Origin of the sequence: Psychrobacter okhotskensis, assembly GCF_013248965.1 — a bacterium.
GTDB lineage: Bacteria > Pseudomonadota > Gammaproteobacteria > Pseudomonadales > Moraxellaceae > Psychrobacter > Psychrobacter okhotskensis.
This window is the reverse complement of sequence record NZ_JABRVQ010000004.1, coordinates 115,343-168,878: the sequence shown is the minus strand read 5'-3', so window position 1 is coordinate 168,878 and position 53,536 is coordinate 115,343. Positions and strand designations below refer to the sequence as shown.

General features: G+C 44.0%; 38 protein-coding genes and 4 tRNA genes (1 of these 42 only partly in view). 19 read left to right on the top strand and 23 right to left on the bottom strand.

All coding sequences use genetic code 11. The features are described from left to right. From HQR03_RS03820 to HQR03_RS03775, 10 genes are all read right to left on the bottom strand, one after another. On the bottom strand, positions 1-90 hold a 90-nt coding region (locus HQR03_RS03820), incomplete at its 3' end, for a GTP-binding protein (RefSeq protein ID WP_173239198.1). A gap of 444 nt (positions 91-534) precedes the next feature. Continuing rightward, positions 535-609: transfer RNA gene (locus tag HQR03_RS03815), tRNA-Thr, on the bottom strand. Between the two features lie 119 nt (positions 610-728). Next, positions 729-802: transfer RNA gene (locus HQR03_RS03810), tRNA-Gly, on the bottom strand. 81 nt (positions 803-883) lie between these two features. Beyond that, positions 884-967 (bottom strand) — tRNA-Tyr (locus HQR03_RS03805). Positions 968-1,033: 66 nt separating this feature from the next. Next, positions 1,034-1,109: transfer RNA gene (locus tag HQR03_RS03800), tRNA-Thr, on the bottom strand. A gap of 248 nt (positions 1,110-1,357) precedes the next feature. After that, positions 1,358-2,854 (bottom strand): anthranilate synthase component I family protein, encoded by a 1,497-nt coding sequence (locus tag HQR03_RS03795; protein WP_173239197.1) that lies wholly within the window; start codon positions 2,852-2,854, stop codon positions 1,358-1,360. A 193-nt stretch (positions 2,855-3,047) separates the two neighbouring features. Beyond that, on the bottom strand, positions 3,048-4,211 hold the full coding sequence (locus HQR03_RS03790; protein WP_173239196.1) for an FHA domain-containing protein: 1,164 nt from the start codon (positions 4,209-4,211) through the stop codon (positions 3,048-3,050). 79 nt (positions 4,212-4,290) lie between these two features. Next, positions 4,291-5,136: an RsiV family protein gene (locus HQR03_RS03785; RefSeq protein WP_244951972.1), complete on the bottom strand. Its 846-nt coding sequence runs from the start codon at positions 5,134-5,136 to the stop codon at positions 4,291-4,293. 275 nt (positions 5,137-5,411) lie between these two features. Beyond that, positions 5,412-7,007: a peptide chain release factor 3 gene (locus HQR03_RS03780; protein ID WP_101210604.1), complete on the bottom strand. Its 1,596-nt coding sequence runs from the start codon at positions 7,005-7,007 to the stop codon at positions 5,412-5,414. Positions 7,008-7,225: 218 nt separating this feature from the next. Then, positions 7,226-8,131, bottom strand: a complete 906-nt coding sequence (locus HQR03_RS03775) for a hypothetical protein (RefSeq protein ID WP_173239194.1) — start codon at positions 8,129-8,131, stop codon at positions 7,226-7,228. A gap of 294 nt (positions 8,132-8,425) precedes the next feature. On the opposite strand from HQR03_RS03775, the gene HQR03_RS03770 reads away from it, so the two are divergent. The 3 genes from HQR03_RS03770 to HQR03_RS03760 all read left to right on the top strand — a co-directional run bounded on the left by HQR03_RS03770 (position 8,426) and on the right by HQR03_RS03760 (position 13,902). Then, a complete protein-coding gene (locus HQR03_RS03770) occupies positions 8,426-8,839 on the top strand; it encodes an organic hydroperoxide resistance protein (RefSeq protein ID WP_101210606.1) in 414 nt (137 codons plus the stop codon). 351 nt (positions 8,840-9,190) lie between these two features. After that, positions 9,191-12,145: a DNA polymerase I gene (gene polA, locus HQR03_RS03765; RefSeq protein ID WP_173239209.1), complete on the top strand. Its 2,955-nt coding sequence runs from the start codon at positions 9,191-9,193 to the stop codon at positions 12,143-12,145. Positions 12,146-13,113: 968 nt separating this feature from the next. Next, positions 13,114-13,902, top strand: a complete 789-nt coding sequence (locus tag HQR03_RS03760) for an SDR family NAD(P)-dependent oxidoreductase (protein WP_101210607.1) — start codon at positions 13,114-13,116, stop codon at positions 13,900-13,902. Between the two features lie 67 nt (positions 13,903-13,969). Here the strand turns inward: HQR03_RS03760 and HQR03_RS03755 are convergent, their stop codons facing one another. Next, positions 13,970-15,274, bottom strand: coding sequence for a right-handed parallel beta-helix repeat-containing protein (locus HQR03_RS03755; RefSeq protein ID WP_173239192.1), 1,305 nt, complete (start codon positions 15,272-15,274; stop codon positions 13,970-13,972). A 160-nt stretch (positions 15,275-15,434) separates the two neighbouring features. Between HQR03_RS03755 and HQR03_RS03750 the strand changes: the two genes are divergently transcribed. Continuing rightward, entirely contained in the window at positions 15,435-15,767 is a 333-nt protein-coding gene (locus HQR03_RS03750) for a hypothetical protein (protein WP_173239191.1), read from the top strand. A gap of 72 nt (positions 15,768-15,839) precedes the next feature. Here the strand turns inward: HQR03_RS03750 and hemH are convergent, their stop codons facing one another. Continuing rightward, entirely contained in the window at positions 15,840-16,859 is a 1,020-nt protein-coding gene (gene hemH, locus HQR03_RS03745) for a ferrochelatase (RefSeq protein WP_101210610.1), read from the bottom strand. 330 nt (positions 16,860-17,189) lie between these two features. Between hemH and metX the strand changes: the two genes are divergently transcribed. The 3 genes from metX (at position 17,190) to HQR03_RS03730 (ending at position 20,272) form a co-directional block, all read left to right on the top strand. Further along, the gene (gene metX, locus HQR03_RS03740; protein ID WP_173239208.1) at positions 17,190-18,662 is read left to right on the top strand and encodes a homoserine O-acetyltransferase MetX; all 1,473 of its coding nucleotides are present in this window, start codon (positions 17,190-17,192) and stop codon (positions 18,660-18,662) included. Continuing rightward, complete coding sequence (metW, locus tag HQR03_RS03735; protein WP_025650943.1) at positions 18,659-19,279, top strand: methionine biosynthesis protein MetW; 621 nt, start codon at positions 18,659-18,661, stop codon at positions 19,277-19,279. The genes metX and metW overlap by 4 nt, the downstream gene beginning before the upstream one ends. A 411-nt stretch (positions 19,280-19,690) precedes the next feature. Beyond that, positions 19,691-20,272 (top strand): tetratricopeptide repeat protein, encoded by a 582-nt coding sequence (locus tag HQR03_RS03730; protein WP_101210612.1) that lies wholly within the window; start codon positions 19,691-19,693, stop codon positions 20,270-20,272. Between the two features lie 83 nt (positions 20,273-20,355). Here the strand turns inward: HQR03_RS03730 and HQR03_RS03725 are convergent, their stop codons facing one another. Next, complete coding sequence (locus HQR03_RS03725) at positions 20,356-23,574, bottom strand: Eco57I restriction-modification methylase domain-containing protein (protein ID WP_173239190.1); 3,219 nt, start codon at positions 23,572-23,574, stop codon at positions 20,356-20,358. A 300-nt stretch (positions 23,575-23,874) separates the two neighbouring features. Between HQR03_RS03725 and trhO the strand changes: the two genes are divergently transcribed. Then, the gene (gene trhO / locus HQR03_RS03720) at positions 23,875-24,954 is read left to right on the top strand and encodes an oxygen-dependent tRNA uridine(34) hydroxylase TrhO (protein WP_244951971.1); all 1,080 of its coding nucleotides are present in this window, start codon (positions 23,875-23,877) and stop codon (positions 24,952-24,954) included. Positions 24,955-25,060: 106 nt separating this feature from the next. Here the strand turns inward: trhO and HQR03_RS03715 are convergent, their stop codons facing one another. Further along, the gene (locus HQR03_RS03715) at positions 25,061-25,594 is read right to left on the bottom strand and encodes a DUF488 domain-containing protein (RefSeq protein ID WP_101211827.1); all 534 of its coding nucleotides are present in this window, start codon (positions 25,592-25,594) and stop codon (positions 25,061-25,063) included. 386 nt (positions 25,595-25,980) lie between these two features. Further along, positions 25,981-27,207: a phosphoglycerate dehydrogenase gene (gene serA / locus HQR03_RS03710; RefSeq protein WP_025650938.1), complete on the bottom strand. Its 1,227-nt coding sequence runs from the start codon at positions 27,205-27,207 to the stop codon at positions 25,981-25,983. Between the two features lie 531 nt (positions 27,208-27,738). On the opposite strand from serA, the gene HQR03_RS03705 reads away from it, so the two are divergent. Next, positions 27,739-29,187 (top strand): FAD-binding oxidoreductase, encoded by a 1,449-nt coding sequence (locus tag HQR03_RS03705; RefSeq protein WP_173239188.1) that lies wholly within the window; start codon positions 27,739-27,741, stop codon positions 29,185-29,187. Positions 29,188-29,347: 160 nt separating this feature from the next. Here the strand turns inward: HQR03_RS03705 and HQR03_RS03700 are convergent, their stop codons facing one another. Next, positions 29,348-29,977, bottom strand: a complete 630-nt coding sequence (locus HQR03_RS03700; RefSeq protein WP_173239187.1) for a BLUF domain-containing protein — start codon at positions 29,975-29,977, stop codon at positions 29,348-29,350. A 537-nt stretch (positions 29,978-30,514) separates the two neighbouring features. Here HQR03_RS03700 and HQR03_RS03695 point away from each other — a divergent pair. The 4 genes from HQR03_RS03695 to lspA all read left to right on the top strand — a co-directional run bounded on the left by HQR03_RS03695 (position 30,515) and on the right by lspA (position 36,907). Continuing rightward, entirely contained in the window at positions 30,515-32,152 is a 1,638-nt protein-coding gene (locus HQR03_RS03695) for a carbon-nitrogen hydrolase family protein (protein ID WP_025650935.1), read from the top strand. Positions 32,153-32,462: 310 nt separating this feature from the next. Beyond that, the gene (locus tag HQR03_RS03690) at positions 32,463-33,014 is read left to right on the top strand and encodes a protein disulfide oxidoreductase (RefSeq protein ID WP_025650934.1); all 552 of its coding nucleotides are present in this window, start codon (positions 32,463-32,465) and stop codon (positions 33,012-33,014) included. A gap of 421 nt (positions 33,015-33,435) precedes the next feature. Then, positions 33,436-36,297: an isoleucine--tRNA ligase gene (ileS, locus tag HQR03_RS03685; protein ID WP_173239186.1), complete on the top strand. Its 2,862-nt coding sequence runs from the start codon at positions 33,436-33,438 to the stop codon at positions 36,295-36,297. After that, the gene (gene lspA, locus HQR03_RS03680; RefSeq protein WP_173239184.1) at positions 36,290-36,907 is read left to right on the top strand and encodes a signal peptidase II; all 618 of its coding nucleotides are present in this window, start codon (positions 36,290-36,292) and stop codon (positions 36,905-36,907) included. The genes ileS and lspA overlap by 8 nt, the downstream gene beginning before the upstream one ends. A gap of 447 nt (positions 36,908-37,354) precedes the next feature. On the opposite strand, the gene HQR03_RS03675 is transcribed toward lspA, so the two are convergent. Continuing rightward, positions 37,355-38,026: a DUF1294 domain-containing protein gene (locus HQR03_RS03675; RefSeq protein ID WP_173239182.1), complete on the bottom strand. Its 672-nt coding sequence runs from the start codon at positions 38,024-38,026 to the stop codon at positions 37,355-37,357. Positions 38,027-38,192: 166 nt separating this feature from the next. Here HQR03_RS03675 and HQR03_RS03670 point away from each other — a divergent pair, with 166 nt between their 5' ends. Both HQR03_RS03670 and HQR03_RS03665 read left to right on the top strand, forming a co-directional pair. Next, positions 38,193-38,690, top strand: a complete 498-nt coding sequence (locus tag HQR03_RS03670; RefSeq protein ID WP_101211820.1) for an FKBP-type peptidyl-prolyl cis-trans isomerase — start codon at positions 38,193-38,195, stop codon at positions 38,688-38,690. A 56-nt stretch (positions 38,691-38,746) separates the two neighbouring features. After that, positions 38,747-39,787 (top strand): aldo/keto reductase, encoded by a 1,041-nt coding sequence (locus tag HQR03_RS03665; RefSeq protein WP_101211819.1) that lies wholly within the window; start codon positions 38,747-38,749, stop codon positions 39,785-39,787. A 202-nt stretch (positions 39,788-39,989) separates the two neighbouring features. Here the strand turns inward: HQR03_RS03665 and HQR03_RS03660 are convergent, their stop codons facing one another. Then, the gene (locus HQR03_RS03660; protein WP_173239181.1) at positions 39,990-40,790 is read right to left on the bottom strand and encodes a lysophospholipid acyltransferase family protein; all 801 of its coding nucleotides are present in this window, start codon (positions 40,788-40,790) and stop codon (positions 39,990-39,992) included. Positions 40,791-41,107: 317 nt separating this feature from the next. On the opposite strand from HQR03_RS03660, the gene hflX reads away from it, so the two are divergent. From hflX to HQR03_RS03640, 4 genes are all read left to right on the top strand, one after another. After that, positions 41,108-42,574: a ribosome rescue GTPase HflX gene (gene hflX / locus HQR03_RS03655; RefSeq protein ID WP_025650927.1), complete on the top strand. Its 1,467-nt coding sequence runs from the start codon at positions 41,108-41,110 to the stop codon at positions 42,572-42,574. Between the two features lie 426 nt (positions 42,575-43,000). After that, entirely contained in the window at positions 43,001-43,429 is a 429-nt protein-coding gene (locus tag HQR03_RS03650) for a CidA/LrgA family protein (RefSeq protein ID WP_101211818.1), read from the top strand. A gap of 22 nt (positions 43,430-43,451) precedes the next feature. Then, positions 43,452-44,141, top strand: a complete 690-nt coding sequence (locus HQR03_RS03645) for an LrgB family protein (RefSeq protein ID WP_173239180.1) — start codon at positions 43,452-43,454, stop codon at positions 44,139-44,141. A gap of 407 nt (positions 44,142-44,548) precedes the next feature. Then, positions 44,549-45,370, top strand: coding sequence for a lytic transglycosylase domain-containing protein (locus HQR03_RS03640; protein ID WP_173239178.1), 822 nt, complete (start codon positions 44,549-44,551; stop codon positions 45,368-45,370). Between the two features lie 292 nt (positions 45,371-45,662). Here the strand turns inward: HQR03_RS03640 and tsf are convergent, their stop codons facing one another. From tsf to HQR03_RS03615, 5 genes are all read right to left on the bottom strand, one after another. After that, positions 45,663-46,547: a translation elongation factor Ts gene (gene tsf / locus HQR03_RS03635; RefSeq protein ID WP_025650923.1), complete on the bottom strand. Its 885-nt coding sequence runs from the start codon at positions 46,545-46,547 to the stop codon at positions 45,663-45,665. 392 nt (positions 46,548-46,939) lie between these two features. Beyond that, positions 46,940-47,749, bottom strand: a complete 810-nt coding sequence (gene rpsB, locus HQR03_RS03630) for a 30S ribosomal protein S2 (RefSeq protein ID WP_025650922.1) — start codon at positions 47,747-47,749, stop codon at positions 46,940-46,942. Between the two features lie 317 nt (positions 47,750-48,066). Beyond that, complete coding sequence (locus HQR03_RS03625) at positions 48,067-49,326, bottom strand: multidrug effflux MFS transporter (RefSeq protein ID WP_173239176.1); 1,260 nt, start codon at positions 49,324-49,326, stop codon at positions 48,067-48,069. 267 nt (positions 49,327-49,593) lie between these two features. Further along, positions 49,594-50,406: a crotonase/enoyl-CoA hydratase family protein gene (locus tag HQR03_RS03620; protein WP_173239175.1), complete on the bottom strand. Its 813-nt coding sequence runs from the start codon at positions 50,404-50,406 to the stop codon at positions 49,594-49,596. Positions 50,407-50,575: 169 nt separating this feature from the next. Next, positions 50,576-53,536, bottom strand: partial view of an ATP-binding protein gene (locus tag HQR03_RS03615; protein ID WP_173239174.1) — the 3' portion only. It continues 519 nt past the right edge of the window; 2,961 of the gene's 3,480 nt are visible here — the last part of the coding sequence; its start codon lies off the right edge, out of view; it ends in the stop codon at positions 50,576-50,578.

Sequence of the window (53,536 nt, the reverse complement as noted above, 5' to 3'; positions counted from 1 at the left end):
GGCGGTTAGTGTGGTTTTACCGTGGTCAACGTGTCCGATGGTACCGACGTTGACGTGTGGCTTGCTGCGTTCAAACTTGGCCTTTGCCATGGGTATTTCCTCTTTTTTTGGTGAATCTTTATAATCAAAGATCGGTAAATAGCTGTTTGACGGCTCATGATACATACAAAACCATCAAACCGTTGACGCTATGGTTTATCTACTAAAAGCTGCTTTATTGTCTTACTCTTAACTGCTTTAGTGCAATATAAACGCCATACTTTTATATGTAGGCATTATACTTGCTTTTCAATCTTTAACTTTTTTAGCTCTCGAATATTAAACTGTATTATGTGAGCGTGTTAGTACTGCATTGCTTCATCAATATAATTGATTGGGAAATTGACAGCACTAAAAGGCAACACCTCAGTGTCACCCTTAAATTTTTATTTGCTATACTGATTTTTTATCGTTTTCAATATTCTATAGTTTCGATATCGATATAAAGCTGTGTATTAAAATAGCAAAGCAAACGCAAAAAGCTGGAATAATAAATGGAGCTCATATCGAGAATTGAACTCGAGACCTCTCCCTTACCAAGGGAGTGCTCTACCGCTGAGCTATATGAGCATGCTTTTAACAACTACAGTAGCCAACCAGTGGGTTGCACTAAAAAAAATATCACGATACAGCAATAATATACTGACTGTCGTGATGAATTATTGGTAGTCTTTGCGATTGTGACTATATGGAGCGGGTGGCGGGAATCGAACCCGCGTCATTAGCTTGGAAGGCTAAGGTGTTACCATTATACCACACCCGCATTTACTCTTCTGTAAGCTCACTCTTATAAAGAGTGGTTATATATTGAGTATGCTTGGCGCTATAACAAACTTAGAAAATATGGTGGTGGGAGAAGGATTCGAACCTTCGAAGCTTTCGCGACAGATTTACAGTCTGTTGGGTTTGACCGCTCCCCAATCCCACCTTAGTTTGCTTTGAACAAAGATGACTTAATCTAAGACAAATTCATAAAAAGCGACTTTGAAAGAGATGGTGCCGACTGCCGGGATCGAACTGGCGACCTACTGATTACAAGTCAGTTGCTCTACCAACTGAGCTAAGTCGGCTTGTTCTCTCAAAGTGGTGGCTATTCTATCAAATATTTAGACAGACGCAAGCTCTTTTTGAGTTTTTTTACACTTATTTTAATAATAAACGTCAAGCAACTGATTATATTGATATTTTTTATCAGACAAAATAGCGCTTTTTATCCGGATTGTTCGAATAGTTATTAACATGCTTATGAAAACGATAACTTGCATGGTGAGGACTAGCAACTTTAATGACACTTTTGCCAAGCACTTCCATCAAACATCTAGCGAATACGCAAGCCATTACAGGCCATTTTGACCGCTTTAATGAGCGCCAACGCTTTTTTATTGGTCTCGTCCCACTCTGCTTCTGGAATAGAATCAGCGATTACCCCAGCACCGGCTTGGATATGGATTTTGCCGCGCCGCATCACAGCGGTACGAATAGCAATGGCGCTATCCATATTACCGTGCCAACCCAGATAACCAATGGCGCCACCAAATACAGTGCGGCGTAACGGCTCCAGCTCATCAATAATTTGCATCGCACGAATCTTAGGCGCGCCTGTTAACGTGCCTGCGGGGAAAGTCGCACAAAAGACATCAAGCGCATCTTTATCAGGCAATATATCGCCCTCAACGTTAGAGGCAATATGCATGACTTGCGAATAGCGCTCGATAAACATCTTTTCGGTGACATTGACACTATCACATTCACAAACACGGCCAATGTCGTTGCGACCCGACTCAATCAGCATTAAATGCTTAGCAATCTCTTTTTCGTCACTCAGCAGCTCCTGCTCAAGCACCAAATCTTCCGCTGCGTTTTGACCACGTTTACGGGTGCCCGCCAGTGGACGCACGGTGACTTTGCCATTTTCGATACGTGATAAGGTTTCTGGAGAAGCACCGATAATGTCGAAACGCTTATGATCATCAAGCGTGTAACCATGAACCAAGAATAAATAAGGCGATGGGTTTAAAAACCGTAAGGCGCGATAGACAGCAAGCGAGTCGCCAGTATAGTCAGCGGTCAAACGCTGGGCAGGCACCACCTGCATCACCTCTCCTGCTGAGATATAGTCTTTAATGTTCTTAACGTCGCGACAGTATTTCTCCATCCCTGTTTGTGATTCAAACTTTGGGGTTGGCATAATCGGCGCGCTTAAATCTGCCATTTCTGCCAACTTACCCTCAATTTGCTCTAGCTCACGAATGGCATGACCATAACCGTCTTCAGCGGTGCAGTCCGCATAAACAATAATGGACAACGTATTCTCTAAATTATCAAAAACAATGACACTCATCGACAGCATCAGCCACATATCCGGCAGTGACATCGGATCGGGGGCGTCAGACAGTCCCACACTGGGTTCAATAACTCGCACCATATCATAACCAAAATAACCGACCAGACCACCGCTAAAGCTCGGCAAGGTAATAATATCTTCGGCAGTTGGCATCTTATACTGCGCCATCAACTGACGAATATAGTCAAAGGGATCATCAACTGCATCCACGGTGGTCTGATCATTTTTTTTGACCGTCATATTACCGTCTACATATTGCAAAATCAGATCACTACCTAGACCAATCATCGAATAGCGCGCCCAACGCTCGCCGCCTACGACGGACTCAAACAAATACGCTGAGCCATTTAAGTCACGTACTTTAGAGAATACCGAGACTGGAGTCTGCGCATCCATCAAGCGTTTTTTTACCAGTGGCGCATGACTAAAGCCACGATTTTTAAAGGCGTCATACTCATCAAAGGTCATCATAGTAGCTTTCTCTTAACACAGGGTTGGCAAAGCGCCTTAAACTTAGAAGCAATCTCAAAACAATGATAAAAATACAATACAAAGATAGCGTCAACACTCCAACGAACGCTGACGCTATTTTTAAGAATAATGGAACTAACCTTAACTCATTAATTTATCTTATCGATATAACAAAGCTATGGTCGTACACCTTTTATATACCGCCCATATTGAACAGCCATAGCGCAAGGCCAATGATAAGGATGACGGCAAATACCCATATGAACCAACCACCACTAGGCTTTTTCTCTACGTATCCAGCATTTGCGGGGTTATCGACAGCTTGGTCCATGGCATTGTTGCCTTCGGTACCAAGGTCGTGAGCCTGCCCTAAATTGGCCGTACCCGAAAACTGAGCAGTTGCTGCTTGTTTGGCACGCAACACATCTGGATCAGCTTCTTCCTGTAGTTCGGTTTTGGTGGTTTTGTCGTGGTCTGCATTGTCTAAGGACTGTTGCTCGACAGCGGGCTGTTCAACTAATGCTTTTTCATTTTCAGTAGCTACCGGCTCTTCAGTAACAGGCGTCTCAGTTATTGTTTCTTTATGCACGACATTTTCCTGTTCAGTAGTCGGTGTCTGCTCGTCTAAGGCAGCTGCGGCAACTGGAGCCGCTTGCACAGATGTGGTATCCACAGTATCTTTGGCCGCCAATACCTCTTCGATGATCGTTTCTTTAACAACTGGAGCATCAGCCTCATTAGTCTTATCAATCTTGCTTTCAGTAATATCAGCTTGTTGAACAGGAGTGGTATCTGAGTCATTAGCTGACGGCAACACGTCTGTAACCATCGTTTCTTTGACAACTGGCTTAACCTCTGCAGTTGGCTCAGAATTTACGTCTGGTGCATCAATCACCATTTCGGGTTTGTCAGCATCCGTATCAACCGTAGATTCGCGCTCAACCATCGGCTCTTCAGCGACGACTGGCTGCTCTACAGCTTCATCCACTACAGCTTCATCCACTGCAACAGTCACCGGCGTTACAGTGAAGGCAAAACTGGCAAAGCCAAGCGTATCATTGGCTTCAAGATGCCTAGACTTATTACCGTCAATACGTTGCTCATTAATAAACGTACCGTTAGAGGAGTCCAAATCTTTCACGTACAGCTTGCCATTCAGTACGCTCAGTACCGCGTGATTGCGTGATACCTCCTTACTGCCAAGTACCACGTCATTATCACTGCCACGTCCCACAGATAGGCTGTCGCTGACAGTCAAAGTCAGATCACCCAGCGCAGCGGTTAGGGCATTGAGGCGCCAAGTATCTGCGACTGTTGCTTGGGTTGTCGCTGCTGTGTTGTCTATATTGCTCGTCATAACATCACTCCTTAATTTATTATTAAATGTTCAATCATTCTCTGAAATTTATTACAACTATTCTCTTAGGATAAAACGATTATTTGGGAATAAAACGCGGCTTGATCACACCGCCAAGCTTACTATAAGGGATGCTTAGGACAGGCATACCATAAGCATAAGGGCCAATAGAATAGTGCTGGTAGCGAATATCAACGCCTTTACCAGTCAATGTGACGTTATCGCTGAGGGTAAATGGCCAGTTTTTCTCATAGCTGCTTAAGTCGTTATCGACCGTTTTTACCCACTGTTTATATGCCTCATAAGCCAACGCCTCAAAACGGGGTTTTTTGCCCGTCTGTAATATGTCTGTCAGTTGCAGTTGTTTTTTACTGCTTGTATCGAATATTAAATATTCACTATAAGGCATGCCATGCGCGCCGCCCGTAAACACATAGGAGCTTATTTCAAACAATTCAAAATCATTCACATGACCCAAATATTCAGGCTTCACTGTCAGATTATACGACCATGAACTGTCGTCTGGCATATCTATAAATTGTGAGCTTGCGAAGTCATCAATAGCCGCCTTAACCATAGTCGGCGTCGCCTTAATATTGATAGGTGCGGATTCAGTCTGTTTACTATTGACGACAAGATGATTGATACGGGCATTGGTGATATCGTTTATCCAATCCTGATTGGTTTTGAGATACCTAACCTCAATCTCTGGACAATGCTGTCGTTCGGCACATATCTCTTGCACACTTTTGGGCAGCTCATAATCAAGATAATCGGTACTGCTAATGAGATTGTCCGCATTAGCGGACATTGCTATTGTTCCAAACAGCAGGCCTGTCACTAACGTACCAACTCGGCGCAAGTTACCACTGCTCGGCATTAACGGCGGATTAATAGGTGGTGTGGCGCTCGTAAATCGAGACATTATTATCATAATTTTTCCATAAATACATAATGGTTAATATTATTCTACCGTAACCACTGTGATGTATTGTTGAAACACTGTTTGTGTTTTTGAGGGGTTACTATTTTTGAAGTATCAGTGCTTTTGAGTCATCAGTATTTTTGAGATGTCAGTGTTTATGAAAAATCGGTTTAATAACGGTCTAAACGACGGGCAATAAAAAAGACACGGCTAGCGTGTCTTTTAAAAAACAGAAAATAGGTTTCAACCATTTACTCATACTTAAATAACAGATATTAATGCTCGCGAGTGTTGCTGAAAGTCACTTCTGGATAACGATCTTGCATCAGCTGCAAGTTAACTCGTGATGGCGCAAGATAGGTAAGATAGCCACCACCATCAAGTGACAACTGGTCATGGGCTTTTTTCTTAAACTTAGCCAAGGCCACTTCATCATCGCAGTGAATCCAGCGCACGGTCGCAATTGAAACTGGCTCAAAGGTACACTGTACTTTGTACTCTTCTTTTAGGCGATGCGCGACCACTTCGAACTGTAGTACACCCACCGCGCCCAAGATTAAATCATTATTAATCTGCGGCATAAATACCTGCGTTGCGCCCTCTTCACTGAGCTGCTGCAAGCCTTTTTGTAGCGCTTTAGACTTGAGTGGGTCTCTGAGCACCACGCGGCGAAACAATTCAGGGGCAAAATGTGGAATACCGGTAAAGTTCAGCTCTTCGCCTTCAGTAAAGCTATCACCGATAGAAATGGTCCCATGATTATGCAGACCGATAATATCACCCGGATACGCTTCTTCTAAGGCTTCACGGTCTCCGGCGAGAAAGGTCAGCGCATCGGCAATGCGCACGTCTTTACCCAAACGCACGTGCTTCATCTTCATGCCTTTTTCGTACTTACCCGAGCACACGCGCAAGAAAGCAATGCGGTCACGGTGACGCGGATCCATATTGGCCTGAATCTTAAAGACAAAACCCGTAAAGTCCGTCTCAGTTGCAGAGACTTGACGCTCAGTAGTCGGGTGCGCTTTTGGTGGCGGTGCATATTTCACAAGGGTATCGAGCACCATGTTGACACCGAAGTTACCCAACGCTGTACCGAACAATACTGGCGTCATCTCACCCGCCAAGAATGCCTCTTCGCTAAAGTCTTCTAACGCCATTTGTACCAGCTCAAGCGACTCTTCAAAAGCATTAAACATCAGCTTTCCAAGGCGCTCGCGTATGTCCGGATAATCATAGCCGTCGCGGGTCTCAGAGACGGTCATCTTGCCGCCATTACCTTTTTCATAAAGGTAAGTCTTATTTTCGGTCAAATGATAGACGCCAACGAAATCCTGCCCCATACCAATGGGCCACGTCAACGGAATACATTTAATCTTAAGCACCGTCTCAATCTCACTCAGCAGCTCAAGCGGCTCGCGAATCTGACGATCCAACTTGTTCACAAACGAGATAATTGGAGTATCACGCATGCGACACACTTCCATCAATTTGATGGTACGTTCCTCGACGCCTTTTGCGCCATCAACCATCATCAGCGCGCTGTCGACAGCGGTCAACGTACGATAAGTATCTTCACTAAAGTCGGCGTGACCCGGGGTGTCTAGTAGATTGACCATATGGTCTTGATAAGGAAATTGCATAACCGAAGTAGTGATAGAGATACCACGCTCCTGCTCCATGCTCATCCAATCCGATGTCGCATGACGGTCGGTTTTGCGGCCTTTAACTTCACCAACCACCTGAATCGCTTGCCCCCATAGCAGCAGCTTTTCAGTCATGGTGGTCTTACCCGCATCGGGATGCGAGATAATAGCAAAGGTACGGCGCTTGGCCACTTCTTTGTTTAATTTCTTTGGATCTACGCTCATAATTTTTGGCTTCAACCTTGACTTCCAAAAGGCTGTCTTTTAGACAGTAACTTTCTTTTGGGCATTAATTTCAATAAATAGTATAAATAATGGGCGTATTGTAGCGGATTTAGCGTCAGGTTGCAGAATTAGCGCATAAAAAAACACGCTCTACTGGTCAAATAGAGCGTGTTTAATTAGAAAACACTTAACTAGAAAGTGCTTAATATTTTTTGAATTTAATAATAGCGTGTGATTTGCGCTGCTAAGAAGTCCCCTGCCACCTCATTGACTATCGTGCAGTCAACGACACCGCGCACACTGTTGGTATTCGGGTCAGTGCTGCCTTGCACCACAGAGTCGGCTTCATAAATATCATTATCATATTCAACGCCATTGTATTGATAAGCAGGCTGGTTTCTAAACTCAAAAAACGTCACTTGCGCAGCTTTTTGGTCATTGCCCAAACCCACACCAAAGCGTGAGGTGCTAAAATCTCTATCGTCGTTAAAACGTTCTTCGGCCGCCTCAATCCATCTGTCCAGCGTACTATAGCCGGTTTTATTTTTTTCATTAAAGGCTAAAAACGAGCGCTCGCTAGTGACCACTGGAATATAACAAACCGAGCCCGCTGGGAACGTCACATTGGTTGGGATATCAGGATAGTTATTTAAATCGGTAATGATACCACGGCTATTGCCTATGGTAGTGCCCGGACTATAACTACCAGCGTTCAAACCTGCGAGATTCAGGGTTTTATAGGTAGTCTCATAGTTCAATTGCTTGTTGCTGTTTGTCTCATAAATAGGACGTTTGACGGTGCGACCATTGACTTCAATATCCTTATTTTCCAGCCTTCCTTCAAAATCAGCTGCCAGCACGGTTCTGTCTAAGCTATTAAGACTTTGGTTGTTATAACTGTTCACCAGATTTTTTATCTTAATTTCGCGCCCGCCAGTGCGGTATATCTGATCAATTCGCGCAATAGCACTCGCGTTGGCTTGGTTGTCATAGCTATTGCCAAAGCTCGTCAGCGTGATTTTATTGTCGCCTGAACCGTAGACACCGTCATCTTCTCCGCCACATCCTACGAGTGCCATCGCGAGTAAGGATAGGGTCATAGGCAAAAATACTGTTGCTTTCATAAAAGGCGTCCTTACGGTTAGGATTTTTTATAGGGTTATGCTGATAGTGTGTGAAAAACCATGTGACTAGTTTACATCAATGTCGCCATGACTTATATATTTAAAGCCATTAATTGTTTAGCAATGCTTATTGGTGAATGTGAAGCACATTATCGTTATTCACATAAATGCTCACTTACAAAGTCATTGTATATGGTTACTACTGAGCTATAGAGCGTAGCGTCCAGTTTGTTATGCTTGATGGCTAATTGGATTAAATAATTATATAAATAAACCAACAACAAAGGATATGTTATGAACACGTTATATTCTACTCAAGCAACCGTCACTGGCGGTCGTTCTGGTAAAGCTAGTCTACAAGATAGTGATTTGACGATTAACATGGTCGCACCGGGTTCAAGTAAAGATGGTAATAATCCAGAGCAATTATTTGCTATGGGTTATGCGGCTTGCTTCGATGGCGCACTTGCGGCAGTCAAAGGCGAAGAAAAAGCAAAATTTGACTCGACCACTCAAGTATCGGTAGATTTACGTAAAGGTGAAGGTCTAGACTTTCAACTGGCAGTGAAAATTCACGTTACTGGCGAAAATACAGAACTTTCAGCCGATGAATTTCAAAAGCTGGTCGAGAAAGCCAATAAAGTTTGCCCATACTCGAAAGCCACACGCGGTAATATAGATAGCGAAGTGACCTCAGAAGTAAAATAATTCCTGAACAATGACAGTATCAGTAATAGATATAAAAGAGCTCAGTTAACGCTGGGTTCTTTTTTTCCTTAAATTTTGGCCAAAAAATAATAACGCTATAGTGAGTGAAAAGTAGTATCGAACCATCACCCATTGCTGATATCAATTTTTCTTGCTTGCCGTACCTGCGCAGACAGAGGTGACGAAAAATAGATATCAGCGATACCATCGCGTTTTTAGAATATTTTGACTATAGAACATATCATAACTTTTAAGCAGTTCGGCACACGTCATTTTTATCGTTATAATAAGCACATATTTCTATCTAATAGCTGATAAGTGACCTTTATGACTGATCCTATGACCGACTCCATGACCGACAGTGACCACAACTCCCATCAAGCGATTGATCCTGCAGTCTTGCCAAACTTTGAGACTATGCCCAATGTGGCGACCATGGACACCAGTCATGTGGACAGCAATCAGCCGCCTTTTATTTTGGTTGATGGCTCTTACTATCTGTTTCGCACTTATCATGCCTTACCGAAGACCATGCAAAACTCGCAAGGCCTGATCACCAATGCCATCCGTGGCACGCTCAATGCGTTACTCAAGCTGATGCGTCGTTATCACCCTACTCATATGGCGGTTTGCTTTGATACCAAGTCACCGACTTTTCGCCACCATATGTCTGCTGATTACAAGGCCGCTCGTCCGCCCATCGACATAGAGCTGGTAGAGCAGATTCCTTATATTCATCGCTTGGTGACCGCATTAGGTATTCCACTGTTACGCATCGAGGGTGCAGAAGCCGATGATATCATCGGGACACTGGCGCATCGTGCGGTTGAACAAGGCCATCACGTCGTCATATCCACCGGCGATAAAGACATGATGCAGCTGGTTAATGACTGCGTAATATTGGAAGACAGCTTTACTGGCAAAGTCACGGACACTCAAGCGGTCGTAGACAAGCTTGGTATTATGCCAAATCAAATGATTGATTTTTTGACCTTGATGGGCGATGCCTCAGACGGTATAAAAGGCGTGCCTGGTATCGGTAAAAAAACGGCAAAAGACCTACTCGTTGAGTATGGCGACATCGGCAATATGTTAAAGCATATTGGTTTTATCAAAGGTCGAGGTGCCAAAGGTTTGATTGAACATGCTGATGATATTCCGTTTAATAGGAAGCTTGCCACCATCGTGACAGACTTAGCTATCGGTCAGGACTGGAACGATCTAAAAATCAATACCGATCCATGTGCCCATATAGATGAATTACGCGAATTGTATAATGAGCTTGAGTTTAGAAACGAGCTAGCGTCTCTTGACCACCCAAACCATCCAGCCAACGGCTCGCAAAGTGTCGCTAACAGTCAAGCCGATGCCGAGTCACAAGCGCAAATAGCTAAGTCGCTACAATCAAGCACTATTGAGAATATCACTGACAGCAAAAATCCTGATAGAGCATGGCATACGATTTTAGACGAGCCTGCCTTTGACAGCTTGGTTAAATTATTAGAGGCTGCACCGCACTTCGTTATTGATACCGAAACGACCAGCGTCTATTGGCGTCAAGCCGAAATCGTCGGGCTGTCTTTTGCCCTGCAAGCGCATGAAGCCTATTATATTCCGCTGACTCATCGTCTGGAAGGTGATGAGCTGACTGCAAAGCAACTTGATCGTGATACGGTATTAGCGAAACTTAAACCTGTTTTGGAAAATTCAAAAATAGGCAAAATCGGTCAACACCTAAAATATGACGCGCATATTCTCAGTCATTATGGTATTGATTTAGTAGGCGCTATCCATGCCAGCCCTAATAACTGGGCAATGGATACCATGCTTGCCAGCTATGTCATCAATGCGGCAGCTACTCGTCACGGCATGGATGATTTGGCGCGCCATTATTTGCACACCCAGACCATCAGCTTTGAGGACGTCGCCGGCAAAGGCGCCAAGCAAGTCACCTTTGATCAAGTCGCCATCGATATCGCCAGTGACTATGCTTGCGAAGATGCCGACATCACTTATCAGTTGTTTGATTTGTTTAGTGAAAAGCTTGCTGATGATAAAAATAATGCCAAGCTCTTACATGAGCTAGAGATTCCAACTGCCGAGATACTCTGCCAAATGGAAGCAAATGGCATTTTAATCAAGCGCTCATTTTTAAACGAGCTATCAAAACGCTTCGATGAAGAAATCATCACGCTAGAAAAACGCGCGTATGAAGTCGCCGGTGAAGAATTTAACTTAGGCTCACCAAAGCAACTGGGTGAGATGCTGTTTGAAAAACTGGGCGTGCCGGGTGGCAAGAAAACCAAATCTGGTCAATACTCGACTGGCGAAGCGGTATTATCAAAGATTGACCACCCATTGGTCGATATCACATTGGAATATCGCGGACTGTCCAAGCTCAAAAGCACCTATACCGATGCGCTCGATAATGTCGCAGATGCGGAGACGGATCGCGTGCATACCAGCTACCATCAAGCATTGACCAGCACCGGTCGTTTATCATCCACTGATCCTAACTTGCAGAATATTCCTATTCGTACCGCCACTGGTCGCCTGATTCGCCAAGCGTTTATCGCGCCAGAAGGTCGCGTTATTCTGGCTGCGGATTATTCACAGATTGAATTACGTCTGATGGCGCATTTCTCAGGCGATGAGAACTTAACCCGCGCCTTTAACGAGGGCCTAGATATTCATACCGCAACGGCTGCTGAAGTCTTAGGCAAAACGGTTGAAGAGGTCAGCGCCACCGAGCGCCGCAACGCTAAAGCCATTAACTTCGGTCTGCTGTACGGCATGAGTGCCTTTGGACTAGCCAAGCAACTGCAAATGAGCCGTAATGAGGCGCAAGATTATATCGATATGTATTTTGAGCGTTATCCAAGCGTCAAAGACTACATGATCAATACGCGTGCCAGCGCTTATGAAAAAGGCTATGTCGAGACGATATTAGGTCGCAAGCTCTATACGCCAGATATCAATCATAGCAATCGTATGGTTAAGCAAGGGGCAGAACGCGCAGCGATTAACGCGCCGCTACAAGGCTCTGCCGCCGACCTAATTAAGCTTGCCATGATTGCCGTCGATAAAGTACTGCCAAGAGAGCAAGCCAAAATGCTGCTACAAGTCCATGATGAGCTGGTGTTCGAAGTGGATAGCGACAAGGTTGATGAAATTAGCCAGTTGATTACCGATGCCATGCAAGACGTCTTAAGGACGACAGCCGTGGAAAAAGGTTGGCATGTAGACTTCGCGGTACCGTTATTGGTGGAGACCGATAGTGGTCAAAACTGGGATGAGGCGCATTGATTGTGTAGTATTAACAATGAGATATGACTGATTAGTTAAATTACATAATGGCATGATAAGGCATTTCGCTGTATAATAGCAGTACATTAAATTATCTGGTCTTATGAGACAATTTACGGTTTGAAGTGGGCCCAAGGGCTCACTTTTTTATTTCAAAAAAAAGCAGGAGTGCCTTATTTTGGCGACAGATGGCTTCATTGAAATTCCCAGTATTATCCTATTAATAGCTTGCTTGCTACGCTGCGCGCAGTACGTAGCACAGAGTCATGTCAAACAAATTAAAGCCTTTTGGTTGGCCTCAGTTCTCGTATTCGTCGCGGTCATTCGTCGTGAGTTAAACTATTTACCAGAATTATTTATCCCAAGTAATTTTTCGCTTCTCAGTCATTCTTATGACTGGTGGGAGGACGCTGTGCTTTTAGTAATCTACCTGATGAGCGTTGGCTTATTGATTTACTCATGGCGCTACCTTTGAGCAATACTAAAAGATGTAGACGTATCGCTCTATCTTGGTGTCGCCACTTTGGCCATATTACAATATATGGGAGAGAACGCTATTATGTTCCCCCACACTTTGGGTGGCATAGTCGAAGAGTTCGCGGAAACGATTATTTATGTGATCGCGTTGGTTTATTTATGGCGATTTAAATTAAGCGATTTTGAATCATGCCTATTGCGTAAATTAAACTTTGAATTGAGTCATATTAACCAATAGCCCCATAGTGGTGACTCAATAACTGTTAAGTAAATATAGACGTAGCGTTAGGTTGCCACTAGTAATTATCTTAAGCACAATCCTTGTCCATTAGTTTGTTATACTGAGTCTAAGCACGAGGGACGATAACGATTGTAATGGATGGTCTTGATCCTTACATTAAAACCGTAGCTGTGTGTAACTGTTTATCTACATATAGTCAGCTGGTAATGCACCTCGATTTAACTCATTGATAACTATAAAGCGAGCCATTATGAATATATTAATTACAGGTGCATCACGCGGTATCGGTCTGGCCGCTGCCAAAAGATTGGCCACCAAAGGTCACAACGTTGGATTATTTGCAACCAATACAACGACGCTTGAGCAGGCTATCGAAGACAAAGCCTTTAAAAAGGCCGTAAAAAAGAAACGCATCATTATTGGTCAGTTAGATGTCACTCAGCCTGATTCATGGGATGGCGCTATCGAGCAAATGATTAATAACTTTGGCGGCATCGATACGCTGATTAATAATGCGGGTGTGCTGGTTAGCGGAGCATTGCCAAAGACAGCATTAGAAGAGCAATTGTCGCTCATCGACGTCAACTGTAAGGGCGTGCTGATTGGTTGTCATAAGCTAGCGCCTTATTTGGCGGAGAGCAAAGATGGCAAAATCGTCAATGTGTCCTCGGCATCGGCTATCTATGGTCAGCCTGAGGTTGCCACTTATGCGGCCAGTAAGTTTTTTGTACGTGGTCTCACCGAAGGTCTCAATATTGAATATGAGAAACTCGGCATCAAAGTCATTGATGTGATGCCACTCTGGGTCAAGTCCGACATGACCAAAGACATCGAAGTCACCAGTATTGACCGTTTAGGTATTAACTTGACCGTCCATGATGTGGCCAAGACTTTATGCAAATTGAGCACCAGCCCCAACCGTAAGCTAAAAAGTACGCACTACTCTGTTGGTATACCGGCCAAAGTTTTTCAGACTCTCTCGCAGGTCACTCCTGATCCACTTATTCGCTGGATCAATACAAAAGTGGGCGCCCAATAACAGCAGCGCCTATCCGCTATCGTATCTATGAGCGATGATGCTTATCTAATGTAAATCACAATGACGGCTACTCAATATGAGTAGCCGTTTTGCTTGCTGGTCTAATATCAATAGCCTGCTCGATAGATTTATCGATAAAGGTATTATTGTCAATCCGCGTATCTTTGACTGCGCCTGCTGCGCTGTCTTCCCGAATCTCAGAACCAACAATAATAGGTAAGCGGACGTTTGCTGCAAACTTATTGCCCTTAATTAGCGTGCCGTCATCCTCTACGATAATGCCTTGCTCTACCTGCTCAAAACGGTTATTGATAATCTGATTGTCTTTAGCACTGTCCAAATGATAGCTGGCAAATGGCGTTTGCTTCACTAAATAAGCGCCGCATTCAAAACCTTTTAGATTGCGCGACTGCCTTGACGCCACCCAAACACCGACTGGCTCATCTTCAAAGGTATTGTTAACGATAATATTGTCACGGCTCGACTCAGTACGCTTAAAGTGATTGCTCCGCGCCGGATCGTCGGCATGCTCAAAACAATTGCGATAGAGCAATATACTGCCTGCGCCATTATGAATAAATTGATTGTTTTCGATACGATTGTTGCTCGACGAATCAACGGCAATCGCCTCACGATTGGGTTTAAAGGTACGAAAGCCATTACCGACGAAGACAGAGTTTTTAATCACGTTATCACGACTACCAAACTCTAAATAGAGCCCAACGGTGCCTGCGTTGTGGATATGCACTGTATCAAAAGTAATGTTATGCGCATGATCTCCGACGAACATGCCGCTATTAATACTATTGCGACTACTGACATTAATGACGCGGATATTGCTTGGCGCAAGGGTGCGGTTGTCAGCAGGGTTGGTAAAGCCGCGCGCGTAACGCTGATTGGGGTTGCTATATTGGCGAATGTGCAGCGCATGACCATAGCCATCCACATGACAATTGGCCACAGCTATATTATCGATAGCTCTATCTGTTTTCGGCTTAATAGTAATGGCGCTGACCTTTGATGGATCATCAGCCATAGTACTAAGCCGTGCGCCCCGACAGTCGAGTGAACTGTTTGACTCATTGAGCTCAAAGCGTAGCGACTTGCCTGTCAAATCACAGCTGTTACTGAGTGCGCTATGACCTTTTATCACCACCGTCTGCTTGGGTGTTAATTGTGTGCAATCAATCACCGTCGTAGCGGTCGGGAGTTTGCTATCAATCACCAGCGGCTGTTGTACCTTAACCTTTTCTCTAGTGCTATCAGCATTAACGAAAGGCAGTCGTTCGCAAGCCGTCAGACCTACCGTGGTACTGAGCAACGAGGCTGTTATTAACGAGAATGTGATTAAACCCTTCTTACTGGCGACCATTAAGCACCTCTTATTTATGATTCATCTTACATTTTTTGAACATCCTGTCACACCTTACTACTATCAGTCGTCATCATAACGCGTCACACTCAGCGTGATAAGTAAAAACAACCATAGCCATCAATAATAACCATTAATAACAACGAACAAGGAACCCCTTATGGATCATTCAAAAACGCCGTTACCAGAAGAGATGGATCATATCCAAGGTGATACCGACATCAATGATAACAGCCAAGAAGTTGATTTAGACAATCCCATGCTACATACCATCGATAATGATGATGTCATTGATAATAGCGCGGGCTTTGACAATTCGGAAGTCGGCACAGATGCAACGCAAGGATTGACGCCCATGCATCGTCAAAATATCGATGAATCGCGCGTCGATGAAGTATTGGTTCAAGACAATTTAGATGACAGTGATTATCCAGATGCGATGGATATCGCTGATAGAGAAGCCGCTGAACGTAGTAACGATGATGATTTTTAGGATAACTGTTTAGACAAAAAAATACCGAACACGATGTTCGGTATTTTTTTATGGTTTAATAAATACAATCGTTTAAGCCCAACCATCCAAAGTGCCTGCCCAACCTTTGACCAATGGCGCACTAATAGCTTCTAACAAATCTATGTGCGCCTCATCGGCATTCAGCGCTGGAATATAGTGATACTCTTGCCCGCCAGCATGAAGAAAGTTCTCACGGTTCTCAATCGCCAATTCTTCCAACGTTTCTAGACAATCCGCTGAGAACGCTGGACTGAGAATTTGTACTGACTTTACACCTGATTTAGCCCATTCATCGAGTATGACGTCGGTATAAGGCTTAACCCATTCTTGCTTACCAAAGCGTGACTGAAAACTAATAATCCATTCGTCATCTTTTAGACCAAGCTCGTGCGCGACTTGCGCTGCGGTACATTTACAACGTCTAGGATAAGGGTCGCCTTTATCCATATACGGCTGCGGAATACCGTGGAAGCTAAACATCAGCTTGTCAGGTTTGCCATGTACCGCTTGAAAGCGGCGAATACTATCCGCTAATGCTTTTATATATAAAGGATGCGCAAAGTAGTCTTTAACGATCGTAATATTAGGCAAGTTACGCTGCTTTAGCGACCATTTAGTAATGGCATCGTACACTGCACCCGTTGAAGTCGCTGAATACTGTGGAAATACGGGTAACATCACAAAGTGGTCAACGCCTTCGCTACGCAGTTTGTCCATCACATCGGGCAAACCTGGATTGCCATAGCTCATTGCAGAATGGACAGAAACACGAAATGGTGCAACCTGCTCAGCCAAACGCGTATCTAACATCGCCACTTGTTGGTTCAGGATATTGCGCATTGGCGAGTCACCATCCCAAATACTGGCATAAGCTTCTGCCACCCGTTTAGGACGGCTTGGCAACACAAACAGATTTAGGATAATCGCCCACAGGAATTTTGGGATTTCAATCACCCGTGGGTCTGATAAGAATTGTTTGAGGTAGCGACGTACCGCAGGCGCTGTCGGCTCATCAGGCGTACCAAGGTTGACCAATAAAACGGCAATACGTGGGGGCAATTTAGGTTTCATAGAGTATTATTTATTATTAGGTTAATTAAAGAAGAATATGAGGTAAAAGATTATTAAGTCATTATTGAATGACTGCGTTATGAGTGTAGCATTTTATAGATCGATAGCGCGTGGTAAAAGCACACTAATACAATTTGATACGCACTGGATGGTCACTGCGCTCGAAAGACTCAACTCGAAGGTTGTGCTCATCCGCGCATCGCCATACAATAGGCAAGCATATTGCCATCCTATTTTTTTATTGATAATTGATAATTGTCGTCTTGCGAGGTAGCTTTGAACGCACGTCCTGATAGTACCAGTGACCACTCCCCAAAAGATCACGCTCATGTGGATAGCTCAGTCGATACCGTTGGCTCAGTTGGAATCGTCACACCACAGAACTTCCATTTTGCCGAACCCTTGACCTTGGAGTGCAACCGCACCCTGCCCTCATTTGACTTAATGGTAGAGACTTATGGCACTATTAATAGCGACAAATCAAATGCCATATTAATCTGTCATGCCTTGTCCGGCAACCATCACGCAGCAGGTTTGCACAGTGCCGATGATAAAAAGGCCGGCTGGTGGGACAATATGATTGGCCCCAATAAAGCCATCGATACCAACCGCTTTTATGTGGTATGCCTCAATAATATTGGCAGCTGTTTTGGCTCTACTGGTCCAACGACGATTAATCCTGACAGTGTCAATGCAAAACAAGCAGATAACACTAGCGAAGCAGAGGTCTATGGCCCTGACTTTCCGTTGGTTACCATCAAAGACTGGGTAAAAACCCAAGCCATGCTCTCAGATCGCTTGGGCATTGACGTCTGGCATGCCATCGTCGGTGGCTCAATGGGCGGTATGCAAGCACTACAATGGTCGGTCGACTATCCAAATCGTTTAAAACGCTGCGTGGTCATTGCCAGTACGCCCAAACTCTCTGCCCAGAATATTGCCTTTAATGAAGTCGCACGTCAGTCCATATTGTCTGACCCCGACTTTAAGGATGGACGCTATTTACAAGCTGGCACCTACCCTCGTCGCGGACTGATCCTCGCACGTATGGTTGGTCATATCACCTATTTGACCGATGATGCGATGAAGGCTAAATTTGGTCGTGATTTAAAATCTGGCAAATTTATGTATGGCTATGATGTCGAGTTTCAGGTTGAAAGCTATCTTCGCTATCAAGGCGAACGCTTTAGCGAAAATTTCGATGCCAATACTTATTTGCTGATGACCAAAGCTTTGGATTATTTTGATCCAACGCGTGGCTATCTGTCAGGGCAGTCATCAACCCAGTCAACAGCACCATCAGTAGACTCTACAAATCCGTCGGAGTCTGGATCGCTACTTGACGACTCAATCGCGGCGTCTGTCGAAACGACTAAAAATGCGACCAAACAAGCGGCACAGCATGCGCTTGAAGCTACCTTAGCAACTGATAACTTAGCAACTGGCGATGAAACTGACAGCGAAACTCAAACTGACACTGAAAACGATCGTCAGCAAGAATTAGCGGCGCTCAAAGCGGCCTTTGCCCACACTCAGTGTCAGTACTTAGTGGTGTCGTTTACCACCGACTGGCGCTTTGCTCCTGAGCGCTCACAAGAGATTGTCGATGCCTTGATGGCGACTGGCAAACCTGTCAACTATATCAATGTCGATGCGCCACATGGTCATGACTCTTTCTTATTTGATATTCCCCGTTATATGGGCGCCGTTAGAGGATTTTTGACCGCGCCATTTATCACGGACAACCATGCTAAAAACTGCCAGACGAAAAACAGTCGTCAGCAAACAGGAGTGCGCTCATGAGAATGGATCATCAACTGGCCGAGCGCTGGATTGCCCCGCAGTCACATGTGCTGGACTTAGGCTGTGGCAATGGTGAGCTCCTTGCACACTTGCAGCAACATCGCGGCGTCACTGGCTATGGGCTTGAGATTGACGAAGAAAAAATCAATGATGGTATCGCCAAAGGTTTGTCTATCATTGAACAAGACCTGAATGACGGCCTTGCGCGCTTCGCTGATAATAGCTTCGATACCGTGGTCATGGCACGTGCCCTGCAAGCGGTGAAAGCGCCTGATGTGCTCTTGCTCGATATGCTGCGAGTTGCCCGCGAAGCAGTCATCACCTTCCCTAACTTTGCCCATTGGCAAAACCGACTTCATCTAGGGCTTAAAGGCATGATGCCCGTTTCAGAAGCGCTGCCTTATGAATGGTATAACACGCCAAATATTCATCTATGTACCTTTAAAGACTTTGAGCAGCTTTGTGCCAAGTATGACATCCATATCATCAACCGCTTTGCCGTTAGTGATTCGGAAAAAGGTCACACACCGCTCATGAAAGCCTTGATACGCCAAGCGCCAAATCTGCTGGCAGACGTCGCTATTTACCGTGTGACCAAACAAAAACCAGCACAATAATACCTACAACAATAAGGGTTTACGCCCCTTTGAAATTATCTAAAAATAGACATTACGCACGTTTTTAGACCTTAATACATTGTTAACTCTTTATTATCTCTTAGTAACTCTATGATTTTATTAAGGACACTAAGGTAGTGATGAGGATTAAATCGTGTAATTAGTATTTGAGTTTCGTAAGTTTGGGTGTTAAGCTAGCGAAATAGTGTCAGTCACACCTCTATTTTAACCGTTTATCGGTCTGACTAAAGGTAACGGCTATACTCAACAACTATTTAAATTGCTAATAATTAGGTAAGTTCATATCGCAAGATTTCACCTAATTGTTATCACCGTCTAACTGTCTTTAGCGAGACAATGTTTAGCGGTACAACTCTTTTTGCTTATTAACTGCCTAATTTTGGAGCTGCTATGAAATTATTAAAAGCTGCGTTGTTCACTGCCTTGTTTTCTTGTGCTGGCCTTGCCAACGCTGAGTTAATATCAAACGTGCCACTTGATACCTCACGTTTTGAGCTAATGCCTGTCAGTGAATTGTCTAATCGTGCTGCCCAAGGCAACGATCACGCTCAGTTTTACTTAGCCAAACGTTTGCAAAAAGGTGAAGGGATTGCCCAAAACACTCAGCAAGCGATCCAGTGGTATACCAAAGCGGCTCAACAAGGTGTTGCCCCTGCTCAGTTGAATCTTGCCATCATGTACTTGCGCGGTGAAGGTGTCCAACCAAACCTACAACAAGCTCGTGTTTGGCTAGAAAAAGCGGCAATGCGCGGCGATAACCGTGCCAGCTATACGCTTGCCTTGCTAGATGAAAAGCAAAAGAACCTAGTTGATGCTTATAAATGGTACGATTTGGCTGCCCGTGACGGCATGCTTGATGAAAAAGTACGTAACAAAGCACGCGGTAAAATCGGTCAGTTAGCATTGAACTTATCAAGCTCAGACATCGCTAGCGCTCGTAGTAAAGCGGATACTTGGTTTCAGAGTAAATAAGTCTAACGCTATTTATTTTAGCGAATAAAAAATCCAGCCTTTGAGCTGGATTTTTTGTGTTTAGAGAATGATAAATGCTGACATTAACTGGCTTCGATAATGGCAATCTCAGCATCGGTTAAGTCATATAGCTTATAGACCATTTGATCTATCTCACGGTCGGTACGTTCAATTTCTGCTATCAATTGCTTTGCTTTAGTCTGTTCGGCTAAAAAATACTCTTCCCACTCAGCTTCATCGCCCAAGCTCATTTTAATTTTCTTTTTGCCTAGCTCTTTGATGAACTCTGCGTACGTTAGCTCATGCCAATTTTCTAGCTTTTTACTGAGTTTGTCGATATCAAATTTACGCTGCAAGGTGCGAACAAACTTACCAGTTGAGTTCTGCAACTGCTCGTTTAACGATAACATTAGATCGGCTTTTTGAGAAAAATATTTAGCATTATCAGGCAGTTTAGGTAATGGAAAAGGATATAAATAATTTGTTTTAAAAGTGAAGTAACCCCCACGTAAAACATAGCCAGTATTAGACAGGAAAAACCATAATATTTTTGAATTTAAAACTGAGAGATAAAACTTATATGCCAAATCAGACGGCTTATCTAAAATAAAAGAATAGCACTTAGTATTATGATACATAGACCCAACATCAAAACTCATATTACAACCCAAAGATATCTCTGGAGTAATAATTTTAGACTGTTCCACCTCGTTTATACCTTGCTTTCTACCAAATAAGTACCATTGATTTGGTTCATTAAAACGACCTTTTTCGCGTCCTCTTAACGCTACTTCATTGGCTTTAAGATATTGATAGCCCAAAGGGAAGTTTTGGGCTACTTCATTTTCAGTCATTGATTTTGCTTTACCATCAGAGTCAATACTATATGGAAATAAGACAAAGTTTTCATTTATTAGAGATTTATATCTTGCTACGTCCTGTCCTTTTAACAAAGGTTTCATGAGACCTGCTTCAATCTCAACCTCACAGCCTAAAGATTTTGAATAGCCTTTAACTAAATTACCTTCAATATGACCATCAATCAGAAAAATCTTATCTGCACTGGTTTGTAATCCAACAAATATTTTGGAAAATACATCTTTTGCGGTTAAGGGTTGTTTATGTAATTTTTCAAATAAATTAATTTCAGTATCAGATAATAAATTCCATTTCTCATGAGTCAATTCGTCATAAGACAAACTTGTCCACTCAATCATTTCTTGGATTTTTTGTGGGTTGATAAAGCTAAATTGTAGCTCATTTTTTGACATTTTATTAAGCGTTAAAATGCAAGTATAAGTCGTTACTTCAAAGACTAGATGTTCCTCAAAGTGTAATAAACTTGCAACAAGCTTGTTTTCTGCCAGTAATCTACGGACGCCTTCTCCAAACTCAGAAATAAGGAACTTATGCGGTAAAATAAGTGAAACTTGTCCAGTCTCTTTAATTAAATCTAAAGAGCGTTCAATAAATAAAACATAAATATCATAATTCCCCATCGCAGATTCAAATTGCTTTTCATAATAGCTAACCATTTCAGGATAAGCACTTTGAAGTCCTTGAATGCGTAAATAAGGCGGATTACCAATCACCACATCGAATCCACCTTTTGCAAAGACTTGTGGGAATGCCGTTTGCCAATTAAAAGCTTTATCGCCTGCGACTTCTACATCATCAATCAGTGAGTTACCGCATTGGATATTATCATTGAGATTATTCAGCTTACGTCGTGGCTGCGCTGTGCGTAACCATAGTGACAGCTTGGCAATCTCGACGCTTTCTTCATTAATATCGACCCCGAACAAGTTGTTTTCTAAAATACTGTTTTCGATATCAGGGTAAGCCAGACCGCTACCAAATAGCTTAGTCTCTAGCTCAACGATATACTCATGCTCAGCGATTAAGAAGTTTAGCGCCTCATTCAAGAACGCCCCACTCCCTACCGCAGGGTCACAAATCGTGATTTGTAATAGCCAGTCTCGATACGCATTTAATCTATCTAGAGCTACCTTTTCTTCTTCGATTCTCTTATCTGTTTTTTTTCGTTTTTTACCGCTTTTATTAATAGTAATATCTTGCTCATAATCTTCGTCATTCAATGCTAACGCTAACTTTTTGTCTTCACAAAGCTTGCCGACTGTGTTTTCGACGATATATTTGGTGATGTACTTTGGCGTGTAAAACACGCCATCTTTTTTGCGCTTGGTTTGCGCTTTGTCCACCACCTCGCCTGCAAGCACTGCTTTTACTTCATCTAGCTCAGTTAGGGAGTTCTCAAAAATATGCCCCAGAATATTGACATCGACTTCACTGGCAAAGTTATACTCTGATAGGATAAGAATATGACTGCGTAGTAGCTCATCGCTAATGATCACTTTATCGAGCAATTCATCGGGGCGGAACAGACCACCATTGTAAGCAAATATCTCGCAGTGCTCGTCCTTATAACCGTTATCTAAGAATGAAAAATACTGTTTAACTTGATCGTACAGCGGCTCGTTTCTTTTGAGAGCTTTGAGCTGTTCCCACTCACTAATGATACCTTTGGCAAAGTTGGCAGGCAGCAGATGACTGTCTTCGGCGAAGAAGATAAATAACAGTCGGTCGAGTAACTTCTGCGATTTTTGGAATAGTATCAACGCATCAATGTCAGGATTCTTGGCGGTTAAATCAGCGAACAGCTCACGCTTAAAGACAGAATAATCTCGATATAGCTGTTTAGTAATCGCTTCTTCTTGCGACAGTGATTCAGACTTAATCTTGGCAGGCAAATCTGCCATGACCCCATCGCGATGCAGTAATAGATATAACAGTGCAAATTTGTCTTGGGTCATAGTAAATAAATCAAACTCTATAAATTCGACCGCATTATCAATATACAGGCGTAGCTTTTGAAAGTTAGAGGTGATGACGTAGCGACATTGGGGCTGATTGTTTTTATAGCCAAAAGCTTGTTGCTCGATTTTGCTAAGGTCAGTGGTATTCATACCTTTTAGCTCGACCACTCCGATGGCGTGACCGTCTTTGAGTATCGCGCCGTCTGCTTTTTTGCTGCTGGTTTGGTTTTTGAATTCAGTGGTAAGGTCATAGTTAGGATTGGGGTTTAAGGTATAGCCAAACACATCGACGAATAAGTCGCGCAAAAATCCTTCTTGATACTGTTCTTCTTTACTTAGGCGAATATTATCTTGCTTTGATAGGTTTAAAAAACAATGGCTATAAGTCTGCCATGCTGTCTCTAGCTGGGTGTTATCAAGTTCGCGGACATATTTTTCGATGACGATAGATTGAAACAGAGACATACAAGCGCCTTTACAATGAAATAAATAGAAAAAAATGATGAGCAAACGCCTACTATAGCAAGCTCTACTCATCGTATAAACGCCTAAAAGCTATAATCGTTCAGATAAATTAATGAATAAGTCGTGTATGCCTGTAACGATGCCATCAGCTATTAAACGATTCAAAACCTTAGCAAAATTTGCTATACTACGCGCGCATTTATCAATTCCACAATTAGATAGGTGTTATCGTCTCTTTTTAAACTAAATTTTTAATCCATCATTGCACTAGGTTTGCGACCTAGCCAGCAGGAGAAAAACATGAGTACTATTCAAGACAAAAATATAGATAGCAATGTCCAAAACAGTAATCTGACTGACAACAAGTCAGCACCTGCTTACGATAGCGTCACCAATAACATCGTCGTTGCTGCCCTTTATAAGTTCACGCGCTTTGCAGATTTTGAGCAATATCGTGAGCCGATTTTAAATACCATGATTGAGAATGAGGTCAAAGGTACTTTGTTAATCGCTGCTGAAGGCATTAATGGCACGATTTCTGGTAGCCGCCAAGGTATCGATAATGTCCTAGATTATTTGCGTGGCATCGAAGCGATCGGCAGCTTTACTTTTAAAGAATCTTACACCGATACCCAGCCTTTTTATCGCACGAAGGTTAAGCTGAAAAAAGAAATTGTGACAATGGGCGTAGAAAATATCGATCCTTTGCAATCGGTCGGCCGCTATGTAAAACCAAGCGAGTGGAATGCGCTTATCTCAGATCCTGAGGTTATTTTGATTGATACGCGTAACGATTATGAAGTGCAAATTGGTACGTTTCAAAATGCAGTCAATCCGAATACCGAAACGTTTCGCGAGTTTCCAGAATACGTCGCAAAAGAGCTTGACCCCGCTAAGCATAAAAAAGTTGCGATGTTCTGTACCGGTGGTATCCGCTGTGAGAAGTCTACAGCCTATTTGCGCGAGCAAGGCTTTGAAGAGGTTTATCATCTAGAAGGCGGCATCCTAAAATATCTCGAAGAAGTGCCCGTCAGCGACTCTATGTGGCAAGGTGATTGCTTCGTCTTTGACAATCGGGTTTCGGTCAATCATAACTTAGAAAAAGGCAGCTATGAGCAATGCTTCGCTTGTCGTATGCCCATTACGCAAGATGACATGCAAAGTGCGGCTTATATCAAAGGCGAATCTTGCCCGCATTGTATCGATAAAGCCACTGACGAGCAAAAAGCGCGATTCCGTGAGCGCGAGCATCAAATGCAGCTGGCGAAAAAGCGCGGCGAAGCGCATATTGGTAGCGATGTGATGGACGTTATAGAAAAGCGTAAAGCGGCAAAGATTGAAGCGCGAAAGCAGCAAGAAAACGCTAAATCTAAACAATAGAAATCAGCAAACACTTAACGACACTAGCGTCTATTAGAAATGCGGATTTATTGAAAATGAGGGTTAAAAGAAGGGACCAACAGCGTATCTTCTTTTAACCCTTTTTTTATACCGCTGGATAAACCACTTGGTCTTGACTATTTAGCTCAGCTCCTGGTGTTGGTTTGGCAAGATCTAAGCGACCAACGCCCATGATATGATCCACCCTATGGCCTCTCAGAAGTAAATAATCGGTAATGATACGCCGATGGCAACGCCACCATACTGCTTCAGAACACATCAGGGTCAGACGCTGTTTTTTTCCCAGTTGCATGAGTTGGTCGAGAGCGGCTTGAAAAGTATCACTCAACGCATAATCTGCATAGTTATGAAAAGCTTGCACGCGCCATAAATCATTTATCTGCTCATCGACCTGCCTTTGTTTTGGACGTCGCCCGCCAAGGTCGGTGCAGTGCTGATAACTGATACCAACTTGACTGAGCGCTTGTGGAAAAGTATCGATATTAAAAACAGGATTGGTACGAGAACGAGGAAAGCTGCGCACATCGATGAGCAATTCGATATCAGCCGCTTGAAGCATCTCAATCAGCTCATCAAGACTACGGGTCGAATGTCCAATCGTATAAAATGTGGTGGTCATAAGTTAAGCCGTTATCGTATTGTCACATTGTGGTTTTAAGTTTTATGGTTGTCGTCTTATTTTGCATGGCTTTATTTTGTATGGTTTTATTTTGCATGCTCTTGTCTTAAATGGTTTTGTCTTAAATGGTTCAATGGTTTTGCTCATTCAATATTAACCAGTCTCAACCTGCTCACTCATTAGGACTTTTGTAGGACAATCGTGGTCGAAGGTCGCTAACGCAGTAAAATCAAACAAAGCAATCTAGACCCTATACTTATAACGATACCCAACATAAAAAAATAGCAGACAACCACCAAGGTCATCTGCTATTTCGCTTAACTTACTTTAAGACGTGTTTTTATACCATCAGTATACCGTCAGTCTGAAACGTTATGAGTAATCTATTAGAACAAAATACGGACGCGAATGGTTTCTTCAACGTCTTTTAGCTGATCCAGCGCCGCGCTTGAGTCGTTGTAATCTACGTCCATGACCAAATAACCAACATCGCCTTCGGTCATTAAGCTCTGTGCCAAGATATTGATGTGCGCCTCAGCGAACAGACGGTTAATCTGTGAGAGGACGCCAGGTACGTTTTTGTGAATATGTAACAGACGATGTGAGCCTTCTTTAAACGGAATAGAGACTTCTGGGAAGTTCACTGCCGTGAGGGTATCACCTTGATCTGAATATCGAACGAATTTTTCTGCGACTTCTAGACCGATGTTGGCTTGTGCTTCTTGCGTTGAGCCGCCGATATGTGGCGTCAAAATCACGTTATCGAATTTACGTAGCGGTGATTCAAACTCTTGGTCAGCAGATTTTGGCTCTTTTGGGAATACGTCAATCGCCGCGCCCAAGATTTTGCCAGATTCTAATACCGCTGCTAGATCATCAATCTCGACACAAGTACCCCGTGCCGCATTGATAAAGTAGCTACCGTCTTTCATATGCGCAAATTGCTCAGCTTTCATCATATAGCGGGTGCTTGGCACATCAGGAACATGCAAGGTCACGATATCAGCGGTCGACAGTAATTCTTCTAAGCTGCCGACTTGTACGGCGTTACCCAATGGCAATTTGGTCACCACGTCATGATAAATGACCTTCATACCGAAACTTTCTGCTAACACAGACAACTGTGAGCCGATAGAGCCATAGCCGACGATACCCATGGTCTTGCCACGTACTTCATGCGAGTTGGTCGCAGACTTGCCCCAGCCGCCGCGATGTACGGTGGCATTTTTTTCAGGAATGCCGCGATACAGCATGATGGTTTCGGCCAATACCAACTCAGCCACCGAACGAGTATTCGAATACGGCGCGTTAAAGACGGGAATACCCAGTTCACGAGCCGCTTCCAAGTCTACTTGGTTGGTACCGATACAGAAGCAACCAATACCAATCAGCTTGTGCGCATGCTCCAGTACTTCACGCGTCAGTTGGGTGCGTGAGCGAATACCGATGAAGTGAGCGTCTTTGATCTTTTCGATCAGCTCTTCTTTATCTAACGCATGACTGATATTCTCGATGTTTTGATAACCAGCATCTGTCAATATTTTTAAGGCATTGTCGTGTAGACCTTCAAGCAATAAAAAGCGGATTTTGTCTTTTTGTAGTGATAACGCCATATGAGAACTGTCCTATAATTGTCTTATAAAATTATCTGAAGGATAATCTATAGTCGAAGCAGTTTAAAGTGGGTACAAGGCAACCGAGCGCAAATAGTACAACTTAGTACATTTAGAGAGGTTAACGCCGTAACCATTTACAAGTGCTTTGACTATACGATGGATGAAACGAAAACAGTCCGGATATCTTACACAAAATTCGACGTCGATGTTAGCAGATTAGATGAATTATTGGATATCAAGCCTGAAAACTTTTTATGCTATAGTGAACTATTATGTTCAATGTTTATTAAACTGTCTTTTTAACTATTTATGCCATGTATGCGCGCGCAAATATTTCATTATATAATAAGCATATCCATGAATACTAAAGGCCACATTCACGAACAACCACCACATTCATGAATACTAAAAACCATATTCTCGACCTTCTTATTATATAAACACAGTTATAGCCGCTTCGTTATATCAATTTAGCGATATAATAATCCCCTTTATGCATAGCGCCTACGTTCATACCGAGATTTGACCATGACCTCTTTATCTAGCCAGCCTACACCTGACACCAATGACAATACCAACGCCGTGCAGACTATTTTACGCACACTGCTTGATAGCCATCAATTTGACGCCAGCCAAATCAAGACCGATAGCGAAAGCCTAGAACATTGGGGCAAAGACTGGACCAAGCATTTCGCGCCTGCCGCCTCTGCCATTGTCTTTCCAAAAACCACTGAGCAAGTGCAAGCCATCGTCTTGCTTGCCAATGAGCACAATGTTGTCTTGACGCCAAGTGGCGGTCGTACTGGTCTGTCTGCTGGCGCGGTCGCGGCCAATGGTGAGATTGTGGTCAGTATGGATAAGATGAACCAAATCGGCAAATTCTATCCTGCTGATCGCTTAGTCGAGATTGAAGCGGGCGTGGTGACTGAGCAATTGCAACAATTCGCCGAATCAAAAGACCTCTACTACCCTGTCGACTTTGCTTCGGCAGGCTCTAGCCAAATGGGCGGTAATATCGGCACCAATGCGGGCGGTATCAAGGTAATTCGTTATGGCATGACTCGTCAATGGATTATGGGCCTGACTGTGGTCACCGGTAAAGGTGATATCTTGCAGCTCAATCGCGGCATGGTGAAAAATGCCACCGGTTATGACTTGCGCCAGTTGTTTATCGGTAGCGAAGGCACGCTTGGTTTAGTGACTCATGCGCAAATCAAGCTTGAGCGTCAGCCGCAAGATTTAAACGTCATGGTACTGGGCATGGACAGCTTTAACGATGTCATGAATGTGCTCTCTGCCTTTCAAGCACAAATTGATTTGACCGCGTTTGAGTTCTTTGATGATGTGGCCATTGATAAGCTGATGGCTCATGGTCAAGTACAAGAGCCGTTTGAATCACGTACCAAGTTTTATACCCTGCTAGAGTTTGAAGCACCATACGAGCCGATCATGGATAAAGCCATGGCAATATTTGAGCATTGCATGGAGCAAGGTTGGGTGGTCGATGGGGTGATGAGTCAGAGTCTCGCGCAAGCAGAAGAGCTGTGGAAGCTGCGCGAATACATCTCTGAGACCATCTCAGTATTTACCCCTTATAAGAATGACGTTTCTGTACTAATCAGCTACGTACCTGAATTTATCTCTGAGATTGATCACATCGTCAGCAGCAACTACCCTGACTTCGAAGTCTGCTGGTTCGGTCATATTGGTGATGGCAATTTGCATCTCAATATCTTAAAGCCAGAAAATATGAGCAAAGATGACTTCTTTGCAGAATGTCAAATCGTTAATAAATACGTATTTGAGACGGTACGAAAATACGGCGGTTCAGTCTCTGCTGAACATGGCGTTGGCATGACCAAAAAGCCTTATCTGCACTATAGCCGCAGCGAAACTGAGATTAATTACTTACGCGAAGTCAAAAAAGTATTTGATCCAAACAACATCATGAACCGTGGGAAGATTTTTGATATGTGATTAGGGTCTGTTGATTGATGGTTTAGCAGGAAGTAAACCATTTTTATGGTATAAAAAAGACGCTAGACTGAAAAGTTTAGCGTCTTTTTTGCTCTTAAGCTGGCAATGCATCACTTGTATAAAAGATTAAAAGCGTAAAAGTAGTTAATCTATAAGATGTTTATGATAAATAAAGCAGTACCAATGCGACCATCAACAATAGACTCAAACAACCTTGGACGATTAAAAACGCTTGGTGCGGCGCCGCGATATGGCGAAACATATTGCCCAAGGCATTGTAAGTAATACCGGCGGCTTTTATATGTGGCGGCGTATCAAAGGTTTTGATAATTTGTAAAAACTGCTCGGTGCGCTCAGAAGTCCAGCCATGCGGGGTAAACGGTAAAAAAGGAGACAACTGCGCGGCTTGTTTCTTGGTCGCTGGTGACCATAACCAACGCTCCAAAAACAACAAGCGCATGCGCCAATCAACAAAGCTGCGCTGATTGATGACTCGCAATAGCAATACTTCAATATTCTTGTGACGGCTATCCGCAAAAATGCGTTTTTGCAGGTCGAATACCTCAGATTTCTTGCCTTCGATACATTGTAAAAAATGACCATTGCCATAACATAAAGTACCAGTGATACCATGCTGCTCATTATGATCGCGAGCATGATCTTCTACTTCATCGAATATTGAGGCTTTTAGCCGTGCACTGAGGGTAATACTGCTGACATACACCAATTGTATCAGTGCGGAATCTTCTACGGTTTCTAATGTGTCGACCGTGCGCGTTAAGGGCGTCATAAAATAATCCTAAAAAGCCGCCCATAGGCCGCAAAACAAAACAAGAAAAACAAAGACTACGTCCAAGCTCATTCCAAGCTAAGCAGAGACAGCGACTCACAAAAACGTAGCAAATATTTACTACGTGGGACTGTCATTGATCCGCTACCTTGGTATGATGATTATCGAAATCAGCAGTAATAAGCCAAACTGGGACTAGCCAGAAATAATAAGAGATGTGACAGAACTTGGGCACTAGTAGAACAGAGGTAGTTTATTCAAGTACGATTGATACAGCTACTAATGAGGTCAGTATTCTTGAATAGAGACGCTTGCAAACCTACGAAAAACCCTTATCAAAATCTTTGATATGAGATGTGGTCTTTATAACTCATTGTAAATAAAAAGATAAATTATTGTAACGATTATATAAGTCGATTGGAATATTTTTATCGCCTTTGTTACACAAAAGTTTTTAGTTCTACTGATAACTATGGCTATTACCGCGCATACAGCGTTAACTTTACGACATTTATTGACAGCGAAGACAGGAACCTTATGAGTAAAATCGAAAAAATAGACGACTTTCACCTCACGATTGCTGAGATTAAGAAAAAAGATTATCCGCAGTTAAAAGCCTTGATGGATCGCGTATATGTGAACTTGGGCGGTGCATGGTCGAAGACTACTATTCATACTTTGATTGATGCGTTTCCAGAGGGACAGATTGCCCTATTTGACCACGATCAATTGATTGGTATCGTGCTATCGATGCGCGTTGATTATGCCAAGTTCTCTAACCCGCATACCTATGATGACCTGATTGGGCACAAAGAAATCATTAGAGACAATCCAAAAGGCGATGCTATTTATGGCTTGGATGCTCTAATTGACCCTGAATATCGTGGCTACCGTTTGGGTCGTCGTCTTTATGATGCGCGTAAAGAGCTGTGCCGCCAGTTAAACTTCCGAGCCATCTTGGCCGGTGGTCGCATTCCTAATTATCATAATCACAAAGACCTGACCCCTGGCGAATATATCGATGCGGTCGAGTCACGTGAAATCCACGACTCTGCCCTATCTTTCCAATTATCCAACGGTTTTATTGTTAAACGTATTTTGACGGCCTATTTGCCAGATGATGCTCAGTCTAAAGGTTTTGCGACGCTACTTGAATGGGCCAACATTTATTATGAGCCGCAAGACTATAAGCCAAACACCCGTAAATCAGAGGTGCGTATCGGTGGTATTCAGTGGCAAATGCGTGAGGTTGAATCGCCTGAGGAGCTGCTACAACAAGTGGAGTTCTTCGTTGATATTATGGCGGATTACAACTCAGACTTTGCTTGCTTACCAGAGTTTTTTAACGCGCCATTGATGGGTCTGTGTGAATCCACGGATCAAAACGTGGCCATTCGCTTTTTAGCCGGTTATACCGAATGGTTCAAAAACGAAGTCTCGCATCTGGCAGTCAGCTATAACGTCAATGTAATCACCGGCTCTATGCCATTATTGGACGAAGACGATACACTATACAATGTCAGTTATCTCTGCCGCCGCGATGGGACGGTTGAAGAGCAGCGCAAGATTCATATTACCCCGCATGAACGTAGCGCATGGGTCATCGAAGGTGGCGACGAGGTCAAAGTATTCGATACCGATGCGGGTCGTATTGGGATTTTAGTCTGCTATGACATTGAGTTCCCTGAGCTTGCACGCTTGTTGGCGCTTGACGATATGGATATTTTGTTCGTGCCTTTTTGGACAGATACCAAAAACGGCTATTTGCGGGTGCGTCACTGTGCCCAAGCACGAGCCATTGAAAACGAGTGTTATGTGATGATATGCGGCTCAGTGGGTAATTTACCGCAAGTTGAAAGCTTAGACATTCAATACGCACAGTCCTCTATTTTTTCACCCTCTGATTTTGCTTTTCCGCATGATGCGATTATGGCAGAAACGACAGCCAATACCGAAATGGTCTTCTTCTCAGATGTGAATTTGGATAAGCTCACTCATGTCCGTAACGAAGGCTCGGTGCATAACTTGCTTGATCGCCGTGATGACTTATTTAGCTTAAAATGGAAGAAAAAAGCCAAAATTCCAGCGAGTAAATTAACCGACGAAGAGCGTCGTGAAAATTCAGGTAGCGTCCTCATCGGTGATCCATTACAAAATCGCGCGCAAAAGCCTTAGGCGATTCGTATAAAAAAACCCTCTAACAAAATACTTTAATAAACGGCTGACTATTCAGCCGTTTATTTTTATCTATCGCTGGTTCAAGATAATTTAGATGTAAGGAAGGCGAATGAAAGTACTATATAGTCAAGGAATTTTAGAATCGCTACAAGGCGACCGACCGCAGATAGTACATTGAGTACCTCTAGGGCGGGTAACACCGTAGCGGTTTAAAAATGCTCTGACTATATATAGTAGACTGAGCGAGCCTGACAGCGTATCTAATTTATAGGGGATTGACTATGCCAAAGCAAAAAAAGCAGACACTATGACGACTGATAGCCAAAAGATAATTGAGACACCTAAAAAGACGTCGAAGCAAAGAACGTTGTCGATAGTTAAGACCATACTGTTATATGGCTTGATATTTGCGGTGATTTATAGCGCAGTCAATTGGTGGCGACAACCGGTCATGCCAGCCAATCCGCAACTGCAATTGACCGACTATCAAGGTCAAAGCATTGACTTAGCAGCGCTGAGTGAGGATAAACCGGCCCTGATATACTTTTGGGGGACTTGGTGCCCGATTTGTCGTGTGACCTCACCGACGATAGACAAGCTTGCAGCGGCAAATAATTATCCAGTGGTTACCATTGCGATTAAGTCTGGCTCAGATCAAGAGCTGCACCGCTACCTTAATGAAAATAGTTACCGCTTTACCACGGTCAACGATCAAGCAGGTGAGATATTTGCCGATTGGCAAGGACAAGTCACGCCTTCTTATGTGGTTCTAAAAGATGGCGAGATGACGCAAGGGCTGACCGGTATTCAACCACTCTGGTCGCTTAGATTGCGCTTGTGGTTGTCAGAAGTTTTTTAGCGCTTAGCCAGTTAGGTATAATCTAATAAATAGACAATCAAACTTGCCAGACCTATGCTTTAATGGACAAAGTATTTATGCTGACATCAATGATTGGTTTTAGTTAAAAACAGGACGATACTGGTCAGCTCTTTTTACCCTACCCATTTTGTCATATAATAGCTGCCGTTATCATATTCACTTTTCTAATTATTCTGTTAAAAATATTTTTTGTTGCAATCGTCTCATTAGCATTTATGATGGACGTAACTATTTATAAGCAACACGTTATAAGCTATATCTTTTAAGCAACACGTTATAAGCAACGTTTTCTAAGCAAAAGGCTAGCATCGATTATCAAATATTTGACCCCATATTATATTTAACCTTAAGCCTGAATTTCAAACGCAACCTCTAACCCTCATTTTAAAAGACGCCTTCTATGACTGATAAAAGCACTGATACACCAAGCCAAGATTATAAAGACACGCTAAACCTTGCCGACACGCCTTTTGCGATGCGTGCAAACCTTGCCAAACGCGAGCCAGATTGGCTGGCTGCATGGGAAGCGGATGATGTGTACGGCAAAATTCGTCAGGCGCGTACAGGTGCGACCAAATACATTTTGCACGATGGCCCTCCATACGCCAACGGTCAGATTCACTTAGGTCATGCGGTCAATAAAGTATTAAAAGACATTATCGTAAAGTCAAAAACCTTATCGGGCTTTGACGCGCCTTATGTGCCAGGTTGGGACTGTCATGGTCTGCCTATCGAGCAAAAGGTCGAAGCCAAGGTCGGCAAAGTCGGTCAAAAAGTCTCTGCGACTGAATTCCGTGGTCTATGCCGTGAGTATGCAAGTACGCAGATTGAGCTACAGAAGGCAGACTTCAAGCGTCTAGGTGTATTCGGTGATTGGGACAATCCTTATCTGACGATGAACTTCCATCAAGAAGCCAACATCGTACGCGCTCTTGCCAAAATTTATGACAACGGTCATGTGACTCGCGGTATGAAGCCGGTCAATTGGTGCTTAGACTGTAGCTCCGCCCTAGCTGAAGCCGAAGTTGAATATCAGGACAAAGTCTCAGATGCTATCTACGTTAGCTTTGATGTGCTCGATACCGAAAAAGTTGCCGCATTGAGCGAAATCGATGGTAATATCGCAGCCGTTATTTGGACGACGACGCCTTGGACGCTACCTGCCAACCAAGCCATCGCCGTACATCCCGAGCATGACTATAGTGTGGTGGCGACCGAAAAAGGCAACTTCCTACTAGCGACTGATTTGGTTGAAAGCGCACTGACTGCGTTTAAGCTCAGCAATGAAGGCGTATTAGCGACTGTATCCGGACGTGAGCTGGAAGGTCTACGCGCCCAGCATCCATTGATTGAAGATCGTCAAGTGCCATTAATTTTAGGCGATCACGTGACTACAGATAGCGGTACGGGCCTCGTCCATACCGCACCGGGTCACGGTCTTGACGATTATATCGTTGGTCTCAAATATGACTTGCCAGTTGAAAACCCAGTGAGCGGTACAGGCGTCTATTTAGACAGTGCAGCGGTATTTGCGGGCGAGCATATCTACAAAGCCAATCCAAAAATCATCGCCGCCCTACATGACAACGGCCATCTCGTTAGCCATACCAAGATTGAGCACAGCTATCCGCATTGCTGGCGTCATAAGTCGCCGATTATCTTCCGTGCCACGCCGCAGTGGTTTATTAATATGGAAACCAAAGGTTTACGTGAGCGTGCCCTTGCTGATATCCCAGCCGTCAACTGGACGCCAGCATGGGGTCAAAACCGTATTGAATCGATGATGACAGGTCGCCCAGATTGGTGTATCTCACGCCAGCGTACTTGGGGCGTGCCGATTGCCTTTTTCACTCATAAAGAAACGGGCGAGCTGCATCCAAATACGCTTGAGCTGATGGAAGTCGCCGCAAAAAATATCGATGCTGGCGGCGTTGAAGCTTGGTTTGATGCCAGCTGTGAAGATTACTTAGGTGCAGAAGCGGCTGATTATGATAAATCTACCGACACCTTAGACGTTTGGTTTGACTCGGGCACGACGCATTTTGCCGTCCTTGAGCAACGCGATGAATTGACCAATCCCGCTGATCTATACTTAGAAGGCTCTGACCAGCATCGTGGTTGGTTCCAGACGTCACTGCTTACCTCTGAAGCGATGTACGAGCGCCCACCGTTCAAGCAAGTATTGACCCATGGTTTTGTGGTCGATGAAAACGGCCGCAAGATGAGTAAATCACTGGGCAATATCATCACGCCGCAAGAAGAGATCAATAAAACAGGCGCAGACATGCTGCGTTTGTGGATTGCGTCGAGCGATTATCGTTATGAGATGAGCGCGGGCAAAACGGTCTTTAAAGGCGCAATCGATATGTATCGCCGTATCCGGAATACCTTGCGTTTTTTGCTTGCCAATACCGATGATTTCGATCCGATGACCAACAGCATTGATATCAATGAGCTGGTCAGCCTTGATAAATTCATCATTGAGCGTACGCAAATCGTGCAAGCACAAATCATCGACGCCTATGATGCGATGGACTTCCACCAAGTCACGCAACTTATTGCCGCGTTTTGCTCGCAAGACTTGGGTAGCTTCTACTTAGATATCATCAAAGACCGTCAGTACACGACCCAAACGGATGGACAGCCACGTCGCTCCGCGCAAACGGCTATTTATCATATTGCCCAAGCATTGATTCGCTGGATTACGCCGATTTTGTCATTTACCGCCCAAGAAGCGTGGGAAGTATTGCAAGGTAAAAACGGCAACGAAGCAGGCTATGTGTTTACTGAAGAATGGTATACCTTTCCAGAGTTTGAGCTAAGTGCTATCAGTACCGATGACTGGCAACGTATTATGCAAGCAAAAGATATCGTTAATAAACATATCGAAACGGCGCGCGGCGAAAAAATCATCAACGCTAACTTATCTGCTGACGTTGACTTATACGCCGATGGGGCGATGTATGAAAGCTTAGCTAAGCTCAGTGAAGAGCTGCGTTTTGTCTTGATTACCAGCAATGCGACTTTGAAGCCAATGAGCGCTGCACCTGCTGCTAGTCAGAATGACGCAGCAGAGCAAGCCGAGAACAGCACCAAAGAAGCGGCAGACTTAGTGGTCAATATTAGCGCTGCGACTGGCACTAAATGTGTACGCTGCTGGCATATCCGTAATGACATCGGTACCGATAGCGCACACCCTGAACTATGTGCCCGCTGCGTCACCAATGTCGCAGGCAATGGCGAGGTGCGCCACTATGCCTAATTCATCAAAAAACAATCTGCCACCTACTGACGTCGATAATTCGCCTAAACCTGCGCATGCAACAATAGGGAACTCAACGACGCCGAGAAGTCGCTTGACCAAAACGCCAAAAATGATTGCTAATGGCAGTCGTGCTTTTGTATGGTATTTGCTGTCGCTGGTCGTACTTATCATCGATCAAGGCACGAAATGGCTGGCTGAAACCAACCTGACTTTCCATGAGCCAGTACCCGTGATTGAGCCATTCCTCAATTGGACGTTGGCTTATAACTACGGTGCGGCTTTTAGCTTTTTGGCTGATGCTGGCGGTTGGCAAAAGTGGTTTTTTTCCGGATTGGCATTATTAATGTCATTATTCTTGATCGGCTATTTGGTTAAAGCGCCGCGAAAAGCCAAGCTGCTTTCTATCGGACTGGCCTTAGTATTGGGCGGTGCGCTGGGCAATTTAATCGATCGCTTGCTACATGGTCACGTCATCGACTTTATCCATGTGCATTATGCCGACGTTTGGCACTATCCTATCTTTAATGTTGCCGATATGGGTATTTGCATCGGCGTGGTGCTGATTGTGATTGACATGCTCTTTTTGGAAAAGAAGCGTGAGGTTTAACGATTATAATCGTAGATAGTTTTTAGGTTTAAAAGGTGGGTTTACAAATACGTAACCCATCTTTTCTTTTGCCTGTTATTTTTGATAAGTTACTGTGTTGGAGCTGATCATGCTATACGCTATTATCTTACCTAAGAAAGGCTATTCGACTAAAGCGCTGCTGGGATTGCTGACCGGCGACACTTCCAGCAGCTGAGTCTCATCAGCCTTTCTTAGATAAGGATAACCGCTACTATCAGGGCTAGCGGTAAGATTATGTGCTTGCAGATAGACGTCGTGGTTAAGTTTTACGAATTTATCATTACGAATGATTATTAGTAAGCTACAGCTTAGCTATATTTATATAATTGTTCCTTATCGGTGCGCTTGGCACACCCTACAAAAACTGCACTGGAAGTTAAACGTAAATAAGGAGAAGAGGTTTTCCATCTTGAAGGAAAATCTCTTTTATACCAAAGAATCAAGCAACTCTTTTAAAAAGTTCAAACCACCGCCCGCCAATATAAACAACAACCCCGCCATATTAATCACGACGGTTAAATAATAAGTGATACGAAACTCAGCCTTTTGTGACTTGTGGCGAAGATACGTCTGCGCGACCATCGCCCCGACCCAGCCACCAAGCGCACTTAGCAGATGCAAGGTTGACTCAGGGGTACGCCAATCTCCACTTTGCGCAGCCGCTTTGTCTTTGGCGTACATTGTATAAGTAATAACCCCTAATGCCGCATACCAAGCAACGACCAGCCAGCTTAACTTATCAGTGACGGCCAGTAAAATTAAAACCCCATAAAACCCAACGCCGAGGAACAGCCGTTTCTTTTGTCCAGCTTCAAACTCCGCTTGATGACTACGTTTTGCATTACGCTGACGGATTTGGCTGTTTTTTTGTGCCATTTTCTGTTGTACAAAGCTCAACTCTTGCACATCTTTTGCCTGCATCCGCCCTTGATTGTCTCGCCCAAGCGTAAAGACGACTTGCTCACCCACTTCAGGGCGACGGCGCGCTTTGAACTCATTGATATGAAAGAATACTGAATCGCCCTGCTCAGTATCAATAAAGCCAAAGCCCTTGTCATCTTGCCACTTCTTGATGTGGCCTTGTTGCTTATTTGCCATGCTTGCTCTCACCCTCATTTAGACATGCCAAATATAGTACACTATTTGCGTTACACTATTTACGCTTACAACCTTTCTTAGATGGCTTATCATTTCTTATACTTATGATTTCTTATATTAATTTTTTGACCTGACTTCCCAATCCCGCAACAGATGGCTTTTGACTATGACCGACTCGCAATTTATCAATCCCAATGAAGACACACGCATCACCTTTGGCAGCCTTGTAAAGCTGCATTTTGAAGTTTCCCTAGAGAATGGCACGGTGATTGACTCAACCTTTAGCCGCGATGCGCCAGTGACACTGACCATTGGCGATGAGAGTTTACTACCGGGGTTTGAGCAAGTGTTAATGAACCTGCGCGCAGGTGATACACGCTCTGCCCACCTTGATCCAGAGCAAGCGTTTGGTGATTGGAACCCTGACAATATTCAACATTTTAGCCGTACTCAGTTTGCGCTGGTCGCTGACAACCCTGAAATCGGCATGATGATAGAGTTTGAGGACAAAGGCAAAAACACCTTACCTGGCACTATTAGTGCCATCAGTGACGACGAGATAGAAGTAGATTTCAATCATCCTTTAGCTGGTCAATCTGTATTGTTTAAAGTAAAAGTATTCAAAGTAACACCGCCGGGCGTCACTGGTATCAAGCTAATGTAGTATAAAAATTGCTTTAGAGTAAAAACCTTATTTAGAATAAAAACAAGGATAAACAGATGCAATATCAAAAACTGCCACAAATTAATGAAGACGTTTCCAAAATCTGCTTAGGCACTATGACGTGGGGACAGCAGAATGACGAGACCCAAGCGCATGAGCAAATGGACATGGCGCTAAGCGAAGGGGTCAACTTTTGGGATACGGCGGAGATGTATCCCTCACCGCCAGACAAAGACAAGCAAGGTGATACTGAGCGCTTTATGGGCACATGGTTTAACAAAACCAAGCAGCGCAATAAAGTTGTCTTGGCCAGTAAAATATCACCGATGGATTTTTTACGCGACGGGCAAACACGTTTCACGGCTGAACACATCAGTAGCGCCATCGATGGCAACCTTGAACGCCTCCAAACCGATTATATCGATATTTATCAGCTACATTGGCCTGAACGCCAAGCGAACTTCTTCGGTCAGCGCGGTTATACAGCAGAGATGGCAGCGCAAAATTTGGACGATCTAACACCATTTTTGGAGACCATCCAAGCGTTAAATGACGAGATCAAAAAAGGTCGTATTCGCGCTTATGGGCTATCGAATGATACCGCTTGGGGTCTAATGCGTTATCTCTGGGAAGCGGATAGAAACGGTTTAATCGCGCCTATCACCGTGCAAAATCCTTACAGCTTGCTAAACCGCTTATATGAAGTCAATATGGCAGAGATTGCGCATCGTGAGAATGTTGGTTTGCTTGCTTATTCGCCGCTTGGCTTTGGTGTACTATCTGGTAAATATCTCGATGGTAAACGTCCTGAAGGTGCACGTCTCACTATGTATGATCGGTTTGCCCGCTATGTGAACGAGCAAGCAAAATCAGCCACCGTACAGTATGCCAAGATAGCGGCTGATGCTGGTTTAGATATGGCGCAAATGTCGCTAGCCTTTGTCAATTCACGCCCATTTGTGACCAGTAATATTATTGGAGCGACCAGTACCGAGCAACTCAAGTCCAATATCGACAGTATCGATTTGACCTTGAGCTCAGACGTATTAGACGCGATTGAAGCGGTACATACCCAACAACCCAATCCGTCACCATAGTGTATCAATTATACTTGATGTAAAACGTTGGTCTGATACAAATCATAATTCCATAAACTGAGATTAGGTTCTTTATAAGTTAGAGTACTTATATCAACAGCAAAAGGCGCAAATCGCTAGCATTATCACTGCGATTTGCGCCTTTTTTTGGCTGATTTTCTAATTTAACAAGCGATGCTTCAGATGATTATACTTTAGAAAATTATGCCTTAGGGTCGGTGGTTAACACCCGTGTGTGTAGCTCAGCCAAGCCTTCTTGCATACGTTTTTGTAGCAAGTCAGTTACTGAGCTCTTATTTAGACCCTTCGGATCTATTGGTTCTAGCGGCAATACATAAGCGGTCACATCCTTAGTATCAAGCACTTTTTTTAGGCTCTCTGTCATTGTCAGCTTGCCATAATACGGCAATGCTTCGCTTAGCGTACCGTCTTTATTGACATAAGCGATAACAATGGGGCGGACCTGTACATCTGCATCTATCGCTGCTTGTAACAAGGTACCATGAATGCGCTTGATTTTCTTGCCATCTGTGGTGGTCGCTTCTGGGAAGAATACCACCGAAAACCCTTTCGCCAAAAAGCTGGCTATCTGCGCTGCCACCGAGCCTGCATCGCCGGAACCGCGCTGAATAAACACCGTGCCTGCCGCATGAGCCAACTTGCCAAATACTGGCCACTCACCGATTTCTGCTTTAGATAAGAAAAAAGCCGGACTCACCGTGCCCACAACCGGAATATCCATCCATGACACATGATTGGATACCCATAGACCATGATGCTGTTGTACTGGCTCGACTTCGACGACCTTTACCCCAAATGAGCCGGCCATCTTGCGACAAAACGCTTGAATATAGCGTGGCAGCTTTTCGCGTGGTGGCTGTTTAAAGGCACCAATCCGCTGAGCGGCGCGTAGCCCTCCAGCGATCGTCGTGGTCATACCGGCAATCTGTTTGCCGCGACCCAATTGTTTTCTGAGTGAAAAGCCTGACTTAGCTTGGCTCATCTTCGTCCCTCATAATTGAATGTCTAGTTTTTGGATAGTGAAAAAACGAGCTAAGTATAACAAAATTCTGATGCTCAGTGATAGTTTGTTCACTCAGTGTTGTGAGCTGCTACTCCATATGTTCGTTTATATACTGGGTATTAAGAACTTTGAAAATTTGCAACGATAATGGCTGTAACATAAAATCATCGCTAATTATGCGAATACCCTTTAATATCAAGTGATAAGACCACATATATAGGGTCATCTGAACGTTATATCAAAGCTAGCTGAATGGATAATAGCGATTTATTTACTTTATTAATAGGTGATACTCTTTGGATTATTTTGACAAACATAAAGGTGGCGAACGCGCCATTATCGTACATTTAGACATCCGCCAAATTCAAGATCCTGACGATCTTAACGAGTTTGAGCTACTGGCAGATTCAGCAGGGGCTGATCGCTTGGCGTTGGTTACTGGCTCACGCCAAAGACCCGATGCCAAATTCTTCGTTGGTAGTGGTAAAGCGGAAGAAATAGCTGAACTGGTTCGTGAGCATGACGCTGATATCGTTTTGTTCAATCACAGTTTATCGCCGTCACAAGAGCGTAACCTTGAATCGGTGGTGCAATGCCGTGTACTCGATCGTACCGGTTTGATTTTAGATATCTTTGCCCAGCGTGCGCGTACTTATGAAGGTAAGCTACAAGTAGAGCTGGCGCAGTTGAACCATTTGTCGACACGTTTGGTCCGTGGTTGGACGCATTTGGAACGCCAAAAAGGGGGTATCGGCTTGCGTGGACCGGGTGAAACTCAGCTTGAAACGGATCGTCGCTTATTGCAAACACGGGTAAACCAGCTCAAAACCAAACTGGAAAAAGTTCGCCAAACCCGTGCCCAAGGTCGAGCCCGTCGGCAGAAATCTGACGTACCGACTATCTCACTCGTCGGTTATACCAACGCGGGAAAATCTACCTTATTTAACCGCTTGGTCGATGAAAACATCTATGCGGCGGATAAACTGTTTGCCACGCTTGATCCTACTCTACGCCGCTTAGACTGGCAGGGTGTTGGTCGTGTGGTTTTGGTGGATACCGTAGGTTTTGTCCGTCACCTACCGCATGAGTTGGTTGAATCTTTTCATGCCACATTGGAAGAGACGCTAGAAGCCGATTTACTGCTACATGTCATCGACTCATCAAGTGAAGATATGCATGAGCAAATCCAAGCGGTGAAAGACGTATTGGCAGAGATTGATAATGATGTGCCCGTGCTCAACGTCTACAACAAGATTGACCTGACAGATGAGCCTGCCCATATCGGTTACGCTAGCGAAGGTCAGCCCAATCGCGTCTATGTGTCATCTAGACAAAATCTAGGAATGGAGGAGCTGTCACTTGCGGTTCAGCAGCTGCTTACCGGTACCTTGACGACCTTTGATTTGACGCTGCCTTATACGGCTGGTCAATTTAAAAACACCTTGTATGAGCTGGGCGTTATCTTAGAAGAAAGCTACGATGATAATGGTCATGAGTGCCTAACGATTCGTCTGCCTAGCGAACGCCTAAAACAGCTGCTGGGTCAGGCCGACTTGAATCCTTTAGAGGTATTGCCATTAGCGCAAGCCACGCTACTGATGCCCATACTGGAAGAGTTCGAGCAGCCTGATGAAGAGGATGAACCGTCTATGACAGCAGCCGAAGAACAAGCGTTTGACGAATTTAATGCCCTCAACGCTGAGACATTAGATTCAGAGCAGTCTAAAGCGCTAGAAACGAAAATTCCAGATTCACAGACTTAAATAGCTGCCTAATACAATGATGGGCTTATTAATACAATTAGTTGATTGGTATATTATGATGGATGGTATATTATGATGGATGGTTTAGTATAATCGATTGCCCATCATAAATTATTAAATGATAAATGGACGCTATCAACGATATCGTCCATTTTTTTGACTTTTTTATGTCAGTGGTTTTTTAATAAAATCTAGCAGATCAATAACACGCCCTAGCAGCCCATAGGCTTTATTAGTTGGACCACTCTCTATATAATCGAGCTTTGTATAATCAACCAATCTTGCAGCCTAAAACTCGCGACACAAAATGCTGAGTGCTCAAGACTACTATCAATGTTAGCAAAAATATTCTTTTCTGCCATGCTCGTGGCTCTATGCCGACTCGCGCTTATAAATACACTCTCTCTGAATTGGCCAAAACTGCTTATGAAGTCCACTCATTCCTCGCGTATGCCCCTATGGATGTCCGTCATCCTAACATTGATCATGGTCATCTTTGTCCGCGAATCTGCCGTTATTATCTGTCAGTGGGCAGGTATCGAAAAAGCGGCCAATATCGTTGGCCTAGTCGCCATGTTCCTTATTTTGATGGTATGGCGATTACTCAAAGGTCTGCCCAGTTGGCTCACCCAAGCCAGCAACACTTTATTGGTCGATAGTGGCTTTGCTTTTTTGCCCGTGTCAGCTGGAGCAGGCTTGCTGCTATTTGCCTTAGGGGATGAGTTTTGGGGTGTGATGCTGACTATGTTGATCAGTACGCTCATTCCGCTATGGGGACTTGCTATCCTTGCCAATCACTGGCTAAGCAATAGCGCAAATACCAATACTACTCATAAGCAAGAACAGCAGCCTTGAGCTGTGTGACCAAGGAGATGTAATGACTTTTGATAGTGTATGGATGGCGACCCTTGCAGCGATATTATTGACCTTAGCAGCACACGTTATTGCCCGCGTACTGGCACGTAAGCTATCGTGGCTACCGATGGTGATTACCGCTTTGGGGCTTGTCCTTTTATTCTTATTCATCCTGCAATGGGATTACAATAATTATTATAGCGTTGCCAAGCCCGTATTTGACCATCTATTAGGGTATGTAACGGTACTGTTAGCCGTGCCATTAGCGGCGATGAATTTTAAAGGCTTACCAGTCAAGAAGCTGACCTTAATTGTAGCCATGGCCAGCGTTATTGGTGCGTTACTACCCATGTCATTGGCGTACCTGTTTTCCTTAAGTCATGACACTATATTGGCGTTTGCCACCCGTTCAGTCACTACACCCATTGGTTTGAGCGTCGCCGATTTGATTAAAGCGCCACTGGCCATGGCTAACTTGATTATTATTGTCTCAGGTCTAATCGGTGGTACTCTAGCGCGCTTTTTGTTTCGCAGTATCGATGATGATCGTGCTAAAGGTTTGGCACTTGGCTTGGCTGCTCATGCTTTCGGCACGGTAGAAGCTTGGCAAATTAGCCACACTGCCGGTCGTTATGCAGCCTTTGGTCTGGCGGTCAATGGTTTGGTCACTGCCGTGTGGGTACCTATTTTTATCAGTGCCTTTTCCGTTTAAGAGCGTTTAGAAAACCCATCACTATTGTGGCCAATTTTTCGTCTTTACTGATCATTTACCGTCGCAGTCCGTCTATTGAGGCGTTTGTATCAACTTAAAAACACTGAAGCAAGTATGCAATCGATGCGCTTAAAACCCTTAGTGTGTTGATTTTTTTACAAATTAAAGGCGGCTTTTGTGCTTTGTTCTGCTAATCCTATGCGCTAAAAAGTTATTATATGTTATAGTAAGCAACTATTATTTTTTGTATCTATCGCAAGTGGTTTCTTGTTAAGCGTGGTTATTGCTAGGTGGCTATCTTCTTTATAGCTATAAAATCCTACAAACACGGTAACCGCTTTAACGCGCAACATGACGCGCCTATAGGCAAAACAATTTGCTATTATTCGATAAAAAGTGATATCTCTATGATAAATATCTCCCCTTTGATTACCCGCTGTTTGTCTCCGCTTTTACTCAGCACCATTGCTAGTACACTTGCCTTCTCCACGCTTTCGATGACTGCTCACGCAGGCAATATGTATATCTATAAAGACAAAGGCGGACAAGTACTGCTCACCAATGTCAATCCTAGTGGCAACTTTGATAAATTTACCAAAAAAGTGAAAGTGACTTACTACAAAGACTCTAAGATGTATGATGGCAGTAATAGCAGCGGTAGTGATTATGGTAACAGCACAGCAAGTAGTAGCGGTAGCCGCAACGCTTATGACAGTTATATTCGCGCTTCTGCCGAGCGTAATGGTGTAGATCCTGCACTCATGAAAGCCATGATGCATACCGAATCCGCATTCAATCCCAACGCGCGCTCGCCTGTGGGTGCTCAAGGCCTAATGCAGCTAATGCCAGCCACTGCCCGCCGCTTCAAAGTGAGCAATCCTTGGAATCCTGCCGACAATATCGAAGGGTCTGCTAAATATATCGCTTGGTTGATGCGTCGCTTTAATAATAACGTCGAACATGCGGTGGCCGGTTATAATGCGGGTGAAGGTAACGTCGATAAATATGGTGGCATCCCGCCGTTTAAAGAAACTCGCAACTATGTCAAAAGCGTCATGAGCCGCTATCACAGCTTATATAAAAATGACTCAGGTTTGTCTGGTAGTAGCATGAGCGCCAGCAACAGCAATACCACTGCTAGTAATGGCATGCAAAAAGTCAGTTATGGCACTAGCAGCAATACCAATAGCGCCAGTTATGCCAATTCAGCGTATGCGGCCTTACGTTAATATAGTGACATAATGATCAGCGAAAAGTAATATCAATACATCACGCACTGCTGATATCAATTTTTCTTGCTTGCTGTGCCTGCGCAGACAGAGGATGCAAAAAATTGATATCAGCAATACTGTCGCGTTTTTAGGATGTTTTGACTATAACTGTTAATGATATAACTAAATCAGCAGACACAAAAAAGCCCGTTAATAAATAACGGGCTTTTTTGTGCTTGATTGCTTCTTATGTCAAACAATCTATAAGTACTGAGCAAAAACAAACTCAGCACTTACTGCATTTTAAAACTTACTTATTAGCTAGTGCTTGAGTTGCAGCAACTTCAGCAGCGAAATCTTCTTGCTTCTTCTCAATGCCTTCACCAACTTCTAGACGTTTAAAGCCAAGTACTTTTACGCCTTCAGCTTTCAATACGTCACCAACTTTTTTCTCGTTGTCCATGACGTATGGCTGACGCAATAACGTTACTTCGTCTAGGTACTTACGTAGGCCACCTTCGATCATTTTTTCAACGATGTTGTCAGGTTTGCCAGATTCTTTGGCTTTGGCTTCGATGATGTCTTTTTCGCGCGCTAGTACATCAGCAGCGACGTTTTCGTCATCGACGGCAACTGGGTTAAACGCAGCGATATGCATGGCAAGGTTTTTGCCAGTGTCTGCGCTGCCGCCTTCATAAGATACCACTACACCGATACGCAGGCCATGACGGTATGCAGCGATGTTAGCGCCTTCAAGTACTTCAACACGGCGAATCTGGATATTTTCACCGATTTTTTGTACCAATGATACACGTGCTTCTTCAACGGTTTGACCATCGCCATATGGTAATTCAGCGATAGCAGCAACGTCAGTCACGTTGTTCTCTAGAGCAATGCTAGCCACTTTTTCTGCAAATGCATTGAAGCTGTCATCTTTTGCAACGAAATCAGTCTGGCAGTTAACTTCTAACAAGAATGCTTTGTTTTCGCCTTGAGCGATGATGATAGCGCCGTCAGCTGCAATGTTACCCGCTTTTTTAGCGGCTTTGGCTTGACCAGACTTACGTAGGTTATCAATGGCAGTTTCGACATCACCGTTTGATTCTTCCAACGCTTTTTTACATTCCATCATGCCAAGACCAGTACGGTCGCGCAATTCTTTTACCATTTTGGCAGATACTTTTACTTCTGACATAAGAGTTACCTTTTATTATGTATGTGAGTATTGTTATGTATGTGAGTGCTTAACTTCTATTCAATATTTTTATACTGTTTATAAATATTGTTTACAGATACTGTATTTTATAAGTACTGTTTATCAATACTATATTGCTCTTGTGGTGATGAAAGTGCACATCGTTGATCGTGACAACTGAAGTCATTGTGATAGCAGACACTGAGTATCACGAGTCCAACTATAAGCGATAATACTCACCTAATAACGAGCAATTCATCAACAACAAGGCATGACGAGTAGAACTACATCATGCCTATTGTGAGCTTATACGCTGTTAATATCTTTATATGGATGCTGACAGAGTCACTATCAAGATATCCTTACAAAGGTAAACCTTTTGGGTCAGCTATTTATTCTGCTGGAGTGGCTGCTTCTTCGGTAGCCGCTTCAGCTGGTGCTGCTTCAGTAGCTGCTTGCTCTACAGGTTGCTCTTGATCAGCTTTGCCGCCTGCTTGAGTCTGTGCGTATTCTTTACCAGCAATAATCGCATCAGCCATAGAAGTTACATACAAAGTCACGGCACGGATAGCATCATCGTTTGCTGGAATGATGTAATCAACGTTATCAGGGTTAGAGTTGGTATCAACGATACCGATAACTGGGATACCTAGGTTCTTAGCTTCTTTAATCGCGATCGCTTCATGATCCACGTCTACAACGAAGATTGCGTCAGGTAGGCCGCCCATGTCTTTGATACCGCCTAATGAACGCTCAAGTTTCTCCATATCGCGAGTACGCTCTAATGCTTCACGCTTAGTAAGCTTAGCGAAAGTACCGTCTTCTGCTTGTTTTTCTAGCTCTTTTAGACGGTTGATTGACTGGCGAAGGGTTTTCCAGTTGGTAAGCATACCACCTAACCAGCGATGGTCAACGTATGGCATACCAGCGCGGGCAGCTTGTTCACGGATGATACCGCTAGCAGCGCGTTTAGTACCAACGAACAATACTTTATTTTTCTTAGCAGCTAAGCCGTTTACGTAAGTCAATGCTTCGTTAAACGCTTTTACCGTGTGCTCTAAGTTGATGATGTGAATCTTGTTACGGGCACCAAAGATATATGGTCCCATTTTTGGATTCCAAAAACGTGTTTGGTGACCAAAGTGAGCGCCGGCTTGTAGTAGGTCGCGCATTTCGATTTTGGTTGGATTCTTTGTAGCCATGTGAAATTCCTAGTGGTTGGGTTATGCCTCCACATCACAAAAACTGCCTATCTAGCGACACGCATTTGCTAATGATTAGTGCTGATAAATATCGCACTAACTTTTTGCAAATTAATCAAGTCGCCAAACACCCAGCAATTTTTTGCCATGATGTGTGTGTCATTGGTTGATGGGTTGGTTTAAAAAATGAGCTATGATCAGATGTAAAAAAAATACCTAGATCCAATCTATATAGCGAGCTATATAAATAGCTGCGCTGTATTTTATCATAAAAGTTAGAGTAATTCCCACTATTATTATACCGTGCTATTGCCTAACTACTCCGCATCATCAAGATTTAGATTGCGGTCTATCTGCCAGATTAAAAAGCAACCAAGACTCATTAGAGAAAACAGGGCGATACCAATCTTAAGTACCGGATTGACTGGAAATAGATTTAATAACAAACCGCCAAAAATACCTACTGAAAACATGAGCGAGCCTTGTAGCGCACTTGCCATACCTGCGCGGCGTTTTTGAAAGGCTAATGCAATTGCGGAGGCATTTGGCTGAGTCAAACCAAGACCAGCAATACAAAAGAAAATACAGGCCAATACCAAAGGCAGCCACGCCTCTACCCCAAAGATAATCCCTACCACAAACAAAATACCTGCAGAGATAACCTGCATCATCGCCCCAAAACGCAAAATACTTAGGATACGAAAGCGATTGGTCAGCCATTGGTTTAGCTGGGTTAAAGCGACAAAACCGGCTGCATTCATACCAAATAACCAGCCGAAATGGGTTGCTGACACTCCATAAGTATCCATGATTAGCTCAGAGGCCGAGCTAATATAAACAAACATCGCTCCCATCAAGAGACCGCCGCCAATCGCGGGATAATTAAAGGTAGGGTCTTTTAATAAATCCCAATACTGACTCAAGACTTCTTTGGCAGGGCGTACATTGCGGTTTTCTTCAGTCAACGTTTCAAAAAAGAAAAATTTGGTGAGCAACAGGTTAAGCGTACCAAAAGCGGCCAAAAACCAAAAAATAGAGTGCCAGCTAAAGAAGCGCAAAAATAGCGCACCCAGTGATGGTGCTAATATCGGCGCTAAGCCCATCACCAATATCATGATAGAAAAAGCTTTGGCAGTTTGCTTGGCAGTCAGGCGATCACGAATCGCCGCACGGGTAACCACTGCCCCCACACAACCTCCGAGGGCCTGAAAGGTACGTCCTGCAAACAGCACATATTCATTATCCGTCGTCGCACAGACAATCGAGGCGATAACATAGAGGGTCATACCAAAATATAGCGGTTTGACGCGGCCAATACGATCACTTAGAGGGCCATAGACCAGTTGCCCAAAGACCAAACCTAAGAAATACGCTGGCACCGAGTTGGCCATAAACGCGGTCGATACGCCGAAGCTCTTACCCATCTCGGGTAATGCTGGCAGATACATATCAATGGACAGCGGCCCTATCGCCACAATGAGCCCGAGCATCATAATCCAAGCAACAGGCAAATCAGCAGAGCGCACGCGTTCAGAGGCAAGCGGTTTATTGGGCAAGGAAGACTTTGGAGCAGACATAGTTAGACCGTTTTTTATGATGGTTATTATTTTATTACTCACGCTTTGCTTGGTACCAGCTTTTATTTGAGACAACAACACTAAGAATAAAAACAACTGGTAGCAAAAATAATAATGCCTATTTATGCACAGGTAAACAAGTTATGCGCAGCTACACAAGCAGACAGTGTTATATCTTACTATCTGCATGTATTTCAATAGCCATGTGACGTTAATAAAACAAACGCTAACAACAAAAACACTCTATCAAGAGAGTACTAATACTTTTTAACGGAATTGGCGCTTAGCGAATACGGTACTGGCTTGCTTGGATTTTCTGAGCGCAAGCTTACGGTTACGACCAAACATCATCTTTAACTGCCAGACTTTTTCTTGATATAACGTCAACGCTGATTGTTCATACATCGCATTAATGACCCGCTTACTGGCCAATACCGCATCTGGTGAACGCTCTGCAAATTCAGCAGCGAGCTGTTGTGCTTGCTCTAAAGGTGTCTCGCTACAATGACTGACGAGACCTAACTCTTTACCTTCGGTTGCATCAATCGTACGCGCACTCATCGCCAGCTCTTTTAGGACATCAGCGCGAACCACACCCAACGCCGATTGAGTCAATCCCATATCTGGCACGAGTCCCCACTTGGCTTCCATAATAGACAACTTGCAATCAGGATGACTGATACGAACATCGCAAGCCAGCGCCAGTTGTAGCCCTGCACCGATACAGTAGCCTTCTAGTACCGCAATAACAGGGACAGGCACATCACGCCAAACCAAACAGACACGCTGAAAAAGGCTCTGCCAAGGTTTTACCAACTCCCAAAGGGCAAATGCTTGGTTTTTTGGATGGTTTAAATCACCCAAATCGATACCGGCACAAAACGTCCCTTCGGCACCATTTAAAATCACCGCACGTATCGTCTTATCTTTACTGATGCGACCCGCTACTTTGATCAACTCATCGACCACCTGAAAGCTCATGGCGTTTTTTTTCTCAGGACGGTTTAAGGTAACGGTGAGAATGTGGTCAGTCACGCTCACTTGTAAGGTCTTATACTGATAAGTGGCAATCGCGTTCATAACAATCCTTATTAATAAATAAAATAAATATCCTGCTAATGAGGCCAATATTAACAGGGTTATATCTACCATACCCTATGAATAACTGACTGTCAGGATATATGACCCCTTTTATCGATCAATAAATGACAGCCAACTTGGCCCATAAATCCAGCAGGCTATAGCTGTCTTAAATCATTTTCCATGTCATATCATTTTCACTCAAACGATGATAATTCAGCTGCGGATAAGCCGATAAATCTAGCGCTTGTAAATTACTTAACGCGCTTAGCAATGCGTCATAATAGGGTTCAAGCATTGCAAACTGGGCGGGCGTGGTATGTTGGACATTCAATAAGCACTTGTCTTCCAAATCTTGGCTGGCCTGACGCAACTGCGGCACACCAGTATAGCGGCTACCACCTAAGATACGATGGGCAATTTGCGCAAGGGCACTACGGTCACGGGCATCCCACGCTTGAGTGAGGGCGCGTTTTTCCTCATTGATCGTATCAATCATCATAATAATAAGCTTGGCTGCGAGATCTGGTTTATTGGCTGAACGAGTCAGCGCATCTTGCCAGTCTAAGATATGGGAGCTGCTCGTATCATTAACGCTTAGGTCGAGGTTTATGTCGTCGTCCAATTTGGCCTGCGTGCTTGCCGACATCTCTTCATCTGTGTCGCTTGACACTTGGTAAGGAGGATACAATAACGACGCTTGGCGTTGTTGTTGATAGCGCAAACTTGCATAACGTGGCTGAGTTTCGCGCAGCGTTTCTCGTCTATAGTCATCACGAGGCTGGCTGTCTCGTAAGTAGTCATCACGGATTTTTTTCAATGATAAAGGGCGAGTAATTTTTTGCTGATTGATACCCTCGGACGCCTGATCACGATTATCGTCATTACCCTTAACTAGCGGATAAGCAGGCGATATATCATCTGGCAGCAAGCCTAAAGGATGATTTCGCGCATCAAAATCTTGCGAATTAAAATCTTGAGCATCAGTACCTTGTTGTGCATGGGCTTCTGGCATAGCGGTTAATTGCGGCACGGTCGTCGTGCGTCCTAGCCACTTTTGCAGCACTTGTAGCAACTGTGGTTGGCTAATAGGCTTACCCACATAATCATTGATACCGCTCGCCATCAGCTTGTCACGCTCGTCAGCCAAGCCATGGGCGGTCAAGGCAATAATAGGAATACGATTATCAGCATTTTCGATATTACGAATTTGTCGAGCCGCTTCATGCCCTGACATCCGTGGCATTTGTATGTCCATAAATATCAAGTCAATACTGTTTTTATCCTGATTATTGGTTTTATCCTGATTGCTGCCTTTGTCTTCATTAGCCTCTTCAGAATACCCAGAACTGCTCGTGGCTTTACCCACTTCGTCACGGGTTTCGGCTTTTGAGATTTGGGTCTTTTTGGATAAACTTTGCTTATCAGCTTTGGCTGTTTTGATATTTTTGGTTTGTTGTTTGCTGATGAGCTCTATGGCTTCAAAACCACTATTGGCCGTAATCACCTGAATGCCAAGCTCGCTGAGCAAGGCATCGAGCACCAGCAGGTTGGGCAAATGATCATCGACTGCCAGCACGGTCACGCCCTTCCAGCGCGGCTCTTGCATGTCTTTAGGGGCCCTGCGTTTTTGCGTATCGAGCATGGCATAGAGCTGGCGCTTGTCTAATGGCTCATACAATATATTGGCATGATAGCGGTTGAGTAGCGCTTGATCAGCGGCAACTTGATAGCCAAATACCGCCAGCTTGCCTTGGTAATGGAGGCGGATCTGTTTGAGTAATGCCATCATATCGTCTTGGGTGTCATCATCGACGATGACCCAATCCCAATAGTTACCGCGCTCTTTTAACGACTCAAGTACACCGGGTAATGAGTTGGCTTGGGTCAGCTTAATTGGTAGGTATTGCAAGCTGGCTTTGAGCACTTGGATGGACGCCGTATGATTGATCCATACCAACACATTAAACTCATCTGTGGCACTTGCCAGCGGCGCTAACACGGGTAGCGCAATGGTCTGACCAGTAGCGGCTTCTAGCACATCGACATGAGCTGGCATCCGAAACCAGAACGTCGCGCCTTGATTGGCGATGTTTTCTTGTGCATTATCATAAAAACCAATATCGCCGCCCATCAAACGGGTTAATTGCTTGGAGATAACCAAACCCAGCCCTGTACCACCATACTGGCGAGTGATTGACGGATCGCCTTGACTAAAGCTTTGGAACAGCATTTTTTGATCAGCTAAAGAAATACCTTTGCCGCTATCTTGCACGCTAATCATCAAGTAATTGTCGCGATGGTCATCTAAGCTGACGCGCACCACCACATCACCACTGTCCGTAAACTTAATGGCATTGCCCACGATGTTAGTCAGTACTTGTTTGAGACGCAAAGCATCGCCATTGACGCGCATGGGCACATCATTATAGAACAGGACCGCCATGCGTAGCCCCTTTTCTGAGGATACCGGTGACAGCATGTCGACCACATCATAAATGGTGTCATACAAGTCAAACTCATGGCGATCGAGCACCAATTTGCCCGCTTCGATTTTAGAAAAATCTAACACATCGTTCACTAAAGCGAGCAAGTGTGCCGACGATTTGCGTATGGTTTGCACATATAAGTCTTGTTCAGGATTGAGCTCACCATGACGCGCCAGCAAATTAATAAAGCCGTCAATACTGTTGAGCGGCGTGCGTAACTCATGGCTGATATTGGCCAAAAACGCAGATTTGGCTTGGCTGGTTGAAATAGCGGCATCACGTGCGTTTCTTATAGAGATGTTTTGCATTTCCATCTCATCAAACGCCAAACGCAAGTCATCTTCGGTCTGCTCGGCGTGGTCTTTAAGCTCTTGAAAGCTACCATGTAAGCGGCGCAACGTCCTGACTAAATCCTGTTGCAACAAATTCAGCTCGCCATTTGACTCAACCGGAATAGGTTGGTAGAGATTGTCAACATGGGTACGTTGTAACTGCAAGCGCAACTCATAAATCGGTGCAATCCAACGTTTTGAGTAAATATTCAAACTCAGCAGTAATATCAAAATAGTGAACAAGCCCGTGATGACTAGCGCCATGGCAATACGATACCGAGCAATATAAAGCGGCTCATTGTCCATATC

Excerpts from the sequence above, each read along its gene's own strand:
- HQR03_RS03620 (WP_173239175.1), bottom strand. The coding sequence starts at position 50,406 with ATGAACGCGATTGCCACTTATCAGTATAAGACCTTACAAGTGAGCGTG.
- trhO (WP_244951971.1), top strand. The coding sequence starts at position 23,875 with ATGAGTACTATTCAAGACAAAAATATAGATAGCAATGTCCAAAACAGT.
- polA (WP_173239209.1), top strand. The coding sequence starts at position 9,191 with ATGACCGACAGTGACCACAACTCCCATCAAGCGATTGATCCTGCAGTC.
- HQR03_RS03690 (WP_025650934.1), top strand. The coding sequence starts at position 32,463 with ATGACGACTGATAGCCAAAAGATAATTGAGACACCTAAAAAGACGTCG.
- HQR03_RS03775 (WP_173239194.1), bottom strand. The coding sequence starts at position 8,131 with ATGAAAGCAACAGTATTTTTGCCTATGACCCTATCCTTACTCGCGATG.
- HQR03_RS03645 (WP_173239180.1), top strand. The coding sequence starts at position 43,452 with ATGACTTTTGATAGTGTATGGATGGCGACCCTTGCAGCGATATTATTG.
- HQR03_RS03675 (WP_173239182.1), bottom strand. The coding sequence starts at position 38,026 with ATGGCAAATAAGCAACAAGGCCACATCAAGAAGTGGCAAGATGACAAG.
- HQR03_RS03750 (WP_173239191.1), top strand. The coding sequence starts at position 15,435 with ATGGATCATTCAAAAACGCCGTTACCAGAAGAGATGGATCATATCCAA.
- metW (WP_025650943.1), top strand. The coding sequence starts at position 18,659 with ATGAGAATGGATCATCAACTGGCCGAGCGCTGGATTGCCCCGCAGTCA.
- HQR03_RS03625 (WP_173239176.1), bottom strand. The coding sequence starts at position 49,326 with ATGTCTGCTCCAAAGTCTTCCTTGCCCAATAAACCGCTTGCCTCTGAA.
- HQR03_RS03725 (WP_173239190.1), bottom strand. The coding sequence starts at position 23,574 with ATGTCTCTGTTTCAATCTATCGTCATCGAAAAATATGTCCGCGAACTT.
- serA (WP_025650938.1), bottom strand. The coding sequence starts at position 27,207 with ATGGCGTTATCACTACAAAAAGACAAAATCCGCTTTTTATTGCTTGAA.
- HQR03_RS03700 (WP_173239187.1), bottom strand. The coding sequence starts at position 29,977 with ATGACGCCCTTAACGCGCACGGTCGACACATTAGAAACCGTAGAAGAT.
- HQR03_RS03695 (WP_025650935.1), top strand. The coding sequence starts at position 30,515 with ATGAGTAAAATCGAAAAAATAGACGACTTTCACCTCACGATTGCTGAG.
- lspA (WP_173239184.1), top strand. The coding sequence starts at position 36,290 with ATGCCTAATTCATCAAAAAACAATCTGCCACCTACTGACGTCGATAAT.
- HQR03_RS03755 (WP_173239192.1), bottom strand. The coding sequence starts at position 15,274 with ATGGTCGCCAGTAAGAAGGGTTTAATCACATTCTCGTTAATAACAGCC.
- tsf (WP_025650923.1), bottom strand. The coding sequence starts at position 46,547 with ATGTCAGAAGTAAAAGTATCTGCCAAAATGGTAAAAGAATTGCGCGAC.
- HQR03_RS03715 (WP_101211827.1), bottom strand. The coding sequence starts at position 25,594 with ATGACCACCACATTTTATACGATTGGACATTCGACCCGTAGTCTTGAT.
- rpsB (WP_025650922.1), bottom strand. The coding sequence starts at position 47,749 with ATGGCTACAAAGAATCCAACCAAAATCGAAATGCGCGACCTACTACAA.
- HQR03_RS03785 (WP_244951972.1), bottom strand. The coding sequence starts at position 5,136 with ATGTCTCGATTTACGAGCGCCACACCACCTATTAATCCGCCGTTAATG.
- HQR03_RS03790 (WP_173239196.1), bottom strand. The coding sequence starts at position 4,211 with ATGACGAGCAATATAGACAACACAGCAGCGACAACCCAAGCAACAGTC.
- HQR03_RS03660 (WP_173239181.1), bottom strand. The coding sequence starts at position 40,790 with ATGAGCCAAGCTAAGTCAGGCTTTTCACTCAGAAAACAATTGGGTCGC.
- HQR03_RS03650 (WP_101211818.1), top strand. The coding sequence starts at position 43,001 with ATGAAGTCCACTCATTCCTCGCGTATGCCCCTATGGATGTCCGTCATC.
- HQR03_RS03730 (WP_101210612.1), top strand. The coding sequence starts at position 19,691 with ATGAAATTATTAAAAGCTGCGTTGTTCACTGCCTTGTTTTCTTGTGCT.
- HQR03_RS03760 (WP_101210607.1), top strand. The coding sequence starts at position 13,114 with ATGAATATATTAATTACAGGTGCATCACGCGGTATCGGTCTGGCCGCT.
- HQR03_RS03670 (WP_101211820.1), top strand. The coding sequence starts at position 38,193 with ATGACCGACTCGCAATTTATCAATCCCAATGAAGACACACGCATCACC.
- HQR03_RS03780 (WP_101210604.1), bottom strand. The coding sequence starts at position 7,007 with ATGAGCGTAGATCCAAAGAAATTAAACAAAGAAGTGGCCAAGCGCCGT.
- ileS (WP_173239186.1), top strand. The coding sequence starts at position 33,436 with ATGACTGATAAAAGCACTGATACACCAAGCCAAGATTATAAAGACACG.
- HQR03_RS03665 (WP_101211819.1), top strand. The coding sequence starts at position 38,747 with ATGCAATATCAAAAACTGCCACAAATTAATGAAGACGTTTCCAAAATC.
- HQR03_RS03640 (WP_173239178.1), top strand. The coding sequence starts at position 44,549 with ATGATAAATATCTCCCCTTTGATTACCCGCTGTTTGTCTCCGCTTTTA.
- HQR03_RS03770 (WP_101210606.1), top strand. The coding sequence starts at position 8,426 with ATGAACACGTTATATTCTACTCAAGCAACCGTCACTGGCGGTCGTTCT.
- HQR03_RS03705 (WP_173239188.1), top strand. The coding sequence starts at position 27,739 with ATGACCTCTTTATCTAGCCAGCCTACACCTGACACCAATGACAATACC.
- hemH (WP_101210610.1), bottom strand. The coding sequence starts at position 16,859 with ATGAAACCTAAATTGCCCCCACGTATTGCCGTTTTATTGGTCAACCTT.
- HQR03_RS03795 (WP_173239197.1), bottom strand. The coding sequence starts at position 2,854 with ATGATGACCTTTGATGAGTATGACGCCTTTAAAAATCGTGGCTTTAGT.